Source organism: Stenotrophomonas sp. 2201_Sma, assembly GCF_056486685.1.
In genome coordinates, this window is the sequence record NZ_CM151329.1 from 1,117,382 (window position 1) to 1,175,052 (window position 57,671).

Sequence of the window (57,671 nt, forward strand, 5' to 3'; positions counted from 1 at the left end):
CACCGCTCACGCAGGGCGCAGCGGCACCCGGTAGCACCGGGCCACGCCCGGCGAGCGACGCGGCATCCGGTAGCGCCGGGCCATGCCCGGCGAGCGCAGTGGCACCCGGCAGCGCCGGGCCACGCCCGGCGAGCGACGCGGCACCCGGTAGCGCCGGGCCATGCCCGGCGAGCGAAGCGGCACCCGGTAGCACCGGGCCACGCCCGGCGAGCGAAGCGGCATCCGGTAGCGCCGGGCCATGCCCGGCGAGCGCGGTCAATGCGTGCGCTGCACCGCGTAGCGGGCCAGTCCACGCAGAGCGGCGACGGCATCATTGTCGCCCAGCCCGTCGAGCGCACGCTCGGCGCGCTCTGCGTATTCCTCGGCCCGGCGACGACTGTAGTCCAGGCCGCCGGTGGCGTGGATCGCGGCCAGCACTTCCGGCATTGCCGACGCATCGCCTTCCTGCACGATGGTGCGCAGGCGCTCGCGGGTGGCGTCGTCGGAGTGGGCCATGGCATGGATCAGCGGCAGCGTTGCCTTGCCTTCGGCGAGGTCGTCGCCCAGATTCTTGCCCAGCTCCTCGGCGTTGGCCGAGTAATCCAGCACGTCATCGGCGATCTGGAAGGCGTAGCCCAGATGCATGCCGTAGTCGTACAGCGCCTGCTGGGTGGCTTCGTCCACGCCGCTGGCCAGGGCGCCCAGGCGGGTGCCGGCAGCGAACAGCACGGCGGTCTTGCGCTCGATCACGCGCAGGTAGGCCGCTTCGTCGGTGTCCGGGTTATGCACGTGCAGCAGCTGCAGCACTTCGCCTTCGGCGATGCGATTGGTGGTGTCGGCCAGGATCTGCATCACCGGCATGCGGTCCAGCTCGACCATCAGCTGGAAACTGCGCGAGTACAGGAAGTCGCCAACCAGCACGCTCGGTGCGTTGCCCCACAGGGCATTGGCGGTGCTGCGGCCGCGCCGCAGGCTGGATTCGTCCACTACGTCATCGTGCAGCAGGGTTGAGGTGTGGATGAACTCGATGATCGCCGCCAGCTGGTGGTGCTCGGGGCCGGCATGGCCGACCGCATGACCGGCCAGCATCACCAGCATCGGCCGCAGGCGCTTGCCGCCGGCGGAAATGATGTGGTCCGCGATCTGGTTGATCAGCACGACGTCCGAGGACAGCCGGCGCCGGATCAGGGCGTCGACGGCGGCCATGTCGGCCGCAGCAAGCGACTGGATCTGGGGCAGGCCCAGGGCGGGGCGGGTGTCTTCGGTGATGGTCATGCGATCAGGCTTTCAGGCTCGTCGATGATTATAGGCGCTGCCCGTGAATTCGGGCGCAAACCGGCCTGCGGGCCTGATCGCCCCGGCCGTCCGTGACTGCCTGGCGTGAATACGTATGCAGGTGGCGCCATCCCCGCGGAGGCACCGCTAAGCTTGCGGGACTTGGTTTTCGGCCCGCTTCCGGCGGGTCCCGCATGCCCGGAGGGGGGCTGTCGATGTCGCACTATCCATGGTGGCGCGGAGCCGTCATCTACCAGATCTATCCGCGCAGTTTCCTCGACGCCAACGGCGACGGGGTCGGTGACCTGCCAGGGATCATCCAGCGCCTGGACCACATCGCCACGCTGGGTGTGGATGCCATCTGGATCTCGCCGTTCTTCAAGTCGCCGATGGCCGACTTCGGCTATGACATTGCCGATTACCGCGACGTCGACCCGCTGTTCGGCAGCCTGGAGGACTTCGACCGCCTGCTGGCCAAGGCCCACGGCCTGGGGCTGAAGGTGATGATCGACCAGGTCCTCAGCCATACCTCGATCGAGCACGCGTGGTTCCGCGAGAGCCGCCAGGATCGCAGCAATCCGAAGGCCGACTGGTACGTCTGGGCCGACCCGCGTGAGGACGGCACGCCGCCCAACAACTGGCTGTCGCTGTTCGGCGGCTGCGCCTGGCAGTGGGAACCGCGCCGCGAACAGTACTATCTGCACAATTTCCTGGTCGACCAGCCGGACCTGAACTTCCACAACCCGCAGGTGCAGCAGGCCACGCTGGACAACGTGCGATTCTGGCTGGACCGTGGCGTGGATGGCTTCCGCCTGGATGCGATCAACTTCTGCTTCCATGACGCGCAGCTGCGCGACAACCCGGCCAAGCCCGCTGACAAGCGCGTTGGCCGCGGCTTCAGCCCGGACAACCCGTACGCGTACCAGTACCACTACTTCAACAACACGCAGCCGGAGAACCTGCCGTTCCTGGAGCGGCTGCGCGCGCTGCTCGACCAGTACCCCGGTGCGGTCAGCCTGGGCGAGATCTCCTCGGAGGATTCGCTGGCCACCACCGCCGAGTACACCCGCGATGGCCGCCTGCACATGGGTTACAGCTTTGAACTGCTGGTGGACGACTACAGCGCGGCCTACATCCGCGAGACTGTCTCGCGCCTGGAAGCCGCGATGACTGAAGGCTGGCCGTGCTGGGCGGTGTCCAACCACGATGTGGAGCGCGCGGTCACCCGCTGGGGCGGCCATCCGGCCGATCCGCGCCTGGCGCGCATGCTGGTGGCGCTGCTGAGTTGCCTGCGCGGCTCGGTCTGCCTGTACCAGGGCGAGGAACTGGGCCTGGCCGAGGCCGAGGTGCCGTTCGAGGCGCTGCAGGATCCCTACGGCATCACCTTCTGGCCGAACTTCAAGGGCCGCGATGGCTGCCGCACTCCGATGCCGTGGACGGATGCGCCACTGGCCGGTTTCACTACCGGCCAGCCGTGGTTGCCGATTCCGGCCGGGCACCGGGCAGCGGCCGTCGCGGTGCAGGACGCTGACCCGCAGTCGGTGCTGGCGGCCTTCCGGGCATTCCTGGGCTGGCGTCGCCATCAGCCCGTCCTGCAGCATGGCAGCATCCGGTTCCTTGACAGCAGTGAGCCAGTGCTGCTGTTCGAGCGTATGCTTGCAGATGAAACCCTCCTGCTGGCCTTCAACCTGTCGGGCGAGGCGGTGACCCATCCGCTGCCGGCCGGCCGTTGGCAGCAGATGGATATGCCGGGCCCGGATGCGGGCACGGTGCAGGGTGGCGAACTCCAGCTGCCGCCGCGTGCGGTGTTCTGCGCACGACGCAGCTGATCGATTTCTCCGGTGGCGGTACTTGCGGGGACGGGGCCGAAGCGCCCCGTCCCTTTTTTATGGGCCGTGCCGTGGCTGGCGGACCCCGCCCAAAAGAAAACCCGCTGCAGATGCGCAGCGGGTTTCCGGTCATGCCTGCGGTCCTCGCCGCCGGGCATGGCCCGGCGCTACCGATGGGGTGATTGCCGGGCATGGCCCGGCGCTACCGATGGAGCGGTTGCCGACCCGGTGAGGGTCAGAACTTGTAGTTCACACCCAGCACGTAGGTGCGGCCCCACTCGATGTATTCCAGCGGGCGATCCTTGGTGCCGGCGTAGGTGCGGTACGGCTCGTTGGTCAGGTTGCTTCCCTGCAGCAGCAGGGTCAGCCCGCGCAGGGCGCTGCTGTCGCTGAAGGTGTAGCTGATCTGCGCATCGGTCACGTTCTCGCCCACCACATAACGCAGGGTGCGGTTGCCGTTGAAGTTGCCGATTTCACCGATGAAGTCCGAACGACGGCGCTGGCTCACGCGGGCCTCGAAACCATTGCGCTCGAAGTACGCGGTGAAGTTGTACACACGCTTGGACAGGCCCGGCAGGCTGATGGGATCGGTACCCACGCTGGAGGCGCTTTCCGGGTCGAGGATCTTGATGTCGCTGTCGTTGAAGGTGGCACTGGCCTGCACGCCGAAGCCGCGCAGGCTGTCGGTGAGCATCTCCAGCGGGAACGAACCGGTCAGCTCGAGGCCGCGCAGGGTACCGCCCTCACCGTTCACCGGCGTGGAGAAGGTGCCGTTCGGCAGCACGGGCACCACCATGCCCGGCGGCGGCACGTAGTTGCCGAGCAGCCCGCTGAAGTCGTAGTTGTCCACCGACTGCGTGTAGACGTAGCTCTTCAGGTCCTTGTAGAAGATCGCCGCAGCGACGTAGGCCTTCTCGCCGAAGTACTTCTCATAGGACAGATCCAGCGCGGTGGCGCGCCACGGGTCCAGCCGCGGATTGCCGCCGCTGCCGCCGGGGCGGCCGGTGGAGGTATCCACGCCGAACTCCAGGCCGGCGCGCATCTGGTCCACGCGTGGGCGCGCGACCTGCTTGGCTGCCGCGAAGCGCAGGGTCTGTTCGTGCGGGAACATGAAGGCCAGATTCAGGCTCGGCAGCCAGTCGTTGTACTTGCGGCCGTCGGAGTAGGGCTGCACGTTGCTGCCGGCGGGCTGCGACGCGTCCCAGTAGCGGGAGTCCGAACTCTGATCGGTGCGCTGCATCTGCACGCCGATGTTGCCGCGCACGCCGACCACGCCGATGTCGGTGTTGATGTTCAGGCGCGCCCAGGCGGTGGTGATCTTCTCCTGCACCGTCCACGACTTGGGAATCAGGTAGTCCAGGTTGTCGACCGGATCGAAGGTCATGTAGCGGGCGACCGCCGCCGGCACGTTCCAGGCCGGGATGGTACCGAGGCCGGCAAAGCCCAGGTTCACCGGGTCGTACTGCAGGTCCGCCGCGATGTTGGCATCGCCCTGGGCACCGAGCAGGATGTTGCCCTCGGACTGGGTCTTGACCTTGCGGCGATCGGCATAGTTCACGCCGATGTCCAGGTCCGGTGCCCACGACGCCATCGCTTCGGGCAGGGCGATGGTCGCCGCCAGCTTGCCGCCCTTCAGGCGATCTTCCACCTTCGGCACCTTGCCGTAGCCGGACCCATAGATGGTGTTGGTCAGGAACAGGGCATCGGGATTGGAGTAGTTCATCCCCGGGCTGATCTGCGAGAAGCCGTTCTGGCGGATCTGCACGCCGACCGTATCCAGCTGCGGCATGGGCGTGAGCTGCAGATTGTTCTCCAGGTTCAGCTCGTCACGCGTGGCCTTGGAGTAGTTCAGGTCGGCGACCAGCTTGACGCTGCCGAAGTTGAATTCGTTGTTCCAGCCGAACGCGTCGATCTTGTCCTTGCGCTTGTTGTACATGCCGCGCACCAGCGGGTACACGCCGCTGGCGGTACCGCCGGTGAAGGTGCCATCGGCGTTGATCTGCGGATTGCTGATCAGCAGGCCCGGCAGGTAATTGCCGTTGTAGTTGCTGAGGTTCAGTTCGAACTGGTTGGCGGTGTCGATCTGCTCGGCTTCGGTGTGGAACGCATCGAAGGTGCTGCTCCAGCTGTTGTTGGGCCGGAACTGGATCGTGGCCATCACGCCATCGCGCTTGTTGTTGCCGGTACGGCGCAGCGCCTTGATGCCGTCGGAGAAATAGGTGCCTGCAGCAACGCCGGGACGTTTTCCGTCCGTGGTGTACTGGGTGGTCCACGGCTCGTACAGGCCGACCTGGTTTTCCTGGATCGGGTTGTCGCTGTGCGCGTAACCGATGGCGATGCCCAGGGTCTTGTCGAAGAACTGGTCGATGTAGCTGGCGCTGAAGCGGTTGCCGAACTCATCGACGTTGGCCGCATCGCCGAGCGAGCTCTTCTGCAGGCGCCCGCTGACGGCGATCACCCGGTCGGGGAAGCTGAGCGGACGGGCGGTCTGCATGTCGATGGTGCCCGACAGGCCCTGGCCGACCAGTGCCGCATCGGGCGTCTTGTACACCGTCACGCCGTTGACCAGCTCGGATGGATACTGGTCGAACTCGACGCCACGGTTGTCGCCGGTGCTGACGACCTCACGGCCGTTGAGCAGGGTGGTGGCGAAGTCCGGGGACAGGCCGCGCACGCTGATCACCTGTGCACGCCCGGCGACGCGCTGCGCGGCCAGACCGGGCAGGCGCGAGATGGATTCGGCAATGCTGACGTCGGGCAGCTTGCCGATGTCCTCGGCGGAGATCGCTTCCACCACCGAGGTGGCGTCCTGCTTGATCGCGATCGCGTTCTCGATGCCGCGGCGGATACCGGTGACCTGCACCGTATCCAGGTTGGTGGCGGCGGTGCCGGCCGGCGTGGTGGTGCTCTGCGTGGTCTGTGCCGCCGCCAGTGACGGCGCCAGGACAACGGCCAGCGCGATGCTCAGCGCGCTGCGCTTGTGGTTCAACATTTTCCCCTCCCAGGCAATGTTGTTGTTCATTTCGAGGTCGTTCCGGCAACGCCGTGAACGTGCGACGCGGTGGCCGCTGTCGTCGCCGCTATGGTAGGCAGCGGGTTCTCCGCGGGAATCACCCTGCATACGTATTCAATGACGTTTGCAGGGTTGTAATCGCTTTCAGATCCCCGCCACGGTAGCGCCGGGCCATGCCCGGCGAACGTCACGCGGGGGCATTCATCACTCCAATGGCGTGAACCGAATGGCCTGCCCGCCGCCCGGCGCCAGCATCAGGTTCAGTGCATCGGCGCTGGTCACTTCACGCGTCTGCCGCGTGAACGCGAACGGATTGCTGCGGTAGTCCGCACCGTCGCCATCGCGATAGATTTCCGCGCGGTAGCGCACGCCCGGCTCCAGGAAGCCCAGCGACACCGGCAGCACGCGGCCATGCTCGTCGGTGATGCTGCCCAGGAACCAGTCACGGCTGTTGCGGTCGCGGCGCACGATCGTCACGTAGTCGCCCACTTCACCGTCGAGCACGCGGCTCTGCTCCCAGTCCACCGCCACGTCTTCGATGAAGCGGAACGCCTCCCGATGCTGCAGGTAGTGTTCGGGCAGATCGGCGGCCATCTGGATCGGGCTGTACAGCACCACGTACAGCGCCAGCTGACGGGCCAGGGTACTGGGGATGGCTTGGCCGTGGCGGCCCTTCAGGCTGAGGATGCCGGGGGTGTAATCCATCGGTCCGGCCAGCATCCGGGTGAACACCAGATTGACTTCGTGTTCGGGCGGGTTCGGCGGCTGGCCCCAGGCGTTGTACTCCATGCCGCGCGCGCCTTCGCGGGAGATCCAGTTGGGATAGGTGCGGCGCAGGCCGGTGTCCTTGATCGGCTCGTGCGGATTCACCGACAGGTGCCGGCGCGCGGCTTCCTGCACGACATGCAGGTGGTGGCGCGCCATGAACTGGCCGTCGTGCCACTCTCGCCACAGCGGGCCACCCGACGGGTTGCGACGGTCGACCTGGCCGTCGTCGCAGACGTAGCCGGTCTTGAACTGGTCCACGCCCAGCCGCGCATACAGGTCCAGCGCGGCGTCGAGCTGCGCCTCATAGTGTTCGATGGCACAGCCGGTTTCATGGTGGCCGATCAGGTGCACGCCCTTCTTCAGTCCATATGCCGAAAGCGCTTCAATGTCGAAATCGGGCGTGGCGCGAGTGAAGTCGAAGTCGTAGCCATTGCCCACCCACATGCCGTCCCAGCCGGGATTCCAGCCCTCCACCAGGACGCCACGGAAGCCGTGCGCGGCGGCGAAATCGATCACCCTCCTGGTCTTGGCGGTGGTCGCCGCATGCTTCGGTCCGGTCGCCCAGCTTTCGTTGTCCAGGTGCATCGACCACCACACGCCCAGGTACTTGGCCGGCTTCACCCAGCTCACATCGCCCAGTGCATTGGGCTCGTTGAGATTGAGGATCAGGTCGGACTCGACCAGGCCGCCGGCGCGGTCGGCGATCTGCAGCGTGCGCCAGGGCGTGACGAAGGGCAGGGCACGGCGCACCTTCCACCCTTCGGCCGAGGGCGAGAGCTGCGCGCGCAGGCGCTGGCCGTCGGTACGGCGCAGCCACATGCCGGCGTAGTCCACCAGCGCAGCCTCATGGATCGCAACGTGCAGGCCATCGCGGCTGCGCAGCGTCATCGGCGTGTGCACCAGCGGGATCTCGCGCAGCGGCGTGCGCTGGTAGAGATACTCGTAGTGGATCGGTTCGCCGGCGGGGATCCACCATGCTGTGGAGTCTGCCGCGATGGCGAATTCGGTCAGCTCGTCATCGATGATCGCTTCGCGCAGGTTCGGTTGCTCAGGGAACACATAGCGGAAGCCCAGGCCGTCGTCGTAGACGCGGAACACCACATCCAGCCGGCGCTTGCTGCCGGTGGTTTCGGCCAGCTGCACGGTCAGCTCGTTGAAGTGGTTGCGGGTGAGGCGGCGTTCCCCCCACGGCTGTTCCCACGTCTCATCGACGCTGCGTCGTTGCTGCCCGAGCAGGATGAAGTCCCGGTCCAGGCGGCCATCGCGCAGTTCGAAGCCAAGCCTGGAATCCTCCACCACGGCTTCACCGAAGCGCTCCACCCGGTAGCGGGCGGTGCCGCCGTCCAGCACCAGGCTGACCTTGAGCACGCCGCCGGGCGATTGGACGCTGGTGATCTGCGGGGCGGCCTGCGCCAGCGCGGCCAGGCCCAGCAGCGCAACGCCCATGATTCGCGCGAACACCGCACGTACAACACTGGATGACATCGGCATTTCCCCTCCCAAGGCGCCGTTGGCAGACCCGGACCATAAGCCAGCCCGGCGGGCGTACTGCCGCGTCGGTGCATGAATACGTATGCAGCTGGACGCAGGCGACAGCCCCGCGTCTACCATGGGCCCAAGGCACCTTGAGGGAGGCGCCGCGCCCGCGCGCCGGTCACGGCTGCGCGGACCTATAAACGGTGCAGAGAGGGAGGGAGGTCGACGGGCGCAAGCCGGTCTGCCGCTTCGATGCTGAAGATCATTTGCCTGACCGCTGCCCTGGGGGCAGCGCTGGGGACGACCGCGCATGCGGCCGACCTGGAATTCGACGGCCGCCATGCGCGTGCCGAAGCGGCTGCCAAGGGCAGCTTCGTGCTGCACACGCCGAACGGCGCTGTGCCGATTGCCGCCGCGCCGATGCGCAGCCAGACCGGAAGCGTGATGTTCGACGCGCTGTTCGCGCTGGCCCAGCAGGAGATGGCGCAGGACCGGGTCGATGCGATCCGCGACCCCGCCTTTGACGAAGGGCGGCCGGTGCCATGCGACTGCTTCCAGACCGGCGCCCGCTGGCCCTACGTGTGGACCCGCGATGTCAGCTTCGCCGCCGACCTGGCGTTGGCGCGGCTGGATCCGCAGCGCACCCGTCAGTCGCTGCAGTTCAAGTTGTCGGCTGCCCGCGATGGGCGCACGCCCGGCCTGTTCGTCGCGCAGGATACCGGCTCCGGCGGCAGCTGGCCGATCAGCAGCGACCGTGTGGTGTGGTTCCTGGCCGCACGCCACCTGCTGGATGATCCTGCTTTTGCCGAACAGGTCTGGCAGGCGCTGCAGGGCACGCTGGCGCAGGACCGGGCGATGGTGTTCGACCCACAGATGGGCCTCTATCGCGGCGAAACCTCGTTCCTCGACTGGCGTGAACAGACGTATCCGGACTGGACCCGGGAGAACGTGCGCTTCATCGGTGATTCCTACGCGCTGTCCACCAACGTCCTGCACTACCAGGCACTGCGGCTGGCAGAGCAGATGGCCGCGCAGCGGGGCGATGATCGCCGTGCGCAGTACAAGGCGTGGGCCGATGAACTGGCGGTACGGGTCGATGCGCGCTTCTGGCGCGACGACATGGGCCAGTACATGAGCTACATCGGTGAGGCGGCGCATCCGGTGCCCTACGCCAAGGTCGACCTGCTGGGCCTGTCGCTGGGCATCCTGGCCGACGTGCTGCCCGAGGCGCGGGCGCGCCGCGCGCTGGCGAACTACCCGATGGGGCCGGCCGGCAGCCCGGTGGTGTGGCCACAGGAAGCCCAGCAGCCGATCTACCACAACCGTGCGATCTGGCCGTTCGTCAGTGCGTATTCGCTGCGTGCTGCGCGACAGCTGGACGACGCGCCGCGCATCGCCGCCGAGATCCGCTCGCTGATGCAGGGGGCGGCACTGGCTGGTTCCAACATGGAAAACTACGAGCTGGTCAGCCAGGCCGTGCATGTGGACGAAGGCGCGCTGAGCGGGCCGGTGGTCAATTCAGAGCGCCAGCTGTGGTCGGTGGCCGGCTATCTGGCCATGGTCACCGAAGGCGTGTTCGGCGTGCAGGACGATGGCCGCGTGCAGCCCAAGCTGCCGGCCGCGCTGGTGCCGGAACTGTTCGGCACACATCCCCGTATCACGTTGGAAGCCAACGGCAAGCGCTATGTGCTGGAGCGCCCGCAGAACGTGGGCGATGGCCTGCTGGTGGCCGGCAGAACCACCACGCGTGGCAGCACCACGACGGTGCAGCTGGTCGCCGCCCCGGCAGCAACCGGTTTCGCTGCCACGACTGCGGATGCCAACATGCGTGCGCCGGCCACGCCGGTTACGCCGCAGGCCCTGCGCAAGGGCGCGGGCTGGAACGTTCCGGTGGCAGCCGATCAGGTGCTGTGGAAGGACGGCAAGGCGGTGACCGACAGCAAGGGCGTGGCGCGCATCAGCGACGATGGCCTACAGCATTGCCTCAGCCTGACCCGGCGCGAAGGCACGTTGGAATCGCTGCACAGCCCGATGCTCTGCGTCGGTCCGCAGCAGGTGCTGAAGGGCGAGCAACGCTGGCAGTTCACCTCGGCCAAGGCCGGGCAGGTGCGCCTGCGCCTGCAGTACCGCAACCCGAACGGGCCGATCAACACCGGCGTCACGGCTGCGGTCAAGCAACTGGTGCTGCAGTGCCCGGGCCAGCCATTGCAGCGGCATACGGTTGCGATGCCGCACAGCGTGGCCGTGCAGGACTCGACCTCGGCAACGTTCGCTGTGCCAAAGGGGCCGTGCACGGTCGCGCTTGAAGAAGGCTTCAACATGAGCGCGCTGCAGCATTTCGCGCACTACACCGGCGGAAAGGGCGGGCGCGAAGGCGTGCTCAACCAGGCGCAGGTGAAGGCGCTGACGCTGGCTCCGGTCGCCACGGCGGAGGACGCACGATGAACCGCCCTGCCAAACCGCAGCTGTCGTTCTGGCAGATCTGGAACATGTGTTTCGGCTTCCTCGGCATCCAGTTCGGTTTTGCCCTGCAGAACGCCAATGCCAGCCGCATCTTCGAGACGCTTGGCGCGGACATGGAGTCGGTGCCCGGGCTGTGGATCGCCGCACCGTTGACCGGCCTGCTGGTGCAACCGGTGATCGGTTATCTCTCCGACCGCACGTGGACGCGCTGGGGCCGGCGTCGCCCGTTCTTCATGATCGGTGCGGTGCTGACAACGCTGGCCCTGCTGGTGATGCCCAACTCACCTGCCTTGTGGATCGCGGCGGGCACGTTGTGGGTGCTGGATGCTTCGATCAACGTATCGATGGAACCGTTCCGGGCCTTCGTGGGCGACCAGCTGGCACCGCGCCAGCGACCGGCCGGTTACGCGATGCAGAGCTTCTTCATCGGTGTCGGTGCCATCGTCGCCAGCTTCCTGCCGTTCATCCTGGCCCACTTCGGCGTGGCCAACACCGCCGCTGCCGGCGAGGTGCCGGATACGGTGCGCTACGCGTTCTATTTCGGTGCGGCAGTGCTGCTGGCGGCGATCACCTGGACCGTGGTCAGTACCCGCGAGTACTCACCGGCAGAACTGGCGGCGTTCGATGACGCCGAGCCACCGGCGCACCATGCCGCCGCCGCTGTGAGCGGCCCCGCGCCGTGGGCGCAGGTTGCGCTGTGGCTGGGTGCGGGTGTGCTGCTGGCCGCTGTGATCGCCGCGCGCCAGGGCGACAGAATGCTCTACGTGCTGGCGGGTCTCTGCGCGGGCTATGGTGTGCTTCTTGCGCTGGCCCGTACGCTGCCGCAGGCACACATGCTGGCGGCGATCGTGGGTGATCTGCGGGCGATGCCGGTGACCATGCGGCGGTTGGCCTGGGTGCAGTTCTTCTCGTGGTTTGCGTTGTTCGCGATGTGGATCTACACCACCGCAGCGGTGGCCGGCACGCATTTCGGCTCCACCGACCCGCAGTCGGCGGCGTACAACGAGGGTGCCAACTGGGTCGGTGTGCTGTTCGGCGCGTACAACGGCTTCGCCGCACTGGCCGCCTTGCTGATCCCGCCAATGGTGCGCGCCATCGGCCTGCGCTGGAGCCACCTGGTGAACCTCTGGCTCGGCGGGCTGGGCCTGATCTCGCTGATGTTCATCAAGGATCCCACCTGGCTGCTGCTGTCCATGGTCGGCGTCGGCTTCGCCTGGGCCTCGATCCTGTCGCTGCCGTACGCCCTGCTGTCCGACAGCGTGCCGGCGGCGAAGATGGGCATCTACATGGGCCTGTTCAATTTCTTCATCGTCATTCCGCAACTGGTCGCCGCCAGCGCGCTGGGTTTCGCACTGCGCGAGTGGCTGGGCGGAAATCCCCTGCACGTGCTGGTGCTGGGTGGAGTGAGTCTGTTCATTGCCGGGCTGTGCGTGCTTCGCGTGCCGGCCCATCAGGAGAGTGCGTGATGCATGTGTATTCCAGAATGTCGCTGGGGCTGTCGCTGGCCCTGCTCGCCACGGCGGTACAGGCCGCATCGCGCCCGGACTACGTGGGCACGCTCGAACCGTTCGCCAGCGATGCCGTGTACTTCGTGGTGACCGATCGTTTCGTCAACGGTGATCCTTCCAACGATCATCGCGATCAGGGGGGCAGCCACCGCACGTTCGACATTCCAGTGCCCTGCCCGGACAAGGTGGACGGCAACATCGGCTACCTCGGCGGCGACTTCAGGGGCGTGCTCGACAACGCCGACTACATCCGTCAGCTCGGCTTCGGTGCGGTGTGGATCACGCCGATCGTCGACAATCCGGATGAGGCGTTCACCGGCAGCAAGCCGATCAGCTGCACCAGCACGCTGACCGACCGCGGCAAGACCGGCTACCACGGTTACTGGGGCATCAACTTCTACAAACTCGATGAGCACCTGCCCAGCAGGGACCTGGACTTTGCCGGACTGACCAAGGGCCTGCACGGTGCCGGCCTGAAGGTGGTGCTGGACATCGTCGGCAACCACGGTTCGCCGGCCTGGACCATGCCGACGCGGCAGCCGCAGTTCGGCCAGATCTTCGACAAGGAGGGAAAGCTGATCGCCGACCACCAGAACCTGCCCCCGCAGAAGCTGGATCCAAAGCACAACCCGCTGCACGCGTTCTACAACACCATCGGCCCGGTCGACAGCAAGGAAGGCTCGATCTTCGATGGCAACCTGGCCGAGCTGTCCGACTTCAACCAGAACAACCCGGCGGTGATGGACTACCTCGTCGGCGCGTACCTGCAGTGGACCGCGCAGGGCGTGGACGCACTGCGCATCGATACCATCGGCTGGCTGCCGCACCCGTGGTGGCACGAGTTCGTGAACCGCATCCGTGCCGAGCATCCGAACATGTTCATGTTCGGCGAGGCCTTCGATTACGACGCCAGCAGGATTGCCGAGCACACCTGGCCGGGCAACGCCAACGTGAGCGTGCTCGACTTCCCGCTGCGTGGCGCGCTGGAACAGACCTTCGGTACCGCCGGCAAGGGCTTCGAGACGCTGGCCGAGCCGCTGCACCTGACCGGCGGCCCCTATGCCAATCCGTACGAGCTGATGAGCTTCTACGACAACCACGACATGCCACGCCTGCAGGCCAGCGACAACGGTTTCATCGACGCACACAACTGGCTGTTCACCGCCCGTGGTATCCCGGTGGTCTACTACGGCTCGGAAACCGGCTTCATGCGGGGCCGTGCCGAGCATGCCGGCAACCGTGCCTACTTCGGCCAGGCGCGGGTGGATGCCGCACCGCAGAGCCCGATCTTCGCGCCCCTGCGGCGCATCGCCCAGCTGCGCCAGGCCACCCCGGCGCTGCAGCGCGGCCTGCAGGTGAACGAGCGCCTGCGTGGCAATGAGGCGGTGTTCTTCCGTGTGCTGCAGCAGGGGGATGTGGCACAGACCGCATTGGTGCTGTTGAACAAGGGCGACAAGGCCAGGAGCTTCACCGTGGCGCGTTACGTCCAGGCAGGCCGCTGGCGTGATGCGCTGGACGGCGGTTCGTTGCAGGTGGATGCCTCCCTGAAGGCCGAAGTGCCCGCGCATGGCGTGAAGGTGTACGTGCTGGATGCCTCCGTGCAGCAGCCAGCGCTGCAGGCCGAGCTGGACAAGGCGATGACCGACCAGAAGGCTCGGGACCAGCGTCTGGGACGGTGAGGGCGCCGCCGGGCATGGCCCGGCGCTACCGCTCTTGTGGGTGCCAACCTGGGTTGGCACTCCCGCTCTGGTAGGTGCCAACCTCGGTTGGCACGCTCTTCGAGCAGGCTCGACCCTACAATAGGCACCCCCCACGCCGCGCCGTACCGCCATGTCCGACCTCGCCCCGCAGACCCCGATCGAAACCCTGCTGAAGGCGGCGATGGACGGGGCGGTGCCGATCCGCGCCTTCATGGAGGCCTTCGTCGCCTCCGAGGTGCTGCTGCTGACCGGCAGCCTGGTCACCCCCGACGGCAGCGGCTTCGACCCACTGCTGTTCGACAAGCAGGGCACGCTGCACGTGGCCGTGTTCACCAACCCATCGCGGGTGGGCATCTACAGCCAGCAGGCCGAACACCAGATCCGCTGGCTGATGCTGGATGTGCTGCGCCGCGTGCCGGGTGGCTACGGCGTGGTGATCAACCCGGGTACCTCGCTGGGCTTCGAGATTTCGCCCAGCGGCGTCGGCGAGATCCTGAAGGATTTCGCCCAGGGCTGAGCCGACGCTGCGTAATTTGTAGAGTCGAGCCATGCTCGACTGCCGTCCGCACAATGCCAGATCAGTCGAGCATGGATCGACGATGCGGAAAGCTTCCCTTCGGGGCCAGGACGCGGCTTTTCGCTGGAACAGGAACGGCAGCAGCTGAACACGCCACAGGATGCCGAGGGTTTCCCGCACCTGATCGGAGCTTTCGATGGACACCCGTGGGTCGGTGCCGTGCAGCTCAAGCGCAGGGGGATGCAGGCGTTGCTGCACTGCTGGCATTGGCTGGGCGGCGTGTGATGGTGCGCAGGTTGGCCGAATGAGCGCATCCACACCGCGCCAATCCTGCCTGGCCCTGATCTTCCTGATCGCGGCGCTCGCTACCATCGCCACGGTCGTGGTCCATGTGCTGCTGCGTTGCTGGGGCCGAAAGCCTCGGTACGCTGAAGCTTCGCGGCCATCGTGGGCAGTGTGCCGAGCATGGCTCGGCACTACAGTAAGGCCGAGCCAGGAACGCACGCGTTGCGTGGAGCACCGGCACATCGGCCGGCGCCCCATTGCCTCACATCGTCACCTTGCGCCGGTTGTCGTCGCTCACCCGGTCGATCAGCTTGTTGTAGGGGTCGAAACCCGCCTCGTCCGGCGTTTCATCCACGGTCACCGTGATCCTCGGCTGCGCACTGGTGATGTGATGACGCTGCAGGTACAGCACCTTCTGGTCGCGTTCCTTGCCCGAGGGGCCGTTGGCGAACACGCCGATCTCGATCCAGTCGTCCATCGTGCCGTCGCTTTCCTGGCCCTTGCCGTCGGCATACTGCTTGGCCGCGTGCAGGTCCAGGGTCACGTCATAGCGGCCGTCATCGCGCTTGCGGGCGCTGGCGGCCATCACCCGGTTGTCGTAGAAGCTGATTTTCTCGAACAGCTCGGTGACCAGCTGCTGGCGGTCGGCCGGGGTCTCGGCCCGGATGTAGTCCAGCAGTTCGCGTGAGGTAGTGTACGGAGGCTGCTGGTACCCCTTGTCCTGCAGGAAGCGCTTCAACGCACGGTTCAGGGCCTGCTCGCCGATTTCCTCGCGCAGCCGGTAGAACACCAGCGAACCCTTCTCGTAGTGGATGTACTGCTGGTTCTCCACGCGTTCCAACGGTTGCTCCTCGATGGCCTCGCCACCGCGGCCGGACAGGTAGCCGTCCAGCTCGCGCTTGAGGAACTGGCGCATGTGCTGGCGGCCGTATTCCTGCTCCATCACCATCAGTGCCGAGTACTGCGACAGCGATTCGGACAGCACCGTTGCACCCTGCACGTTGGCGCCGATCACCTGGTGCGCCCACCACTGGTGTGCGATCTCGTGCGCGGTCACGTAGAACACGTAGTCCACCTTGTCCGGGTCACGCAGGTCGGCGATGAAACCGATGGCCTCGGAGTAGGGGATGGTGTTGGCGAACGACTGCGCGAAGCGTGCATAACCCGGAAACTCGATGATGCGCACTTGGCGATGCTGGTACGGGGTGAAGTTCGCCTCGTAGTAGGCCAGCGACTTCTGCACCGCTTCGATCATCCGGTCCACGTTGTAGCTGTGAGCGGGGTCGAAGTAGACCTCCACCGGGATGTTCTTGTACTTCGCCTTGCGCACCTCCCAGCGTGCCGACAGATAGGCGTAGAAGTTCAGCATCGGCCGGTCCATGGCATAGCTGAAGCAGCGCCGGCCGTTGACCGTGGTCTCATGCTGGAGGTAACCCGGGGCCAGCGCCACCTGGTCCGGTGCCGTGCAGACCGTGGTGCGGAAGTCGAGCCAGTCGGCATCGTTGGAGATGTAGGTGTTTGCGCGTGCGGCTTCGTCTTCCAGCTTGGGCATGCGCCGGGGCTCACCCAGGTCGCGCTTGCGGCGTTCGTTGCGGTCGCTGATCTCGGCGCCTTCGTTGTAGCCGAACGACGGCAGTACGCGGCTGTTGAAGAACGTGCCGTTGTCCACGATGTTGCTTGGGGCCTGGCCGGCGGTGATACCGTTGGGCTTCTGCACCACCCGGAAATGGATGCTGCGGGTTTCACCCGGTTGCAGCGGTTTCTGCAGGCGGTAGATGCGGTAGCCGAGATCGGCGTCGTGCATCGATAGCGTCTGTCCGCCCAGATCGACCGCAACCAGCTGCTTGTCATCACCCATCGAGACGTGCACGTCCTGGATCGGTGTGGCGTGGGTGTTGCGCACCGTCCAATTCGCATCGATCACCATCGACTGCGCTTCCGGGAACAGGTCCACGCGGTTGTCCACGGCGACAATGCGTGGTTGCGGCAGGTTGCGGTACTTCGACAGCTCGCGCTCGTAGCGGGCCTGCAGGTCCAGCTGCTCGTCGGGCGAGATGAACTCGTTGCGGATGTTGGTGCTCCAGTACAGCCAGCCGCCCAGGCCGACGAACGCCACTGCTGCCAGCGCCGCAAAGGCACCGGTCGGACCGCGCAGGCGGCGGCCGGCCAGGGCCAGGCGCTGGCGCAGGCCCTGGCTGACACCCCGTACCCAGAAGGCCGACGCCAGGCACATCAATGCCAGCAGGAACAGCGCCCAGTAGCCCTGGAATGCCAGTTGACCGGTCAGGAAGTGGCCGTAGCCGTTCATGTCCGAATAGGGTGCGTTGGGCCAGCTGCCGAAGTTGTACAGGTTCTGCGTGTAGTCGAGCATGCCCAGCACACCCTGACCGATCATCACCACGATCAGCAATGCGTAACCGACGAACTTGTTGTTGGTGAGCACCTGCAGCACCAGCGCTAGGCCCCCCATGAGGATGTAGACCACCGAATCCAGCGCCAGGCTGCGCAGGTACAGCAGCGGCTCCAGATGCGTGTAGCCCTTGGCCAGCTGCACGCCCATCGCCGCCACCGCGCCGGCGGCCTGGAAGCAGACGATCACGGCCAGCAGTGCGGTGAACTTGGCCAGCAGCGGCACCCAGTTCGGCACCGGCATGGCGTCGGTCACTTCATTGATGCGCGCGCTGCGTTCCTTCCAGACCAGCTCACCGGCGAAGAACAGCACGATGATCACCAGCAGCCAGCTGAAGGCGCCCTGCAGGCCCATGATCATCTGCGAGGTGACCGGCCAGATCGAGGTGCCGTACAGGGTCTGCCGGAACAGTGCACTGGGCAGGAAGTTGGCCAGCCCCAGCACCAGCAGCACGATGAACGGGACGCTCCGCAGCACGCCGCCGGTGTCGAAACGGACCTGGCGCAGGAACTGCTGCCACGCGGTGGTGGCAGTGAACGCCGGTACCACGCGCGCCAGCGTTGCGCGGCTGGGGCGGATGCCGGTGGCATCGGCAACCGGTTGCGCCTGCCTGCGGCCCCAGCGCCGACGGCCACTGCCGCTGCGTTCGGTGCGGAACAGCGCGAAGGTGGCGGCGAACAGTACGGCAGCCACACCCAACCACAGGGCGCGGTTGGCCAGCAGGTAGCCGGCCAGTTCGGGGATCCCGTTGTTGCGTTCGGCGGTGGACCAGTAGCGGATCGTGCGGCCCAGTGCGCGCATGCCCAGCGGTTCGCTCAGCACCGCGATCCACGTGTTGTCGATGTCGCGCAGCAGGGCCGCGCTGGCGCCATACAGCACCAGGTAGGCCACCAGGCCGATGTAGACCCACAGGATCGAGCGGGTCAGCGCCGCCAGCAGCGACAGCAGCGCGGTGGTGAACAACAGGTTGGGAATGACGATGACTGCGAACGTCCACGCATAGCCCTGCCAGCTGATCGGGCCCATGCGTTCGGGATCGACCCACGGCATGAACGGTGCCAGCCATAGGCCGAACGCGATCAGCACGTAGACCAGCAAGCCTGCCGCCAGGGCGGCGGCAATGCGCCCGGCCAGGTAGTCGCGGCGTTTCACCGGGCTGGCGAAGATCAGTTCGGCGGTGCCGAGTTCGAAGTCACGCAACAGCGCGTTGCTGACGAACAGCGCGGTGACCAGCATGCCGAGCAGGGTGAAGATGCCCAGCATCTGCGCGATCACCGTGGGCGCGTTGCTGTGCACGTTGCCAGTGCCGCCACCGATCTGCACGGCGTCGCTGGAGGCGGCGGCGAAGGCGAGCAGGGCGAACAGCCCGGCCAGCAGCCAAAGCAGTGGGGAACGCAGCTGCTCGCGCAGCTCGAAGCGGAAGAAGTTGAGGATCATGGCGTGCTCCGCTCAGGCTGCCGCGCGGGCACGGGCCTGCAGGCGCAGGCGCTGGAAGTACACGTCCTCGAGGTCGGGAGCTACGGCCGAGAAGCCGTCGCCGGGGTCGTTGGCGCTGTGCACGTGGATCACCGGGCGGCCCCCGACCAGGCGCGTGGACAGCACCACGTAGCGCGCCTCGTGATCGGGCAGTTCAGAAGGATCGACCTGCTTGCGCCAGACCTGCTGCTGCAACGCGTCGATGGCATCGGCCGGGCGCCCGGTCAGCAGCACCTGGCCTTTGTTCATGATCGCCATCGTCGGGCACAGGTCGGTCACGTCCTCGACGATGTGGGTGGACAGGATCACCGCCACGTTCTCGCCGATGGCCGCCAGCAGGTTGAGGAAGCGGTTGCGTTCTTCCGGGTCGAGGCCGGCGGTGGGCTCATCGACGATCACCAGCCGTGGGTCACCCAGCAACGCCTGGGCGATGCCGAAGCGCTGGCGCATGCCGCCGGAGTAGGTGCCCAGCTTGCGTTTGCGGGCGTCCCACAGGTTCACCTGCTGCAGCAGCCCATCGACCACCTCGCGTCGTTGCGCGCGCTGGGTCAGGCCCTTGAGCACCGCGAAATGCTCCAGCAGGTCCAGCGCGCTGACCTTGGGGTAGACGCCGAAATCCTGCGGCAGGTAGCCCAGCCGGCGGCGCACCGCATCCTTGTCGCGCAGCACGTCGATCGGCGCTTCGCCGGGGATGCTGAGGACGGCCGAGCCGCTGTCGGCCTCCTGCAGGGTGGACAGCGTGCGCATCAGCGACGACTTGCCGGCGCCGTTCGGGCCGAGCAGGCCGAACATGCCGCGCGGGATGTCCAGGTTGACGTTGTTGAGGGCATGCACGCCGTTGGCGTACGTCTTGGACAGCGAATCGATCTTCAGCATGCGACGTACACCTTTCCTTGGGCGATGTCTGCGCGTTATCCGCGCATCAGCGTCCGTGCGCATCCGCCGTTGGTCATGGGGGGGGAATCCTGCCGTTGTGCGTTGGGTGGGGCGGCGGCCGGGCCGCCGCCCCGATCGACGCCTCAGTCGGCAGCCACCTGCAGTCGCCAGAACAACAGTGCACCGTCCTCGGCGTCGATGCGCTGACCGATGACGGCAAAGCCATTGCGATGCAGCACCGCCTGCGAAGCGGCGTTGCCCACGGCCGTTTCAGCGGACAGGCAACGCACGCGTGCATCGTGGCGGGCCCAGGTCACCAGTTCGGCCAGTGCCCGGCCCGCCAGGCCACGCCCCTGATGCGCAGGGGCGATGCCATAGCCGATGTCCAGCACGCCCTGCTCCGGCGGGCGGGTCAATGAGAACAGGCCCACTGGCCGGCCGGCATCCACGACCTGCCAGGCAGCGGGTGTGAACAGCGGTTCGATACGCTCGGCCAGATCGGCCAGCATCGCCAGCACAGGCAGCGGTGCGATGGCATCTTCAGTGGAACAGGGGTGTGACAACAGTGCGCGCAGATCAAGCGCGGAAACAGGTGAAAGCACGGGAACCTCGACAGGTGGAAGTGCCCGAAGCGGGCATGACCGGTACGAGGGAGATGCGGGTGTCAGTCGTGACGCAGCCCGCCTTTCGCCGCCGTTACCGGTGCGGGAAGTGGATGCTGACGGAGGACAAAGGCCTTCTCCCGGGTGGTGCATGCGATGCCGGGGCGCGCCCGGCGGATGGGTGCAGCATAGCCGACGCTGCGGCCTCAGCGCAGCGACGACTCCCGCACTACCAGCTTCACCGGGATGCTCTGGCTCTCCACCGGCTGCCGGCTGATCGAGGCCAGCAGCCGTTCCACCAGCAGCTGCCCGGCCTGCTTGGTGTCCTGCTGCACGGTGGTCAATGCCGGCGATACAGATGCGGCCAGCGGGATGTCATCGAACCCGGTGACCGCCACGTCCTGCGGCACCCGCAGCCCGGCCTCGCGCAGTGCACGGATCGCACCGATGGCGATCAGGTCGCTGGCGGCGCAGATCGCATCGATCGGTTCGCCTCGCGCCAGCAGCGCCTGGCAGGCTTCCTGGCCGGACGCTTCGGTGGTGATGGCATCGTGCTGCAGGGCCGGTTCGGCATGCAGCCCGTGATCGCGAAGAGCTGCTACGTGACCGCGGTAGCGCTCCTCGAATTCCGGGTAATGGCTGGAGGCGTGGCCGAGGAAGGCAATGCGCCGACAGCCCTGCTGCAGAAGATGGGTGGTGATGTCGTGCCCGCCCTGGAAGTTGTCGCTGCCGATCGATACCCCGGGCTGGCCGGGCAGGGCCGCACCCCAGCGCACGAAGTGGGTGCCCTGTTCGACCAGCCGCTGCAGGCGGTCGCGCGATTCGTGGTAGTCGCCATAGCCCAGCAGGATGATGCCGTCGGCCTTGTTGCTGTCCTCGTAGTCGGCCTGCCAGTCGGTCGACAGCTGCTGGAACGACACCAGCAGATCCTGCCCGTGCAACGCGCAGGCGCGGGTGATCGAACCCAGCATCGAGTGGAAGAACGGGTTGATCAGCGAATCGTCGTTGGTCGGGTCCTCGAAGAACAGCAGGGCCAGCGTGCCGGCATTGCGCAGGCGTAGGCTGGAGGCGTTCTTGTCCACCTTGTAGTTCAGCTCGCGGGCGATGCGCAGGATGCGTTCGCGGGTCTCCGCATTGACCATCGGGCTGCCGCGCAGCGCCCGCGACACCGTCGGCTGGGAGACGCCGGCCAGATGGGCGATGTCCAGGGAGGTGGCTTTGCCTTTGATGGTCATGGGGGAAGCGCGCGAACGAATGAGTAGATGCCCCGGCATGATGCCATGGGGGCGCCATCGCAGCGCCGGCCGTCACTGCGGCCGGCCGCGCCGGGAGCTCCGGCCCGGATGGCTAAGTCATTGCCTTACAAGGATTTCAGTAGGATCTTTCGGTGTCTTTCGTCGCTTCTGGCCGGGCACGGAGCGGCGGCAGTGCTAAGATGCGGTGTTCTTGCATTCCCCCAAATTCATCGGGGGCGGCCCAGTGTCCTGCACCCCCGGCCGGGGCTGTGCTATCACTGGTCGACTGCCCCTGGACAACGGACGAAGGTACCTATGGCGCGCGGCATCAATAAAGTCATCCTGGTCGGCAATCTCGGCAACGACCCGGACGTGAAGTACACCCAGAGCGGCATGGCGATCACCCGCATCAGCCTGGCCACCACCAGCGTCCGCAAGGACAAGGATGGCAACCAGCAGGAACGCACCGAATGGCACCGCGTGGTGTTCTTCGGCAAGCTCGGTGAGATCGCCGGCGAGTACCTGCGCAAGGGCAGCTCGGTCTACGTCGAAGGCAGCCTGCGTTACGACAAGTACACCGGCCAGGACGGCGTGGAGAAGTACTCCACCGATATCGTCGCCGATGAGATGCAGATGCTGGGCGGCCGCGGTGAAGGCGGTGGCGGTGGTGGCGGCAACTACGGCGGTGATCGTCCGCAGCGCCAGCAGGCACCGCGCCAGGAGTACGGCGGTGGTGGCCAGCGTGGTGGACAGGGCGGTGGCTATGGCAACCAGGGCGGCAACCAGGGTGGCGGTTACGGCAACCAGGGCGGCAACCAGCGCCCGCAGCCGCAGCAGTCGGCGCCGCCGATGGACGATTTTGCTGACGACGACATTCCGTTCTAGAGGATACCTTTTAGTATCTGTTAACAAGGGCTCTTGGCGCATTTGCCAAGGGCCTTTTTTTGTTGTTAACGTTTTCCGGCGGCTGCCGATTTCCCGGCTTACCGACTACCTTTCGGAAACGTCAACATGGCCGCTGGCTACAGGGTGAAAACAGTTCGGTTCGAGTCTGGAGAGCGACTTCCGATGCTTCTCTGCAGGGAATCGGGATCCCCCCTCTGGCATCCAAACCTATTTCTGGTTACCGAGCTTCGGGCAGTTGGCTTGGCGACCAACACGCTCGAGCACGCGGCCAGGGCTGTGATGATTGGCCATCAAGTGTTTCGTCATCTCGGTATAGACATTCACGATCGAATCAATGACGGTCGGCTCTTTACCCTAGGAGAGGTGGAGTTGCTCACCAAGCTGGTTGGATTGCGGCAAGAGGAACTCGACGCTCTGAGCCAGATGGATGAGTCACCCCGAGCGGTGGTGTCTAGGGTCGTAACGCTGGAGCAGGCCCGAATGCGCCCCACGGTGAAAGCGCCGGCTCAGGTGGGTGCCGACACGAAGGCAACCCGTATGGCATACATTCGCGACTACATCTCCTGGCTAACAGCCGGTCGGCGCCTGAAGCTAGAGGTAGGACATCCTCACAATCACAGCTTGCTCGAGGCCACTCAAACTTTCGTCAGCCTTATCAATGCCAGAATGCCCAGCCGCCATTCCGCGCAGGCTAGCCGTCAGGGGGTAGACGCGGAGGTCCGTGCACGCATTCTCGAGGTCATTGATCCCGACAGTGCGGACAACCCCTGGAAGAACAGGCACGTCCGGGTTCGCAACCAACTTATCTTCCTCTGGCTACTCCTTCTGGGCGTTCGTAACGGCGAGCTGCTTGCTACCTACGCTAGTGACGTCAACATTCGGACCGGGGAGGTCACGATCGTTCGGCGGCCTGGCAACCCCGAAGAGCCGCGAAAAAGCGCGCCGCTTGTCAAAACGCGAGGTCGCCTACTTGCAATGAGTCCTGATCTGGCGAAGTTGATCCAGAGTTACATAATGGGGGAACGAGCAAAGATCAAAGGTGCGCGCCGCCATCCCTATCTCTTCGTGGCGACGGGAACAGGCCAGCCGCTGTCAAAGCCTGCGCTCAACAAGCTTTTCAGGGAGCTGCGTAGCAAGGTTCCCGGTCTTCCTGATGACCTCTCACCACATGTCTTGAGGCACACCTGGAACGACGACTTCTCTGATCTCATGGATAGCCAAGGGGTGTCTGCAGAAGACGAAGAAAGGATGCGGACCCAGACGATGGGCTGGTCACCTAGGTCGAAGATGGCTTCGCACTACACGAAAAGGCACGTGCAGCGAAAAAGCAATGATGCGTCGCTGGAGATGCAAGCCAAGTCCTTTAGCCGCCCAGTGAGGAAGAGCAGGTGACACATGACCCCTTGTATCAGCAAGAAGCTAGCGAGGCGCGTGCACTCACTGTATGGGTAGGCAGTCGCACTAAGTCGGGCATCGAGTTCGATCCAAGCGCCGATATCTGGGCATACCGCGATGGTGTCAATAACATTCATTTGGACTTCGATCAGCTGCCAAACGCTTCGCCAGCGCTGCGTAATGGTGCCAAGTCCGTACTGACGTGGTATGCAGAGAATCGTTCTCCCGACCATCTAAAGAATATGTTTCAAAGGCTGCAGCACTTCCTACGTGCTACGCCTATGCAGGTTTCCAGCATCACAGCCGTAGATTTGCTGAACTACCGTGCGGGCCTCCATCAGTCGAAGGAATGGTACTTGGGGTCCTTCGCGGGGTTCCTCCGCAAATGGGTCCAGCTGGGCTACCCAGGGGTCGGTGAAGACGTCGAGCTGCTTCTCAAACAATTGCGGCTCAAGGGCAATGACAAGGGTGTGTCAGTACTTACATGGGATCCACATGATGGTCCTTTCACCCATCTCGAAGAAGAAGCGCTGCAATCAGCGCTCAATCAAGCATATGCAAAAGGTGATGTGTCTACAGCGGATTTCACCTTGGCGTGGCTTTTTATCCTATTGGGTCAGCGCAGCAAGCAGTACGCGTCCTTAAAGGTCTGCGATGTTAGGGTGGAAACAGATGCTGATGGGATGCTGAAGTATTCCATCCAGATGCCAAGCGCTAAGAAGGGTGCCAATTTTTCGCGTGCTCAGTTCGTAGAGCGCCCGCTTGTCGAGCAGTTTGGTGAGCATGTCAGTTCGTACGCTGAGAGCGTTCGCGCACGCTTCTGTTCGATCCTAGACGATGCAGGGCAAGCCCCTCTCTTTCCCTCTGTGCGCTCGAAGGGGGGTGCCCAAGGATTTGAATTCCATCGGACTTCCGTCATGATTGGCCGGACGATTACGGCCGTTCTCGAAAGCCTGTCAGTCGTCTCCGAGCGCACGGGTAAGGCGATGAGCATAAGCGGTGTCCGATTCAGGAGAACGATCGGAACGCGAGCTGGAGAAGAGGGGTACAGTCCTTTGGTCATCGCCCGACTTCTCGATCACACAGACACCCAGAATGTTGGCGTTTACTCGGCCAGTTCGCCTGCAATCATCGAGCGCATTGATCGTGCCATTGCCATGGAGATGGCTCCCTTGGCCCAGGCGTTCGCGGGAACGCTTGTGGAGGGATTGGGCGAGAATACGTCGAAGCGCGTAATCGATCTGCGTATTGATCGAAGCGGTTCCCCTATGGGCGATTGTGGAGCACACGGATTCTGCGGATTCAATGCTCCGATCGCCTGTTACACCTGCACCAGCTTCGAGGCGTGGATGGATGGGCCACATGAGGCGGTACTACAGCACCTGCTTGACCAGCGTGAAAAGCAGCTCAGGCATTCTGATAAGCGCATCGCTTCCATCAATGACCGAACCATATTCGCAGTTGCGGCCGTGATAGAGGAATGCCGCCAGGCTAAGGTGCGTCGTTGCTCACTCGGTGGAGCTAAAGCCTGTGGCTAAAGTAGTTCTCTTCCAGCCGCGTAGTGAGCGAAATGCCGAGCAAAATGTCTCTGCGTTTATCGCTCTGTGCCGGAATGAGTTGACCATCTTTGGTGCCGAGCTTGCCTTCGATGAAATGGCGTGGGAGATCGCGGATTCTGTCAGAATCAAAGCTAAGCGAGGCGCGTTTCGCGCTATTTTTAGCTCATGGGAATCAGTTAACGAGCGCGTACCACGCCCGATGCCCGAGCCCTTCGGTTCGTTCGCCAAGTCCTACCTTCGATATCAGCATGGGATGCGGCCAACGAAGTGTATAGGGTTTCGGCTCGCCTCCCTGCGAGCATTGGCGGCTGTACTGGAAGATCAGGGGGCTTGTAACGTCGCATCTGTCACTGCGGCGACCTTTAATAGAGCGGCTCTACTCATCCGGGCCAAGTTCAGCCCATCTGCGGGCTATCGAGTCGGTTCACAATTGGAGATGCTTGCGTCGTTCATTGATGACAATCGCTTAGCGGCTGTCCCATTGCGGTGGTCCAATTCCATACCTCGCCCGACGGACGCGATCGGTAGGGTAGGAGAGGAGTTCGAGGCTGCACGACAGGCTAAGCTTCCCAGCCCCCGCTCGTTGGAATGCCTAGCGCTGGCCTTTCGCGCGGCGAGCGAACCTGCTGATCTGTTTGTAACGTCGGCGGCGGGGATCATGTGCTCGGCCCCGGATCGGGTGAATGAGGTTTTGCTGCTTAGGGCGGAGCCTGAGGTCACAACAGCTCGTCCCGATGCGTCGCCGGCATATGGGCTGCGGTTCTGGCCTTCCAAGGGTGCAGACCCCATGGTCAAGTGGGTTGTGCCATCTATGAGTTCGGTCGTGCGCGAGGCCGTGAGAAGACTCAATGAACTATCTGCAGAGGCGCGTCGCGTGGCGCGCTGGTACGAACGCAATCCCAAGTCGATGTTCCTCCCATCACATCTCGAGCATTTGCGCGGCGGTGACTTGTCAATTGCAGAGCTCGGCGAAGTCCTTTTTGCAGAATCGGCGTCGCCCGCGAGCACTAGGGCGTGGTGTTTGGGTAATGGCGTGCCTCTCGAGAAGCGTCGCGGCAGAACTGTGATCAAGTTCTCGGATGTTGAGGCTTCTGTCATCAGCTTCCTGCCCAGAGGATTCCCATGGTTGGATGTCGATTCTGATCTGCGGTACAGCGAAGCGCTTTGCGTGGTTCGGCGTAATGAGTTGCATCGGACCAGGCGTACGTTCCGTTGCGTCATCGAGGCGCCAGATCAGGACTTTATTTCTACTGGTCTTGGTGGTCGTACAGAGCACGGAGTCAAGTCCGTCTTCGATCATCTGGGCTACTTCGATTTGGACGGATCTCCAATCGTCATTCGTACTCACCAATTCAGACACTATCTGAATACCTTGGCTCAGGCCGGTGGCATGAGTGAACTCGACATCGCAAAGTGGTCGGGTCGGAATGATGTTCGTCAGAATGACTCATACAACCACGTCTCTGATCGCGATGTTCAGGCGCGGCTTGTGGGGCTGCGGCAGGAGAGGCAGCGCGAGTCGGTGACTGAACTGGCGGTCGAGCCGCTGCCGCAGGTCCGCGTTAGCCTAATTCCTCGAGAGAAGTTCGCGGAAATGGGCATCCAAGCCGCCCACACGACCGATTTCGGATTCTGCGTCCACGACTTCGTCATGTCTCCTTGTTCCTTGCATCGGGACTGTGCGAATTGCAACGAGCAAGTCTGCATTAAGGGGGATGAGGTGGGCGAAGCAAACGCGCGATCTAAGCTGGCTGAAACTGCAGCTCTTCTGGGTGAAGCGGAAGTCGCCGAGGCTGGTGGAACCTACGGCGCATCACGGTGGGTTGAACACCAGAGATTGACGCACTCCAGACTTCTAGAGCTGATCAAGATCTTGGACGATCCCGCGGTGGCACGCGGCGCGTTGATTCGATTGAATCATGTAAGGCCTGCATCACGGTTGCAGCAAGCGAAAGAGGCACGCCGGTCACTAACGCATCGAGACGAGGGCTCAGTGCTTATGGAGTGGAAGGTTGAAGTGGAGGGGTCTGCATCATGAGTAGAGCAAAGAACCTCAGTGATTCGGATGTTGCGAAGATTGTCGGGATCCTTGACGGCTGGTCTGGCCGTTTGACCTGGGAGGGACTGCTGGATGCCGTCGAAAAGCATCTCTACGCAAGGTATACGCGGCAAGCCTTGCATAAGCACACTCGAATTCAGGCTGCTTTTGAGCAGCGCAAGCTTGCACTAGCTAACGGTGATCGTCGCCAGCGATCCTTTGAGAACTTGCCAGAGATGCAGGTGGCGATGGATCGTATTGCCCGGTTGGAGGGCGAGCTCGCACGGCTCGAAGCGGAGAACGCTCGCTTACTTGAACAGTTTGTCAGATGGGCATACAACGCCAGTGTCCGCGGCCTAGATGACGTGTACCTTAATTCGCCGTTGCCAGTGGTCTAGCATGCGGGTGCGGGTGCGGGTGCGCGTGCGGGTGTCGTTAGCAAAGCAGAGCGCTCCGTCACTAAGAAGGGTTGATTTTCCCCATAGGTGAGCGGTGCGAATTTCTGGGGGGGCATGTCTTCCCTTTATGTGTGTAGAAGCAATGATTTTTTTTAGGTCTACGAGGTGCAAGTCGATTCGTGTTTCGGAAGTAAATTTGCACTTGCCCACAACCGATAGGATTTAGGTCATGAAGAGAGAATGGATCCTCCAGACCCGGGAGACGCGTCGGCGTTTCGACAACTCCACGTGGGTTCCCTTGCGCGCATTGGAGACGCTGGAGGACCGCGGAGCCGACCCGCAGACTGTTGGGTACGTCAGCGAGTTCTTTGGCTGCGGATCTGTCGCATTTCCTCCGGAGCACCGTGAGAGAGCAGAGCGCTTGAGTTGGGGGCAGATAGGGATATCGCACAGCGTTCGGCCGTATGCCTACGATGATGGGCACTATTCTCCTGTCGATGAGTTCGAGTACAACGACAGGGAGCCCCTCGGGGTTGAGCTTGTGTACGAACATGACCAGCCAGTGGTTGGCGGTAGGAAATGGATACTTAGCCCTGATCTGGTGATCGCACTTCGCCTAGTGAAGGATGGAAACAGCTGGGTTCGTCCTGAGGAAGACTTCGTTGAGGTGGTTCGTGAGAAGTTGGAGGAGGATGGAAGTCATACGTCCATCGAGATTAAGCGTGAGTTCCTGCTCGACTACTTGGCCGCGAGGGGCTTGGCGCTGCGGCTGTCGTACTACCGCAGGCGCATTGAGAACGTTCCATCGTTGATCGGGACCGAGTACGAAGAACTCGTAGATGTCGATGAGGAAAGGGACGGAGGGAGGTTCGAGCTCAGGCTTCGCGAGCTGGACCGCGTCTTTGGAGGGAGCTGGGCTTCATTTCGCGTCTGGAGGACGGATGTGGACCCAGAAGAAGATGCGCCTGTGATGGGGCCGGAGCGCGACGACAATACCGAGTCTGAGCAGAGGCAGGGGCAGAGAGGTGGATATGTGGGGGTCAGGGTCGAGGGAGAGTTCTGGCGAGACGAATGGATCGATCACAAGGGACTTAGCGTGCGTGTCAGAGGTGACGCTGACTCTGCGCTCCCGCACTTCGTGACGGAAACGGACGGTACTCGCGTAGCTTCCCAGGACCTGAAGGACGAGGATATCGGCCGATGGCTCTGGTTCCGTCCAGGTGTGGTAAATGAGCTACTAGCCCACAGAGGATTCTCCTTAAAGTGGTACACCCGGGAAACTGGGGCGATCATATCCACATCGGGGTATCAGACGCATTTTGGGATCAACTCAGCGGATTTGTTGACCATCTATGCGTACGACATTGCAAAATTGCCAACTTGGGAGCAGCACGTATGGGCGTCTAACAACGTTGCTCCGGAAGGGAAGGTATCTCCAGAGCTCTTGATGTCCCAGGTCGAGGCGCGTCCTGCCTCGACAGATGCATTCGAGGAGCTGCTGTTCCAGACTATGCGGCTGCTTGAGAGAAGCTTTAAGGAGCGCTATGGGATATCTCTTTTCACTCATGAAATAGATGATCAAGCCGCGATGCAGGTCGTGACGAGGTTTGTTAGCGCGGATAGGTCAACACTTCTTCGGCTTGCAAAAGAATTAGTGCGAGTTTTTTCCGACCGACTCAACGTGCGTGAGCTGCGTAAAATCGCTGCACGCTCAGACAAAGACAAGCTGGGATCCAACAAGCTGCTTGAAGATGTGCTTGCTCAGAAGGTCGGCGTTGACAAGGCACGAGGCGTGTTTAGCGTGGTAGCCGGGGTATACGATATGCGCCTAGCCGACGCGCACCCAGCCAGCGACAAGGTGGCCGATGCTCTGAAGCTAGCAGGGATTGATACAAGCCAGTCGTTCCTGAAACAAGGGGAGCAACTCATCTACAACTTTGGGAGCACGATCTACATGGTCGGCAAGCTGATCTTTGGGGAGGATGAACAATAGAGGCTCCGCAGAGCCCGATGCTCCAGCTGGGAGGCGAGGATCAGTCAAAGCGTTAACAACCATCCGCTAATTGGGTAGTCTGTTGACAGTATTTCGCCGCCTCGGGACGGAATGTTCATCTTCACAGGGTTTTTTGCTCTCGTTGTCAAAAAAAGGTAGCCACTTCCGTTCTGATCGGACGCGCGTCCGCAGGAAACAGAAAGCCCCGCCGATGCGGGGCTTTTCTTTTTTCCACGGCAGGCCGGCGTTGTGCCGCGCAGCATGGTTTTTCGTGCACCGCGTCTTGCAAAAAAAAGAATTCCTCCCTTATGGTGCAATCGATTGCATTGCTGTGAATCGTTGCGTTTGATACCGGTTGGGAGGCCGGCAGATGGATGTCCATCCATTCGATCGGACCGGCATCGAGGCTTACGCGGCGCGATGCGTTGCGCATGGCGTTCGCTGGCGGCCTTGGCCTGGCTGCGACAGCCGCGCTGCCCTCGTTCGCCGCCCAGGCCCCACTCAAGGGCAACCTGAAGCATTCCGTCGCCCGCTGGACGTTCCCGCAGCAGTCGGTCGCCCAGCTCTGCCAGACGGTGAAGGATATCGGCTTCGCCGCCATCGATCTGGTGGGACCGGCGGACTGGCCCACACTGAAGGCGCATGGCGTCTACAGCTCCATGTGCAACGGCGCCGAGATCAGCCTGACCAAAGGCTTTGCCGGCCGCCAGTATCACGATGCACTGGTGGAGCGCTACGCGCGGCACATCGATCTGGTGGCCGATGCCGGCTACCGCAACCTCATCTGCTTTTCCGGCAATCGTGACGGCATGGATCCGCGGGAAGGCCTGGAGAATGCGGAAGCCGGGCTGAAACGCATCCTCGGCCATGCCGAGAAGCGTGGTGTCGTGCTGGTGATGGAGCTGCTGAACTCCAGGGTCGATCATCCCGATTACCTGTGCGACCACTCCGCGTGGGGCGTCGAGCTGTGCCAGCGGCTCGGATCGGACAATTTCGGCCTGCTGTACGACATCTATCACATGCAGATCATGGAGGGCGACATCATCGCCACCATCGGCAGGCATCACCGCTTCTTCAAGCACTACCACACCGCGGGCGTGCCAGGCCGGCACGAGATCGGTGACCAGCAGGAACTGCATTATCCGGCCATCTGTCGCGCGATCCGCGACACCGGCTTCGAGGGGTATCTGGCGCAGGAGTTCATGCCTGCGGCACCCGATCCCGTCGGCTCGCTGCGCGAGGCGATCCGCCTCTGCGACGTCTGAAACGATATCCACCCAGGTGAAGTAGACCCATGGCAGACAATCATTACGACGCCATCGTTGTTGGCTCGGGAATCAGTGGCGGTTGGGCGGCGAAGGAACTGACCGAGAAAGGCCTGAAGGTCCTGATGCTGGAACGCGGGCGCAACATCGAGCACGTCAAGGACTACGTCAATGCGATGAAGGAGCCCTGGGATTTCCCGCATCGAAACCGGCCGACACAGGCGATGAAGGCCGCCTTTCCCGTATTGATGCGCGACTACGGCCTGGCCGAGAACCTGGAAGGGATGTGGGCCAATGAGCAGGAATCGCCGTACGTGGAGACCAAGCGCTTCGACTGGTTCCGTGGCTACCACGTAGGCGGCCGTTCGCTGATGTGGGGGCGGCAGAGCTACCGCTTCTCCGACCTGGATTTCGAAGCCAACCTCAAGGACGGCATCGCTACTGACTGGCCGATCCGCTACGCCGACATCGCACCCTGGTACGACCATGTGGAGAAGTTCGCCGGCATCGCCGGTACGCGCGAGGGACTGGACGTGCTGCCGGACGGCGAATTTCTGCCGCCGATCCCGCTGAACATCGTCGAGAAGGATGTGGCCGCGCGGATCAGGAAGGCGTTTGGCGGAACGCGGCACATGATCCACTCGCGTACCGCCAACATCACCCAGCCGATGCCCGAGCAGGGGCGCGTGAACTGCCAGTACCGCAACAAGTGCATCCTGGGCTGTCCCTTCGGTGCCTACTTCTCGACCCAGGCGGCGACGCTGCCGGCGGCGATGAAAACGGGCAATCTGACATTGCGGCCCTTCTCGATCGTCAAGGAAGTGCTGTACGACAAGGACCGCAAGCGCGCGCGCGGTGTGGAGGTCATCGATGCCGAGACCGGGCTGACCTATCAGTACACGGCCAAGGTCATTTTCCTCAACGCATCCTCCTTCAACTCGACCTGGATGCTGATGAACTCGGCCACCGATGTCTGGGAGGGCGGCCTGGGGTCGTCATCCGGCGAGCTGGGGCACAACGTGATGGACCATCATTTTGGTGCCGGTGCCTCCGGCCGGGTCGAGGGTTACGACGACAAGTACTACTTCGGTCGCCGCCCCTGCGGCTTCTACATTCCGCGCTTCCGCAACGTCGCTGCGGACAAGCGCAGCTACCTGCGCGGATTCGGCTACCAGGGCGGTGCCAGCCGCACCGGGTGGTCGCGCGAGATCGCCGAGCTGAACATCGGTGCCGACCTGAAGGAGGCCCTGACCCTGCCGGGCGACTGGCGCATCGGCATGACCGGATTCGGCGAGATGCTGCCGCACCACGACAACACGATCCGCCTGGATCCGCAGCGCAAGGACAAGTGGGGGCTGCCGGTGCTGGCGATGGACGTTTCGATGCGCTCGAACGAACTGGCGATGCGCAAGGACATGGCGGCCGACGCTGCCGAGATGCTGGAGGCAGCCGGCGTCAAGGACGTGGAGATGCACGACAACGACTACGCCCCGGGCAAGGGCATCCATGAAATGGGCACGGCCCGCATGGGCCGCGATCGCAGAAGCTCCGTGCTCAACCAGCACAATCAGGTCTGGGATGCGCCGAATGTCTATGTGACTGATGGCGCCTGCATGACCTCCAGCGCGTGCGTGAATCCATCGCTGACGTACATGGCGCTGACGGCACGGGCCGCCGACCATGCCGTACGCGAACTGAAAGCGGGGAACCTGTGATGGACCGTCGCGAACTGTTGAAGATGATCGTCGCCGCCACCGGCGCGGCCATGGTGGGCCTGCCCGCACTGGCCGCAGGGCAGAGCGCGACGACAGGATCGAAGGCCGCGTTCTCTGCCGCTGACATCAGCATGCTGGACGAGATCGCTGAAACCATCCTGCCGCGAACCACAACGCCGGGCGCGAAGGATGCCGGCGCGGGCCCGTTCATGGCGCTGTTCGTCACCGATTGCTACACCCCCCGGCAGCAGGCGATATTCCGCGCCGGCCTGGTCGATATCGACAAGCGTGCCGGTGGCCGCTTCGTGTCGCTCCCCTCGCAGGCCCGCAGCGAACTGTTGCGCACCCTGGATGCGGAAGCCCGGGCGCACGTCGTCGAGGTCACCGAGACCGGTGCCGCGGAAGAGGGGGAGGCTGCGCCGCACTACTTCACGATGATCAAGCAGCTGGTCATCTTCGGCTTCTTCACCTCGAAGGTCGGTGCGACCGAAGTGCTGAAGTACGTTGCGGTGCCGGGTCGCTATGACGGCGATCTTGCCTATACGCCCGGCACGCCGGCGTGGGGGACCAGCTGATGGACCTCCACGCCTCGACCCTCCACCTTGATCCGGAAGCACGATGAACCGACCTCTCCTGACAGTGGCCTGCCTGCTCGGCATCGCACCCGTGTTCGCGCAGGACGGCGGCGACCCTGCGCGCGATCCGGCGAAGACCGAGGTGTGGACGCCGGTTCCCGCGGTCGTGGCGACGCCACCGGGCCGCGCGCCCTCCGATGCGATCGTGCTGTTCGATGGCAAGGATCTGTCGCGCTGGGAGTCGGAGCAGGGCGGACCCGTGCCCTGGACCGTTGCCGATGGCGCGCTGACCGTGGTGCCCGGCAGCAAGGGCATCCGCACCAGGCAGCACTTCTGCGATGTCCAGCTGCATGTCGAGTGGCGCACGCCCACCGCGACCACCGGATTCGACGGCCAGCACCGCGGCAACAGTGGCATCTTCCTGCAGGAGGTGTACGAACTGCAGGTGCTCGACAGCTACAACAATCCCACCTATGCCAACGGCCAGGCCGGATCGATGTACAAGCAGGCCATTCCGTTGGTGAATGCCTCGCGTGCGCCCGGCGAGTGGCAGGCCTACGACATCATCTGGAAGGCCCCGCGCTTCTCGGCAGGCGGCGGGCTCACCTCGCCGGCCCGCATCACCGTGCTGCACAACGGTGTGCTGGTGCAGGACGACACGGTGCTGGCGGGCAAGACCGAGTACATCGGCGCGCCTTCCTACGCGCCACATGCCTGTGCGCCGCTGTACCTGCAGGAGCACGACGCCAGGGTGAGCTACCGCAACATCTGGGTGCGCGAGCTGTAGCGCACCCTCATGCCTACTTCGCCAGGTAGCTGGCGATGTTGTCGATCTCCTGCTGCGACAGCTGCGGGAAGGGGGGCATCAAGCCGCCGCCCTGCTTGATCTTGTCCTTGATCTGCGCGGGCTGAAGCCGTTTGCTGACGTCGGTGAGCGCAGGGAACGTCGGCGGCACGCCGGCGCGCTCCGCACCGTGGCAGGCCACGCAGTGCGTTGCGTAGAGCTGCGCTCCGGCGGCAGGGTCTTCCTTGCACCACGCCACGGCGGCCAGCAGGGTGCCGCACAGCGTGGCAGTCACTTTCAGAATCGTTTTCAAACAAGGCTCCTTCGCGGGCTAGCGCTGTGCACCGGCAGGCACGCGGGCAGTCAGGTGTTCACGCAGATAGTCCGCACCGGTGCGGATGACGGTGGCTGGATCGCGGGGTTGGTCATGCTCGAGGATGTACCACTGCGCGCCGGCCGTGGCGGCGGCGGGCAGGATCGCTTTCCAGTCCAGGACGCCCTGGCCCACGGCGGCGAAGCCGCCTTCATCCTCAGCCTGGCCCTTCGGGGCATTGTCCTTGGCGTGCACCGCGAACAGGCGGCCTTTGAATCTGCCCAGCATCACCACCGGGTCATGGCCGGCCCGTGCGACCCAGGCCAGGTCCAGCTCGGTCTGCAGATCGGGGCCGGCCGCGGCGAACAGCAGTTCCAGTCCGGTCGTGCCATCGAAGTCGACCAGCTCGAAGTCGTGGTTGTGATAGGCCAGGCGCATGCCCTTGGCACGGGCCTGCTTCGAGAGCTGGCCCAGTTCCTTGCCCAGCGCCGTCCAGCCGGCAGCGTCGGTGGGGCGGTCTTTCTCGGCCAGATAGGGCACTACCAGCGTGGTGTTGCCGATGGCCCGGTTGAAGGCGACCACGCCATCCAGGTCACTGCGCAGATCGGCCAGCTGCGTGTGCGAGGAAATCGCCTTGATCGAATACTTGTCGAGCAGCTGCTTGAGTTCGGCAGCGCTGACATTCTGCGTACCGACGGTTTCCACGGCGCGCACGCCGGCGTCGTGGACGATCTTCAGCTGCTGGTCGAGCGAGCCGGCATTGCGCAACGTGTACATCTGCACCGCGATGGGCGTGTGCAGGTCGCTGGCATCGCGCGCGAAGGCGGGCAGGGCAACGAGCAGCAGCAGTGCAAGGCTTGCGGTCCTGCGGATACGGATGTTCATCAGGCAGTCCTCCGGGAATTCAATCGATGGCCGTCCAGGCACGTGACCTGGCGGATGCGATGACACGTGTGACGATCCGCGCCGAGCGCAGGCCGTCATCGAAGGTGGGCAGGCCCTCCGGCTGCTCGCCTGCAATGGCACGGTAGGTGTCGGCGACAAACGCTTCGAAGCAGTTGCCATAGCCCTGCGCGTGTCCGGCCGGCAAGACCGACAATCTGCGTTGTTCGGCGCTGCCGGCACCGGGCCCGCGCACGAAGCTATCCTCGCGCTGGTCGGGCCGGCCGATCCACAGCCGCTCGGCATCTTCCTGGTTGAAGGCCACGCTGGCCCTGGCGCCGTCAATCTCGAACCACAGCCGGTTGTGGCGTCCGGCCGAAACCTGGCTGACCGTCAACGAGGCGAGCGTACCCGCACTCGTGCGCAACATCGCCGTGGCCACATCCTCGCTGGAAACAGCCTGCGTCGTGCCGCCGGCGGCCGGCGTGGTGAAGCTCTGCCCGGTGACCGCGCCGCGCTCGGCGATGACGGTGGCGAACGCGGCACTGACCTCGGCGAAGCGTTCGCCGCTGACCCATTCCACAAGGTCGCACCAGTGCGAGCCGATATCGGCGAACACGCGCGAGGTGCCGCCCAGCGAGGGGTCGACACGCCAGTTGTTGCTGGCCGGATCCAGCAGCCAGTCCTGCAGGTAGCTGCCGTGGATCAGGTGCAGTGGCCCCAGCTCGCCCTGCGCGATGCGTGCGCGTGCCTCGCGGACCACCGGGTGATAGCGGTAGACGAAGGGGACCGTAGCGACCAGACCGGTCCTGGCGGCCAACGCGGCCAATGCCTGGGCGTCGTCCAGGGTGGTGGCCAGTGGCTTCTCGCAGATCACGTGCTTGCCGGCTTCCAGCGCGGCCTGCGCCATGGCGCGGTGCAGATGGTTGGGCGTGCACACATGCACGACCTGCACCTGCGGATCGCTGACCACCTCCTCGATATCGCGGTAGGCATGCGCGACGTTCCACGCCTGCGCCACCTCCTGTGCGCGCTGCGGGGAAGAGGCCGCCACGCCGCGGACCTCGGCCCCGGCCAGCAGTGCCGCGCGGCGATGCACCGCACCGATCATGCCCGTGCCGACGATGGCGATTCCAAGCTTGGACATCCGATGGGATCCTCAGGGTGCGGTGGGAGCGGCCGCGACAGCGGGGCGGTCGCGGAACAGCAGCAGGAAGGCGATCAGCACCACCAGTGCGACGCCGGCCGGGAACAGCCAGATCTGCTGCCAGTCCGGACCCGCCGCCGTGGTGAAGTGCTCCACCACCGCACCGGACAGGAACGTGCCGATCAGCATGCCTACGCCGTACGTCGCCAGGGTGATGAAGCCCTGCGCGCTGCTGCGCGCGTCGGGGCCGGCGTGTGCGTCGGTATAGATCTGGCCGGTGACGAAGAAGAAGTCGTAGCAGATGCCGTGCAGCACGATGCCGATCACCAGCAGGGAGAACGCACCGCCCGCATCGCCGAAGGCGAACATGACATAGCGCACCACCCACGCGGCCATGCCCACCGCCAGCATCGTCTTGACCCCCAGGCGGAGGAACAGGAACGGCATGGCCAGCATCAGCAGCACTTCCGAGACCTGGCCCAGCGACTGCAGGCCGGCCGCGCCGCGCACGCCCAGGTCGTTGAGATACGGATTGGTGAAGTTGTAGTAGAACGCCAACGGAATGCAGATGGCGATGGAGGCGAGGAAGAACACCAGGTAGGAGCGCGACTTCAGCAGCCGCAGCGAGTCCAGGCCCAGGATCTGCCCCAGTCCCGCATCGCGCTGCCTGGCCAGCGGCGGTGTGTGCGGCAGGGTAAAGGCATACAGACCCAGGGCCAGCGACGCCATCGCCGCCATGCGGAAGGTCAGTTCGAGCCGATGCGCCTGCTCCCAGCCCAGCCAGCCGATCAGCACGCCGGCCACGATCCAGCCGACACTGCCGGCCACGCGCACCAGCGGGAACCGCTTCTCAGGCGACTGCATATGGCGCATCGCCACGCTGTTGGCCAGGGCCAGCGTCGGCATGAAAAGCAGCATGTAACCCATGACACAAGCGAAGAACGTGTTGAAGTCCGTCGCCGTGGATGCGAACCACATCAGCACCGCACCGGCCAGGTGCAGCACCCCGAGAATGCGCTGCGCCGCAAAGTAGCGATCGGCTATCAGGCCGACCAGGAACGGGGCGACGATGGCACCGATGGACTGGCTGAGGAAGGCGGTGGCCACCTGGCTGGCGCTGGCCTGCAGCGGGCCCTGCACCAGATACGTCCCCAGGGTCACGAACCACGCGCCCCAGATGAAGAACTGCAGGAACATCATCGCGCCCAAGCGCGACATGGCGTGCGTCATGGCTTGCCCTCCCGGGGCGGTAGTGGCTCAGAGTCCCAGCATGCGGCGCAGTGATTCCGGCGGCGTGCCGCTGCCGGCGAAGTCGTCGAAGGCATGTTCGGTCACGCGGACGATGTGGTCACGGACGAAGGCGGCTCCCTCGCGTGCGCCGTCCTCCGGGTGCTTCAGGCAGCACTCCCACTCCACGACCGCCCAGCCCGGGAAATCGTACTGCGCGAACCGGGAGAAGATCGCCTTGAAGTCGATCTGGCCGTCGCCGAGCGAGCGGAAGCGCCCCGGCCGGTCGATCCAGTCTTGGTAACCGCCATAGACGCCGCTGCGCGCGCTGGGCAGGAATTCGGCGTCCTTGACGTGGAAGATGCCGATGCGATCGTGATACCGGTCGATGAAGCCCAGGTAGTCGATCTGCTGCAGCAGCAGGTGGCTGGGGTCGTACAGCATCTTCGCGCGTGGGTGGTGGTCCACCACATCGAGGAAGCGCTCGAAGGTGGCACCGTCGTGCAGATCCTCACCCGGGTGGATCTCGAAGCACAGGTCCACGCCGCTGGCGTCGAACGCCTCCAGGATGGGGCGCCAGCGCCGGCCGAGTTCGGCGAAGGCTTCTTCCACCAGTCCCGGTGGGCGTTGCGGCCAGGGATAGAAGTAGGGCCAGGCCAGCGCGCCGGAGAACGTGGCATGCGCGGTCAATCCCAGGCGCTGGCTGGCGCGGGCAGCCAGCTTCAACTGTTCCACCGCCCAGGCTTGGCGCGCGGCGGGGTTGCCGCGCTTGTCCACCGGCGCGAAGCCGTCGAACAGGCTGTCGTAGGCGGGGTGGACGGCGACCAGCTGTCCCTGCAGATGGGTGGACAGCTCGGTGATCTGCAGGCCATGGTCGGCCAGCATGCCGCTGATGTCGTCGCAGTACGCCTGGCTGCGCGCGGCCTCGGCCAGATCGAACAGATGCGGCGCGTTCGTCGGCACTTGTACGCCACAATAGCCCAGGCCCGCAGCCCAGCCGGCCAGCGTGTCCAGCCGATCAAAAGGAGGTGTTTCGCTGATGAACTGCGCCAGGAACAGCGCCGGACCCTTGAGCGTCTTCAACGTGGTTCGCCCGCGATGCAATCGATTGCATTACCCTAGCAGGGTCTCCCGCAAACCCTGTTGTGCACTGCACAGCGGAAACAAGAACTGACGCCATGGCCACCATCTACGACATCGCCAAGCACGTCGGCGTCTCCGCCGGTACGGTGTCGCGGGCGCTGTCCCGGCCGGACAAAGTGCTGCCGGCGACGCGCACGCGCATCGAACAGGCCGCCGCCGCGCTGGGCTATGTGCCCAACACGGTCGCCCGCACGCTGAAGACGCAGCGCAGCGGCAAGATCCTGGTGACCGTGCCGGACATTGCCAACCCGTTCTTCGCACAGATCCTGCAGGGTGCCGAAGACGCGGCCCAGGCCGTCGGCTACGCGGTCCTGCTGGGTGACACCCAGCATCGACCCGACCGCGAGGAGCGCTATGCGCAGATGCTCCGTCGCAACGAGGCCGATGGCCTGATCGTGCTGGGCCATCGCCTGCCGCCTACCGCGCGCGCGATCGTCGAGCAGCAGGGCGCCGCCGCGCCGGTGGTCAACGGCTGTGAATTCGACCCCGCGCTGGGCCTCCCCAGTGTCCACATCGACAACGCTGCCGCCGCGCGTGCGGTGATGGAGCACCTGTACGGACTGGGACATGAGCGGATCGCCGTGGTGGGCGGGCCCCCCGACAACCCCCTGCACCAGCAGCGGCTGGAAGGGGCACGGGCGGCGGGCAGGGCGCGCGGCCGACTGCGCCAGTTGAGTGTCGTGCCGGGTGACTTCTCCGTCGAATCCGGCCATGCGGCGGCGACGGCACTGCTGGCCGCCGCATCGGCGCCGACCGCGATCTTCTGCTTCAGTGACCAGATGGCGCTGGGAACCCTGGCGGCCTGCCGGGAACTGGGCGTCCGCGTGCCCGAGGAGCTGTCCATCGTCGGTTTCGACGACCTGGCGTCGTCGCGTTACCTCACGCCGCCGCTGACGACCATCCGGCAGCCCATGCGGGAGATCGGCGACCGCGCAGTCAAGCTGCTGCTCGCCATCATCGAAGGTGTCGATGTCCCGCTTCAGCAGACGCTGGATTTCAGTCTGATGCTGCGTGGCTCGACAGCGCCGCCCGGGCACAGGTGAAGGCAGCAGGCAGGAACCCGGGCAGGCCTGAGCCTGGAATGTTTCGTTGCCTGTGATCGGAAGCACTGGCCCCAACTCCATTCATTTCGGTGTCCGGAGCGTTCCACTACCATGGGCCACCCCGCCCGGACTCATGCCATGCAAGACGCCCTCGTTGCCCAGCCCCGGCCCCCCGTTGCAAGGATCGCGGCCTGGTCATTGATGCTGCTGGGGATGTGGCTGGTACTGAAGCTGGGCCTGGTGGTGACGCTGCTGTCGGGCCTGCTGGTGTTCCAGTTGACCCACCTGCTGGCGTCGACAGTGGAGGGGCGCCTGCCGCCCGGGCGCGCGCGTGCGATCGCGGTGATCGTGCTTTCGGCCGTCATCATCGGCGTGCTCGTGCTGGCCGGCATCGGCGTGGCGTCCTTCTTCCGCACCGAAACCGGCGGGCCGGATGCGCTGCTGGCCCGCCTGATGGACATCCTCAACACCTCGCGCCACCAGGTGCCGGCACTGCTGCAGCCCTATATTCCCGAGGACATGCCGGCACTGCGTGCGGCATTGAACGAGTGGGCGGCAGAGCACCAGCGGCAGCTGGGCGTCGCCGGCACATCGGCGGTGCAGATCGGCGTGCGCGTGCTGATCGGCATGGTGCTCGGGGCGATGATCGCGCTGTACGACGAGCTTCCGTTGCCGACGATGGGGCCGCTGGCGCAGGAACTGATCGGCCGTACCGGCCGTCTGGCGACCGCATTCCGCCAGGTGGTGTTCGCGCAGGTGAAGATCTCCCTGCTCAATACCGTGTTCACCGCGATTTTCCTGCTGGGGGTGCTGCCGCTGTTCGGCGTGCACCTGCCGCTGTCGAAGACGCTGGTACTGATCACGTTCATCGCCGGCCTGCTGCCCGTGGTGGGCAACATCATCTCCAATACCGTCATCACCATCGTAGCCCTGTCGGTATCGTTCTACGTGGCGGTGGTGGCGCTGCTGTACCTAGTGGTGATCCACAAACTCGAGTACTTCCTCAATGCCCGCATCGTCGGTGGCGAGATCCAGGCCCGTGCGTGGGAACTGCTGCTGTCGATGCTGGTGATGGAAGCCGCCTTCGGCCTGCCTGGGCTGGTCGCTGCGCCGGTGTTCTATGCCTATGTGAAGCGGGAACTGGTGGACCAGCGCTGGATCTGATAGTTGCCGGTGCCAGCGGGGGCCCATGCAGCGCCACGGTGGACGCTTGTGGGTGCCGCCAGCCGGCAGCTACAGTGACCGGCACTTCAGGGGAATGGTGAATGGCCCGCAAGGTGTCGCCGATCGGGTTGCGGACCTGGGTCTGGATCCTGGCCGGGCTGTTCGTGGTCTGCACGCTGCCCTTGATGGCCATCGCCCTGGTCCAGGGCACGCTGCGCTACACCGCAGCGGAGGACAACCTCGTCAGCCTGCGCCGGTTGCGGCAGACATTTGATCTGGCCAATCTCGTGTCGGCCGAGCGCGGGCCTGCCAACAGCCTGCTCGGCAGCGATTGCGCCGATGCCGGCGAACGCGCGCGGCTCGCGGCGGGGCTGGCACAGGCGCGAAAGCGGGTCGATGTGGCGATGACGCAGATGGATGCCGTGATCCTGGCCGGGCCCTCCCTGCCTGACGAGCGCCGCACCCTGTTCGAGGCGCAGCATCAGCTCCAGCAGGCGCGCGGGGCAGTGAACCGGGTCGTGGCCAAGCCCGCAGCCGCGCGGACGGTCGACGAGGTGGAGCATGCGATCAACAGCATGTTCATGGTGACCGATCGCCTGCATCGCCTGGGTTCGGCGCAGATCAACGTGCTGGTGGCCACCGGCCGCGAAGCGGCGATTCCGGCGATCCAGGGCCAGATCCTGATGGACCTGCGCGAGCATGGCGGCCGACTGGCGTCGAATGTGATGGCACCGGTGGCCGTCCCCGGGGCCTGGCACGTCCGGCAGGTACGCGCGGCGCAGCAGACCGAGGGCCGCCTGCTCGAGCTGTGGCGGCTGGCAGGCGGCCACGAGTCGGTGTTCCGCAGTGATCCCGAGCTGTCCTGGCACTGGGACATGGCACGCCGGCAGTTCTTCGCCGAGTCGCTGCCGATGATCGAACAGTTGATCGAGGACGGTCGCCGTGGACGGCCTCCGCCGTGGAGCACCGCGGAATTCACGGCGCGCTACGTTCCGACGCTGCAGTCGCTGGAAGCACTGCGCGACGGCTACCTGAGCGTGTCCATCGAGCGCTTCGAACAGGCGCGGAATCGTGAGGCCACGCGGCTGGCCGTGTTGTGGGCCACCGCATTGGGCACGCTGGCGGTGCTGGGCGTGGCCCTGCGCATCGCCCACCGGCAGATCCTCCGGCCGCTGCTGCAGGCACAGGAACAGGTGGTGCAGATCGCGTCCGACGCGCCGGGCCCCGCGCAGCACGTCACTCATCCATTGGCAGAGATGCAGCGGCTGTTCGACGCGATTGAAGTGCTGCGCGAGACCTCACGTGAACGTTCCGCACTGACCAGCGAACTGCGCCAGCTGGCCGGCACCGATGCGCTGACCGGGTTGCTCAATCGGCGCGCGCTGGACGAACACGTGCAGCAGCGGCACGCCGCAGGCAACGGCATGGCGGTGGTGATCCTGCTCGACGTCGATCATTTCAAGGCGATCAACGACGGCCATGGCCACGTCGCAGGGGACGAGGTACTGGTGCAGGTTGCGCAGCTGCTGCGCAGGCACATGCGGCACACCGACAGCATCGCCCGCTACGGTGGCGAGGAGTTCCTTGTGCTGGTGGCGGATGGGGATCTCGGCGCGGGCGCCCGGTTGGCCGAATCGCTGCGCGTCGCACTGCAGCAGACGGATATCGTGCTGGGCAATGGCAACGTGCTGCGCGTCACTGCCAGTTTCGGCGTGGCCGAAGGCAGCACCGATGCACTGGGCTGGCGTTCCCTGCTGCGTGCTGCCGATGCCGCCATGTATCGGGCCAAGGCGCAGGGACGCGACCGGGTAGGGATTGCCGGAGCGCGCTGAGCGCCATGGCGCTGGCGATGCCGGCTATGGCGGTACACGAGGGGCAGCATGCCCCCTGGCGCCGCACTTCATCCGCATCGCACAGGGCGCGGCCTAGACTTGCAGTCTGACACTGCAGGAGCCCGCCATGTCCGTCGATCCCGCCTTGGCCAGCGCGCAGCCGGCGTCCGTGCTGGCGCGCACCGACGCCGATGCGCCACGCCCTCCGTCGCTGCGGCGCCGCGATGATGGTCGTGTGGCTGTGCAGTGAGATCGGCCGTGGCGATGCTGGAGATTCCCACGCTGCATACCGCACGGTTGCGCCTGCGCCCGCAGCGGCTGGATGATTTCAACACCTATGCGAGCTTTCTTGCATCGCCCCGTGCGCGCGGCATGGGCGGTCCATTTGGTGAGGTCGCGGCCTGGGGACAGTTCTGTCACGACCTGGCCAGCTGGCCCTTGTTCGGCCACGGCGCGCTGATGATCGAACGGAGCGACAGCGGCGCCTGCATTGGACAGGTCGGCATCAATCACGGCCCGTTGTTTCCGGAAAAGGAACTGGGCTGGCTGTTGTACGACGGCCAAGAAGGGCAGGGCTTCGCCAGCGAGGCCGCGGCCGCCCTGCGCGACTGGGCGTTCACATCGCTGCCGTTGCCGACGCTGGTGAGCTACATGGCGCCGGACAACCTCGCGTCGCAGGCCGTGGCCCGGCGGCTGGGCGGGGTGCTGGATGCGGACGCGGTGCGCGTCGATCCTGACGATCTGGTGTTCCGCTACGCGCGTTGAGGTGACTGCTGCGGGCCGGGAGCACGCTGTTCATCCACGGCGCGTGGTTGCTGTGGTATATCGTTTATCGATAAATCCACCCCGGGGCGGCAGGGCCACCCCAATACCGGAGGCCGCTTGACCGCTCGTGCCGCCCGCGCCAGACCCGCGCGAGGCTTGTTCACCCTGGCCCAGACCGCTGTGCAGGCCGTGCGGGCCATGTGCTGGCTGGGCATCCTGGCCGCACTGCTGGCCGTGCCGCTGGTCGCCTACGACCGCCGCTGGCTGCTGGATGCCGTGCATGATGCACGCACTGCCGCCGCCCACGGAGGCGATCTGTTCCTGCACTTCTGCATCGGCCTGGGCACCATCGTTGCCCTGCTGGTGCTGTGCCTGGTGTTCCTCCGGCACCTCGCGCGGATGCTGAGGTCCGCTGCCCGCGAACGCCCCTTCACCCATGCCAATGCCCGGCGTCTGCAGCGCATGGCCTGGTTGATGCTGGCGATGGAACTGCTGTCGATCGTGATCGGCCTCTACGCTGCCTGGATGGGGCCTGATTTCGCCTGGATGGAGGTGGGCGGAGGCATGTCCATCACCGGTCTGGTCGCGGTACTGATGCTGTTCGTGCTGGCGCGCGTGTTCGCGGTCGGCGCGGCGATGCGCGACGACCTGGATGGCCTGATCTGATGGACCTGACCTGATGGCCGTCGTGATCACGTTGGACCGCATGCTGCAGGCGCGTGGCATGACCCTGTCCGAGCTGGCGGGGCGCATCGACATCACGCTGGCCAATCTTTCCATCCTGAAAACCGGCAAGGCCCGCGCCATCCGCTTTTCCACGCTGGATGCCATCTGCCGGGAGTTGCAATGCACACCCGGCGACCTGCTCGGCTACGACCCGACGCAGGCGCACGATGGCGGCTGAAGCTTTTGTTTTTCCCCCTGACCTACTGACGAAACGGACCCGAAATGGAATGGTTGGCTGACCCCTCGATATGGATGGGACTTGCAACCCTGGTGGTGCTGGAGATCGTGCTCGGCATCGACAACCTGGTGTTCATCGCGATCCTTGCCGACAAACTGCCGCCGCACCAGCGCGACCGTGCGCGGGTGATCGGCCTGACCCTGGCGCTGCTGATGCGGCTGGTGCTGCTGGCCGCGCTGGCGTGGATCATGAAGCTGACCGAGCCGCTGGTCACGCTGTTCGGTCACAGCTTCTCCGGACGCGACCTGATCCTGCTGGGCGGTGGCCTGTTCCTGCTGTTCAAGGGCACCATGGAGCTGCATGAGCGGCTGGAGGGCCGCAGTCACCAGGAAGACGGCAAGAAGGTCTACGCCAGCTTTGCCATGGTGGTGGCACAGATCGTAGTGCTGGACGCCGTGTTCTCGCTGGACTCGGTGATCACTGCCGTGGGCATGGTCGACAACCTGGGCGTGATGTATGCCGCGGTGACCATCGCGATGGCACTGATGCTGGTGGCCAGCAAGCCGCTGACCCGCTTCGTCAACAAGCATCCCACGGTGGTGGTGCTGTGCCTGGGCTTCCTGTTGATGATCGGCTTCAGCCTGGTCGCCGAGGGGCTGGGTTACAAGATTCCAAAGGGCTACCTGTACGCGGCGATCGCGTTCTCGATCCTGGTGGAAGCCTTCAACCAGTGGGTGCGCTTCAACCGCGAGCGCAACGAGCGTCGCCAGCCGTTCCGTCAGCGCACTGCCGATGCCGTGCTGCGCCTGCTGGGCGCCCGTCCGGCCAATGGCCACGACGATGCCAGCGAAGAAGACCACGGTGATCCGGAGGAACGCCTGCAGCCGGCCGAGCACGAGATGATCCGCAGCGTGCTGGGCCTGGCTGACCGGCCTGTGTCCAGTGTGATGACCGTGCGCACCGACGTGCAGTGGATCGATCTGGCGCGCGGCCAGGACGACGTGGTGGCGCGCCTGGTGGCGTCGCCGCACACGCGCCTGCTCGTGGGCGAGGGTGATCTGGACAGCCTGCGTGGTGTGGTGCAGAGCCGCGACCTGCTGGCCGACCTGCTGCAGGGCAGGCCGCTGCAGCTGGAAGCCAACCTGCGCCAGCCGCAGTACGTGCTGTCCAGCGCCAGCGCGTTGCAGGCGCTTGAACTGATCCGCCTGCACCCGGTACCGCTGGCGGTAGCGGTGGACGAGTACGGCAGTGTGGAAGGCCTGGTGACCGCCAATGACCTGCTGGCGGCGATCGCGGGCGATCTGGTCGATACCCAGGACGAGCGTTACGGCGTAGTGGCGCTGGACGAGGGCCAATGGGAGGCCGACGGTGCGTTGACGCTGGATGACCTGCAACGGCTGGCCGGCGTGTCGCTGCCCCGCAGTGCCGACTATATGACCATCTCCGGCCTGGTGCTGGACCAGCTTGGCCGCCTGCCGGATGTGGGCGATGCGGTCGAAGTAGCGGATGCCCGCATCACCGTACTGGCCATGGAGAAGCGGCGCATTGTCCGCCTGCGGGTGGAGCGCCTCGGGCTTCCGTAGCGTCCAGCGTGCTCGACTGCGAACTGAGCAGCCGGGCATGGCCCGGCTCTACACAACGCTGTCCGCAGCCGTCACCATGGCGGGCTCTTGTCTTCGTCCAGGAACGTCGCAGTGCTGAGTACGATTGGTTTGCTGATGGGCGTGTATGTGGCCCTTCGCCTGTTCTGGCCGCTGCGCCTGCCCGTGTGGTTGAAAGTACTGCTGTCCCTGCTGCTGGTAGCCATCGCCGTCCAGCTGCGGATCGTGGCCACGTTCTGGGGCACGATGGCCTCGCCGGAAATCCCCAAGCTGGCCATCGCCGTGCTCGCCACCGGCTCCACTGCGGTACTGCTGCTGGCACTGGTGATGCTGGTAATGGACGTGGGCCTGCTTGGCGCGTGGGTTCTGCGCAGGCCCCGTGTGACCGCAGCGCTGCGCGCGCCGTGGCTGCGCCCGGGCGCAGGCCTGCTGGCTCTGCTGGTCAGTGCCTGGGGCGTGAGCCAGGGCATGGCGGTGCCCAAGACCCGACAGATCGAGGTGGCCATTGCCGGCCTGCCTGCCGCGTTCGAGGGTTACCGCGTACTGCAGCTTACCGACATCCACGCCAGCCGCCTGCTGACCGGCGACTGGGTGCGTCAGGTCGTGGCCGAAAGCAATGCCCTGGCGCCCGACCTGGTCGTCATCACCGGCGACCTGATCGATGGCACCGTGCAGGCACGGCGCAATGACTTCCGGCCCCTGGGTGAACTGAGGGCGCCGGACGGGGTGATCGCCATCACCGGCAATCACGAGTACTACGCCCAGTACAGCGAATGGATGCAGGCGTTCCGTGCGCTGCACATGCAGGTGCTGGAGAACAGCCACGTGCAGGTGCGGCGTAGGGATGCAGCGATGACGATCGCCGGTGTCACCGATCCGGTGGCCGCGCGCTATGGCCTGCCGCTGCCCGATCTGGAGGCGGCGCTGGCGGGTGCGGATCCGGCCGCCCCGGTGATTCTGCTCGACCACCGACCACGCAATGCGAAGGACGCGGCCGCACGCGGGGTCAAGCTGCAGCTGTCCGGCCATACCCATGGCGGCCAGATCCTCGGCATGGACCAGCTGGTGAAGCGTGCCAACGGCGGGTTCGTCTCCGGACGGTACCGCGTCGATGGCATGACACTGTATGTGAGCAACGGTGCGGGACTGTGGGCCGGCTTCCCGGCACGCATCGGCGTGCCCTCGGAGATCACCCTGATCACCCTGCGCCGCGCACCCTGAGCCGTCTGCGGTCCGCGCCCGTCGTGCAGCGGGTCCACTGTGCCGTCACCCGCGTGGTGGCACCCTGCGCACGGACAGCAGACAGGGAAACGATGGTGGCGAAGGCGAACAGGCGATGAGTGCGACACAGCAGCGCTCGATGTGGGTCGCCGGCCTGTCCACCGTGGTGGAGTGGTACGACTTTACCCTGTACCTCTATTTCGCCACGGTGCTGTCGCGGGTGTTTTTCGGCGGCGGCGAACAGGCGATGCTGGTCACCCTTGCGGGATTTGCCGTGTCCTACCTGATGCGCCCACTCGGCGCGCTGTGCTTCGGTCACCTCGGCGACCGCTTGGGGCGGCGCTGGATGCTGCTGGCCTCGATGGCGCTGATGGCTGCAGCCATGCTGGCCACCGCGCTGCTGCCTACCGCCGCGACGGCGGGCACGACGGCGGGTGTGCTGCTGCTGGTGCTGCGGTGCGTGATGGCATTCTCGGTGGGCGGTGAATACACGGGCGTAGTCGCCTATCTGCTGGAAAGCGCTCCGGCACGCCGGCGTGGACTGGTGACCTCGTTGGCCTCGGCGGCCAGCGAAGTGGGCGCGCTGCTGGCGGTGGCGATCTCCGCACTGACGGTCGCGCTGCTGCCGCAGGTACAACTGGACAGCTGGGGATGGCGCATTCCGTTCTTCGTCGGTGCTGCACTGGCGCTGGTCATCCTGATCGCGCGTTCGGGCATGCATGAATCGCCGGAGTTCGAGCGGCAGCGTCGCGAGGGCAGCATTCCTGCCACGCCGCTGCGCCACGTGCTGCGCCACCATCCGCAGGCGGTAGCGCGCACCTTCGCCATTTCCGCGCTGGGCTCGATCACCTACTACGTCGGCATCACCTATGTGCCCGCGTTCCTGCACGCACAGGGGCACGACGAGGGCGATGCCCTGTGGCTGTCGACGATCGCGGCGGTGGCCGTGATCGCCATCACTCCCTTGTGCGGTGCGTTGTCCGATCGCTTCGGCCGGCGCCCGCTGCTGTTGGGCCTGACGGTGCTGGCGGCGTTGCTGCCGCTGTCGTTGTTCGGCTGGATGGCGCATACCACGCCGTCGGGTATCGCCGTGGCGGCGGTGCTGCTGGCCTGCGTGGCCGGTGGCGTGAGCGCGGTCGCGGCACCGGCCACGGCCGAGCAGTTTCCGGGCGAGGGCCGGATAAGCGGGCTGGCACTGGGCGTGACCATGGCCACGGCCGTCTTCGGCGGTGCGACACCGTGGCTGGCGCAGTGGTGGGTGGAGCGCAGCGGCTGGGCGGCGGCACCGGGCGCGATGATCGCGCTGGTCGCATTGCTGGTGTTGCCGGTGCTGTGGACGCTGCCGGAAACGGCATCGACGCGGAAGACCCGCCCTGGCAAGCAGGGCGGATCCTAGCCGGTCACACCTTCAGCGTCTGCTCGATGTCGGCCAGCACGGCGGCGGCATCCACGCCAATGGCAATCGACTGCACCACGTGGCCGTCCCATACGCTGGGGCCGAATGCCAGGCCTTCAGGCTTGGGAATGGTCATGCCACGGGCGACGCCGTCGGTGGCCACGCGCACGCTTGCGCGCTCGAAGCGGAACAGCTCCGGGCGGGTGAGCGCGATGCAGGCGCAGCAATCGTGCACGACCATGCCCTTGTGGCCGGCCTGCAGGTAGAAGTCCACGTAATCCTGCGACAGCGCACGCACCAGTTCAGCATCGGCACCCCCGACCGCAGCCAGTTTGTCCAGGCCGTCACGGTCCATCTCGACGCGGGTGGTGACATCCAGGCCGATCGCGGTGACCGGCCACTGTGCGGTGAACACCACGTCGGCGGCTTCCGCATCGCCCCAGATATTGGCCTCGGCGGCCGGGGTGATGTTGCCGTTGACGTGGAAGGCCCCCCCCATGATGACCACGCCACGCACCAGGCCGGCGATCTCCGGTGCCTGCTGCAGGGCCAGGGCCAGGTTGGTCATGCGGCCGACCGCGACCAGCGTGACCTCGCCTGGATGGGCCCGCACCAGATCGATGATCAGCTGGTGCGCAGGACGGGCGTCGGCGGTCACGTCCAGCTGGGCAGGCACCGGGTGATTGCCCAGGCCATTGTGGCCGTGGATGTGCACCGGCCAGGCTTCCGGCGTGGCATCGGGCTGCAGGGGGCCCGCGGCGCCACGCGCGACCGGCGCAGTCAGCGCCCAGGCCTGCTTCAGGTACAGCGCGTTGTGGGTGGTGGACTCCACCGAGGCGTTGCCGAAGGTGGTGGTAACGCCGATCAGGTCGATCTGCGGATGCTTGTGCAGGTACAGCAGGGCCAGGGCGTCGTCGACGCCCGGGTCGGTATCGAAAATGACTTTCAGCATGTTGTTGTTCTTCTTCTTCCGTGTGGTGCGGGGGGCCCCGGCGGCCAGGAGGCAGGCCGGCGCGCGCTACATTGTCCCATCTTCATGACAGGCAGGGCCATTGGCGGGGCGGCGAGCCATAATGGCGCCGATATCCATGCCGGGAGACGCCTGGTGCTGATCGTGACCCTTCTGGCGGTCCTGCTGGTGCTGGGCCTGAATCTGCTGGCGAGCTGGGTCATTCTGCGTCGGCAGGAATTGTCGTCGGGCAACCGGGCCGCGCAGGTGCTGGTGATCTGGCTGCTGCCGCTGATCGGCGCCGTCGTCTGCCTGCTGGTGGCAGCCGCCGAGGGCCCGCTCGGACTGCAGGCACGCAGCCAGGACGGCGCGATCTGGGCCAGCGATGGCGCCCACGAGGGCAATGCCCCCTCTGCGGACTGTGGCAGCGACGGCGGCAGCTGCGGCGATTGACGCCACAGGAAGAGGGTCAGCCACCGCCCGCAATGCGGGCCACGCCCGGCGGGGCGACAGCTCGCTCAGGCACCGCCTTCGGTCGGCAGCGGCGCCGGTACGTTCAGCAGGCCCCCGGCCGCCACGTAGGCGGCCAGTGCCTGGCCCTGGCTGAGCAGGTGCCGTTCCATCGTGCGCTCTGCCGCGTCGGCATCACGGCGACGGAAGCACTCCATCAGCTCGCGGTGCTCGGCCAGCGACTGCGCAGTGCGTCCGGGCGTCAGCAGCTGCCGGCCGCGATGCATCTTCAGGATGCGGTGCAGGTCGTGGGTGATGCGGATCAGCCACGGATTGCCGGCATAGTGCTGCACGGTTTCGTGGATGAGATAGTTGTTGCGGTAATACTCGGCGATGTTGCCGTCAGCCGCCGCCGCTTCCATCGCGGCATGCAGGGATTCCAGCTGGGCCACGCCCGCATCATCGATATGCCTGACCGCCTCATGCGCGCAGCGGCCCTCCAGCATGGCCATCACCGGGAACAGCTGGTTGAGGTCCTCCAGCGTCAGCCGGGTTACCCGGCTGCCGCGCCCGGCGTCGATCTGCACCAGGCCTTCGGCTGCCAGCAGCTTCAACGCCTCGCGCAGCGGGGTGCGGCTGATGCCCAGTTCACTGCACAGCGCAGGCTCGTCGATCCATTCGCCGGGGGGCAGGCGATAGTCATAGATGCGCTCACGCACATGTTCGGCGACCTCCTCGTACAGAGGGGCGCGCTTCTTCGGGGACCGTGGAGCAGGGGCGATGGCCATTGGCAGAGTGTACCCGCTGGCGGTAGTGCCGGCCGTCAGCCGGCACGACCGGTCATCGCCTACATCCAGCCCGGCACCACGAACACCAGCCAGGCCAGCAGCGGCCCCAATGCCACCACGAGGCCGCTGTAGACCAGGAAGCGGCGGAACAGCGTCTCGCGTTCTTCCTTCGCCGCCGATGCCACGACCAGTGCACCGTTGGTGGAGAAGGGGCTGACATCGACGATGGTGGACGACACTGCCAGTGCGCAGATCACGCCGGCTGCACCCAGGTGCCCCTGCATCAGGAACGGCACCGCCAGTGGAATCGTTGCGCCGAGCACCGCCGCGGACGATGCGAATGCGGAGACGATACCGCCGACGTAGCACACCAGCAGAGCGCCCAGCAGCGGAATGCCGATGTTGGAGACCCCGTTGCCGATGAAGTCGACCGCGCCCGCATGCTCCAGCACGCCGATATAGGTCACCACGCCACAGATCAACAGCACGGTCGACCAGCTGATGCCATCCACCGCACCCTTCTGGCTCTGCGGCGAGAGCAGTGCCAGCGCCACTGCGACGGTGATCGACACCAGGCCGACGTTGAGGTTGTAGATCAGTGCCGCCACGCCCAGGCCGAGCAGGCCGACCAGGGTGAACAACCGCTCCCGGGTCAGACCCACTGCATCCAGCGCCGCCGGATCGTTGCTCAGGGTGCCGCCGCCGGCCGCCACCAGCGCGCCATGGCCTTCGATGGCGAACTGCCGCGACGACGCCTGCGGACCACCGGCCATTGCCAGTTCCGCACCGCCCGCGGTGATCGAGCCACGTCGCATCAGCGCGATGCCGCCGAAGGCGAGGAAGCAGATGATCGCCATCATGAAGTTGAAGCCGAGGCTGGTCAGGAAGACCGCCATCTCGGTGACCTCCAGCCCGGCCTTCTGCACCACGCCATTGGTGATGCTGCCGTACACGCTGATCGGCGAGAAGCCGCCGGCCTGCGCACCATGGATGACCAGCAGGCCCATCATCAGCGGGTTGATGTTGTACTGCTTGGCGAAGCGCAGCGCGACCGGACCGATGATCGCCACCGCTGCCGGGCCGAGGGCGCCGAAGGCGGTCAGCACCGCGGTGACCACGAACATCACCCACGGAATGGCCACGATGTGGCCGCGCACCGCGCGTACCGCCCAGTGCACCAGCAGGTCGATGGTGCCGTTCTTCTGCGCGATGGCGAACAGGTAGGTGATGCCGACCAGGGTCAGGAACAGATCGCCGGGAAAGCCGGCGAGGACTTCCTTGCCACCCATGCCGACCCAGACACCACCGATGATGAAGGCCAGTGCGAAGGCCACTGCGCCCATGTTGATCGGCAGTGCGGTGGCGACGATGAACATGATCACCAGACCGATGATCGTTGCGATTTGTGGACTCATGCGCCCTCCCAGACACGTGGCTCACGTACAGCGCGGATGGAGACCCGCCATCCCCGGGGTAAGGCGACGTACTGCAGTGTTGCGTGATACGTACTGCTCGAACCCGTTACTGCAGGCGCTGCAGCGCACTGCGGACCCATGCCGCAGCGCCATGCAGGCTCTGGAACTCTTCCACCGCGCGGAACTCGCAGCAGGGATAGGACGGCGCGACCATGCGTGCGAGCGCATTGCCCGGGCCCAGCTGCAGGAACACCCGCGCGCCGCGCTCGAAGGCCTGCCGCATCACCTGTGCCCACTCGATGGTCTGTGCCAGCTGTGCCGACAGGCTGTGCACCGCCGTTGCGGCATCGCGCACGGGCCGTGCATCGACGCCCGCCAGCAGCGGCAGGCGGGGTGCCCGCATGCCCGAGCGCTCCAGCGCGGCGGCGAAGGGCGCCACCGCAGCCGCCAGCAGGGGCGTGTGGGCAGCGACGTGGACAGGCAACGGACGCACCTGCGCACCGAGCGCGTGCGCCGCATCGGCCAGCGGCTGCAGGGTGTGCCGGATGCCTCCCACAACGAAGTGATCCTCGCCGTTGACGATGGCGATGTGGGTACCCTGCGCATCGCACAGCGCTTGCAACGCCGTACGATCCAGGCCCAGCACCGCCAGCATGCCGGCGCCTGCCGCGCTGGCACCGTCCATCAGATGCGCGCGCTGTGCCGACAGGGCCAGGCAGCTGCCAGCGTCGAAGGTGCCGGCAATGGCATGCGCCGCCAGCTCGCCGATGCTGTAGCCGGCCACCACGGTCGGCACCGGCAATGCATCGCGCAGGGCGTGCCACTGCGCCAGACTGGCCGCGCACAGCAGTGGTTGTGCCTGCGCATTGTCGAACCGGTCCTCGGCCGCGGCGGCGGTGAACACATCGCGCTGCAGCACCTCGCTGGCGGCGAGCAGCACGCCATGCGCGGCGTTGTTGCCGCGCACGTGATCGAACATCGCAGCATGCTGGGCACCTTGTCCCGGACAGAGCAGGGCCAGCATCACGCCTGCTCCTGCAACAGCAGGAAGACGCTGCAGGCCAGCAGATCGGCGCTGCCACCCGGGCTGAGCCGGCGTGCGACGAAGGCATCGCCGATGTCCTGCAGGCGGGGTTGCCAGCCGGCGGCAAAGGCACCGCCGGCGTCGAGGAATCCGCGTGCCTGCTGCTGGGCCCAGCGCAATCCGGCAACACCGCCCCGATGCAGCAGGTTCAGATCCTCGACCTCTGCGACCAGATGCATCAGGGTATGGGCCAGTGCAGCTTCGCGTGGCAGCCCTGCGCCCAGCGCATGGCGCAGTGCCGGCAGGGCCAGCCCACGCAGCAGGGGATATCCAGCGGCCGCCTGCTCGCGTACGCCGGGCACGCCGTGACGGGCGCGCGCGCGCTGCCCCGGACTGTTCACATCCAGGGGCGAGGTGGCGAAGGCGTCCGCCCATTGGCAGACCGCCTGGCATACCTGTTCACCTGTCGCGGCTCGGCCCAGACGCGTGCGGCACGAGGCTGACGCTGCCACCAGCAAGCCCAGGCTGAAGATCGCGCCGCGGTGGGTGTTGACGCCGCCGGTGGCGCGCAGCATCGCCGCTTCGGCGGCCAGGCCGTGGTCGCGCAGCCGATGGAACGGCGCTTCGGCGGCGCCATCGCGGGCAACCGCAGTGAAATAGTGGCGCAGGGCAAACAGGCTGCGCAGGAACGTACCGGCATCCATGTCGTCATGGCTGCCGCTGTCGAACGGCGTGACCAGGCCGGGCTTGGGCGCACAGGCCAGCTCGGCATGCAGCGCGGCGATCGCCATGCGGCCTAGGCGTGCACTGTCGGGCGCGGTGCTGCGGCCGGCAAGGCGCGGCGCGACGGCGTTCATGCGGCCACCCCGCTGCCCTCGAATAGACGGTGGCGTGCTTCCAGGGCTGCGCCGTCAAGGCGTTTGACCAGCAGTTGACGGCTGCTGCCGGCGTACTCGCGCCAGTTCACCGCAGCACCGCGGGCCAGGCACAGCTCGCCGTCGACCCGCTGCGGATGCTGCGCTTCCCACGCCCGCAGCCGAGTCACCAGCGCATCGGCCCGCGCCGCATCCGGGACCTCCCAGAGCAGGTCGATATCGGAACGGTCATGCACATAGGGCAGGCCAGTAACGTGCTGCCAGGCGAATGCGCCGAACACACGGGCCGGCGCGAGCGTGGCGAGAGCGTGCAACGGTGCCTGCCAGGCGGGGCATACGCCTGCCGCCAGGATGTCGCTCAGTGCCGGCGGCGCCTGCCGACGCTGTACATCCTGCAGCGGCACCCGCAGTGCAAGCCGCTGTTTGCCTTCGCACGGTGGCAACGGCACACCCAGCCGCAGGCGGGAATCGGGGTCGTCTGCCGCGCGTCGCGCGACCATTGCCGGCAATCCCTGCGCGAACCATGCGGCGAGCCGCGGTTCCTGCGCAGCCACATCGGCCCGCCAGTCGGCGTGGGCCGACAACCAGACCAGCGTGTGGCGGGCCAGACGCTCAGGCATCGCCGTTGGCCACCGCGCCCGCGACGGCAGCCGCCTGCAGGCGGCCCCCCCGTTCGGCACCCAGTGCGGCACGGTGGTCGCCGTCGGCCGGCGCGCGCAGGGCATCCAGCAAGGCCTGCGCCAGCTCGCCCGACCACAGGGACCGTACCGCACCCATCGCCACGTAGTTTTCCACCCCGGGTGCGAACACCGGCGAGGTCAGGCTCAGCGCCTGCAGCTTTTCCAGCGGTTGCTTGGTCACGCGAGCCATCGCCCGCAGATCCATCACCCGAACCTGGGCATCCGGCAGCGCATGAATGGTGTCCGCCATCAGGCCGAACGAGAGGAAGCCACCGCTGACCGACTCGCCATGGACCAGGGTCACCAGCCGTGCGCCGCGTCGCCGCGCGACGTCCAGGCATTGCGCGAGGTGGGCGAAGTAACCGTTGATGCCGAGCAGTTCGTCGCGGCGCGACAGGCGTTGGCCTGCGGTATCCACCAGCATCACGATCGGTCGCTGCGGATGTGCGGCGGTGCTGGCGAGTACTGTTGCCGCCAGTGCCAGCGCATGATCGACACCGACTTCCAGCTTGTCAGTGGTGCCGATGACCGTGACCTCGCCATCTTCGGTACTGGCGCTTCCCGTCAGCACGGAATCGTGCACGGTTACGTCGTGGCCGCGCGGGAACAGCGCGTCAAGCAGGGGCTGCAGCGGCGCGGTCATGGCAGTTTCCTGTGGGCGGTGGCGGCGAGGAACGCGTCGGTGTCCAGCAGCGGCAGGCGCTCGGGATCATCGATTCCCTGGCGTGCCCAGATCTCCAGACCATCGTGGCAGTCCCCCCAGGCCTCTGCCCGGGCCTGCAGGGCGGCATGTCGCTGCTGCAGCGCGGCCAGCGCGGCATCGGCGTCTGCGCTGGCGGCGTCTGGCTGCAGCGCCTCGAATGCGGCCTGGGCGAATGCATCGATGGCATCGGGAACCAGAACCTGCGCCTGGTCGATGAGGTAGCGGTGCTTGCCGCCCGTCACCCGCCATACGAGGGCACGGTCACGCGAGTCGAACTCCTCTACGCCGCGCACGGTCTCGATCACTTCCGGCCCGGACAGCGACAGTCGCCCTTCCTCGGACATGATCACCGTGGTGCAGCAGCGGGCGACGATGCCCATGCCGCCGAAGGCGCCGTTGCCGCTGCCGATGAGGGCCACCACCGGCACGCCGGTGGCGCGCGCGTCCAGGGTCGCGCGCATGATCTCGGAGATGGCGATCAGGCCCGCATTGGCTTCATGCAGGCGCACGCCGCCGGTGTCGAGCAGCAGCAGCACACCGTCGGGCCTGTGTTGCGCGGCCCGGCGCAGCAGGCCGGTCAGCTTGGCGCCATGCACTTCGCCGACACCGCCCCCCATGAATTCGCCCTGCTGTGCAGCAATCAGCACACGCCTGCCACGCAGCGAGGCTGCACCGACCACGATGCCATCGTCGAACGCGGCGGGTTGGTCCAGCTGTGCCAGGTGCGGGCTCATGGCGCGCCGGGCCGGCCCGAGATACTCGGTGAACGATCCGGCATCGACCAGCCCGGCGATACGGGCACGGGCATCGGCCTCGTGGTAGCTGCGTCGTTGCATCGGATTCATCGCGGGTCTCCGGCGAGCAGTGTCTCCACCGCCTGGTCCAGGCGCAGGCTGACCACCGCCGGGGTGGCACCGGCATCGTTGATCGATACGCGCACGTCGCGCAGCGGATGCCGCCGGGCGAAATCACCGATGACCGCCTGCCAGATGGTGCCGAAGCCCTGCGCGGCGGTGACGACATGCACGGTCATTGCGCCGTCCTGCGCGGCAGGTTCCAGCAGGACTTCCAGATTGCCGGACGCCAGCACGCCCACCAGCACCGCGTCGTGCGGGAACCGCACCGGGGTTCTTCCGTCGAATCGATAGTCGAGGGTTTCCATCGCGTACCCCTTACCAGTTGCGGAAGCGCTTGGGCGGGTCGTAGAGACCGCCTGACCAGCGCACCAGGTCTTTCACCGAGCGCGCGGCCAGCAGGTCACGACTGGCGTCGCGCACCGAAATGCCGAGATCTTCCGGTCGCCGGATCACGCCCCGGTCGCGCAGGTTCTCCACCATCGCGCGATCGCGGCCCAGACCGACCGTGGTGTAACCGGCCACGCCGCGGATCGCCTGTTCGCGCTCCTCCGCGGTGCGGCACAGCAGCAGGTTGGCGATGCCTTCCTCGGTCAGCACATGGCTCACGTCATCGCCGTAGATCATCACCGGTGGCAGTGGCATGCCAGCGCGTTCGGCCAGCGCCCACGCATCGAGGCGGTCAACGAATGCGGGTGCCATGTGTTCGCGGAAGGTCTCCACCATCTGTACCACCAGCTTGCGCCCGCGTGGCATCTCGCCCGGGCGTGCGGCCTGCTGGCCGGCCTTGATCCAGGCGTCGCTGGCATGACGGCGGCCGCGCGCATCCGAGCCCATGTTCGGCGCGCCACCGAAGCCGGCGATGCGGTCGCGGGTGGCGGTGGAGCTGTTGCCCTGCAGGTCGACCTGCAGCGTCGAGCCGATGAACATGTCGCACGCATACAGGCCGGCGGTCTGCGAGAACGCGCGGTTGGAGCGCATCGAGCCATCGGCGCCGGTGAAGAACACATCACCGCGCGCGGCGATGTACTTCTCCATGCCCAGTTCCGAACCGAACGAGTGCACGGACTTCACGAAACCCGACTCGATCGCGGGAATCAGCGCCGGATGCGGATTGAGCGCCCAGTGCTGGCAGATCTTGCCCTTCAGGCCCAGCGATTCGGCATAGGTCGGCAGCAGCAGTTCGATCGCGGCCGTGTCGAAGCCGATGCCGTGATTGAGCCGGTTCACACCGTATTCGGCGTAGATGCCCTTG

The 57,671-nt window shown here is 65.6% G+C and carries 50 protein-coding genes (1 of these 50 cut by a window edge); 26 read left to right on the forward strand and 24 right to left on the reverse strand.

Going from position 1 to position 57,671, the window contains the following annotated elements; translation table 11 throughout:
- Window positions 1–6: 6 nt before the first annotated feature.
- Together ACZLIF_RS05325 and ACZLIF_RS05330 are read right to left on the reverse strand one after the other, a co-directional pair.
- Window positions 7–222 (reverse strand): hypothetical protein, encoded by a 216-nt coding sequence (locus ACZLIF_RS05325; RefSeq protein ID WP_478462392.1) that lies wholly within the window; start codon window positions 220–222, stop codon window positions 7–9.
- A gap of 33 nt (window positions 223–255) precedes the next feature.
- Entirely contained in the window at window positions 256–1,254 is a 999-nt protein-coding gene (locus ACZLIF_RS05330) for a polyprenyl synthetase family protein (RefSeq protein ID WP_128989400.1), read from the reverse strand.
- Window positions 1,255–1,469: 215 nt separating this feature from the next.
- Between ACZLIF_RS05330 and ACZLIF_RS05335 the strand changes: the two genes are divergently transcribed.
- The gene (locus ACZLIF_RS05335; protein ID WP_128989398.1) at window positions 1,470–3,083 is read left to right on the forward strand and encodes an alpha-glucosidase family protein; all 1,614 of its coding nucleotides are present in this window, start codon (window positions 1,470–1,472) and stop codon (window positions 3,081–3,083) included.
- Between the two features lie 235 nt (window positions 3,084–3,318).
- Here ACZLIF_RS05335 and ACZLIF_RS05340 read toward each other — a convergent pair whose 3' ends face one another.
- Together ACZLIF_RS05340 and ACZLIF_RS05345 are read right to left on the reverse strand one after the other, a co-directional pair.
- Entirely contained in the window at window positions 3,319–6,075 is a 2,757-nt protein-coding gene (locus ACZLIF_RS05340; RefSeq protein ID WP_128989408.1) for a TonB-dependent receptor, read from the reverse strand.
- 225 nt (window positions 6,076–6,300) lie between these two features.
- The gene (locus ACZLIF_RS05345; RefSeq protein ID WP_128989396.1) at window positions 6,301–8,355 is read right to left on the reverse strand and encodes a glycoside hydrolase family 97 protein; all 2,055 of its coding nucleotides are present in this window, start codon (window positions 8,353–8,355) and stop codon (window positions 6,301–6,303) included.
- Window positions 8,356–8,592: 237 nt separating this feature from the next.
- Between ACZLIF_RS05345 and ACZLIF_RS05350 the strand changes: the two genes are divergently transcribed.
- The 4 genes from ACZLIF_RS05350 (at window position 8,593) to ACZLIF_RS05365 (ending at window position 14,528) form a co-directional block, all read left to right on the forward strand.
- Window positions 8,593–10,785, forward strand: a complete 2,193-nt coding sequence (locus ACZLIF_RS05350) for a glucosidase family protein (RefSeq protein WP_128989394.1) — start codon at window positions 8,593–8,595, stop codon at window positions 10,783–10,785.
- Complete coding sequence (locus ACZLIF_RS05355; protein ID WP_128989392.1) at window positions 10,782–12,269, forward strand: MFS transporter; 1,488 nt, start codon at window positions 10,782–10,784, stop codon at window positions 12,267–12,269. The genes ACZLIF_RS05350 and ACZLIF_RS05355 overlap by 4 nt, the downstream gene beginning before the upstream one ends.
- Entirely contained in the window at window positions 12,269–13,990 is a 1,722-nt protein-coding gene (locus ACZLIF_RS05360; protein ID WP_478462394.1) for an alpha-amylase family glycosyl hydrolase, read from the forward strand. Before ACZLIF_RS05355 ends, ACZLIF_RS05360 begins: the two co-directional genes overlap by 1 nt.
- Window positions 13,991–14,141: 151 nt before the next feature.
- Entirely contained in the window at window positions 14,142–14,528 is a 387-nt protein-coding gene (locus tag ACZLIF_RS05365) for an SseB family protein (protein WP_128989390.1), read from the forward strand.
- Window positions 14,529–15,075: 547 nt separating this feature from the next.
- On the opposite strand, the gene ACZLIF_RS05370 is transcribed toward ACZLIF_RS05365, so the two are convergent.
- The 4 genes from ACZLIF_RS05370 to ACZLIF_RS05385 form a co-directional block, all read right to left on the reverse strand.
- Window positions 15,076–18,660: an ABC transporter permease/M1 family aminopeptidase gene (locus tag ACZLIF_RS05370; protein ID WP_128989388.1), complete on the reverse strand. Its 3,585-nt coding sequence runs from the start codon at window positions 18,658–18,660 to the stop codon at window positions 15,076–15,078.
- Between the two features lie 12 nt (window positions 18,661–18,672).
- Window positions 18,673–19,575, reverse strand: a complete 903-nt coding sequence (locus tag ACZLIF_RS05375; RefSeq protein WP_128989386.1) for an ABC transporter ATP-binding protein — start codon at window positions 19,573–19,575, stop codon at window positions 18,673–18,675.
- Window positions 19,576–19,718: 143 nt separating this feature from the next.
- Complete coding sequence (locus tag ACZLIF_RS05380) at window positions 19,719–20,177, reverse strand: GNAT family N-acetyltransferase (protein ID WP_206733983.1); 459 nt, start codon at window positions 20,175–20,177, stop codon at window positions 19,719–19,721.
- Between the two features lie 206 nt (window positions 20,178–20,383).
- Entirely contained in the window at window positions 20,384–21,412 is a 1,029-nt protein-coding gene (locus ACZLIF_RS05385) for a LacI family DNA-binding transcriptional regulator (protein WP_128989382.1), read from the reverse strand.
- A gap of 315 nt (window positions 21,413–21,727) precedes the next feature.
- On the opposite strand from ACZLIF_RS05385, the gene ACZLIF_RS05390 reads away from it, so the two are divergent.
- The 6 genes from ACZLIF_RS05390 (at window position 21,728) to ACZLIF_RS05415 (ending at window position 29,701) form a co-directional block, all read left to right on the forward strand.
- On the forward strand, window positions 21,728–22,297 hold the full coding sequence (locus ACZLIF_RS05390) for a single-stranded DNA-binding protein (RefSeq protein ID WP_053516685.1): 570 nt from the start codon (window positions 21,728–21,730) through the stop codon (window positions 22,295–22,297).
- 126 nt (window positions 22,298–22,423) lie between these two features.
- A complete protein-coding gene (locus ACZLIF_RS05395) occupies window positions 22,424–23,710 on the forward strand; it encodes a tyrosine-type recombinase/integrase (RefSeq protein ID WP_128989376.1) in 1,287 nt (428 codons plus the stop codon).
- Window positions 23,707–25,251: a site-specific integrase gene (locus tag ACZLIF_RS05400; RefSeq protein WP_128989374.1), complete on the forward strand. Its 1,545-nt coding sequence runs from the start codon at window positions 23,707–23,709 to the stop codon at window positions 25,249–25,251. Before ACZLIF_RS05395 ends, ACZLIF_RS05400 begins: the two co-directional genes overlap by 4 nt.
- A complete protein-coding gene (locus ACZLIF_RS05405; RefSeq protein WP_128989372.1) occupies window positions 25,244–27,310 on the forward strand; it encodes an integrase in 2,067 nt (688 codons plus the stop codon). The genes ACZLIF_RS05400 and ACZLIF_RS05405 overlap by 8 nt, the downstream gene beginning before the upstream one ends.
- Complete coding sequence (locus ACZLIF_RS05410) at window positions 27,307–27,708, forward strand: hypothetical protein (RefSeq protein ID WP_049418571.1); 402 nt, start codon at window positions 27,307–27,309, stop codon at window positions 27,706–27,708. Before ACZLIF_RS05405 ends, ACZLIF_RS05410 begins: the two co-directional genes overlap by 4 nt.
- 229 nt (window positions 27,709–27,937) lie before the next feature.
- Window positions 27,938–29,701: a hypothetical protein gene (locus tag ACZLIF_RS05415; RefSeq protein ID WP_111205837.1), complete on the forward strand. Its 1,764-nt coding sequence runs from the start codon at window positions 27,938–27,940 to the stop codon at window positions 29,699–29,701.
- A 145-nt stretch (window positions 29,702–29,846) separates the two neighbouring features.
- On the opposite strand, the gene ACZLIF_RS05420 is transcribed toward ACZLIF_RS05415, so the two are convergent.
- Entirely contained in the window at window positions 29,847–30,134 is a 288-nt protein-coding gene (locus ACZLIF_RS05420; protein WP_128989370.1) for a hypothetical protein, read from the reverse strand.
- On the opposite strand from ACZLIF_RS05420, the gene ACZLIF_RS05425 reads away from it, so the two are divergent.
- From ACZLIF_RS05425 to ACZLIF_RS05440, 4 genes are read left to right on the forward strand one after another with little or no spacing between them, the layout of a single operon-like run.
- Window positions 30,076–30,966: a hydroxypyruvate isomerase family protein gene (locus ACZLIF_RS05425; RefSeq protein WP_195840302.1), complete on the forward strand. Its 891-nt coding sequence runs from the start codon at window positions 30,076–30,078 to the stop codon at window positions 30,964–30,966. The genes ACZLIF_RS05420 and ACZLIF_RS05425 overlap by 59 nt on opposite strands.
- Window positions 30,967–30,995: 29 nt before the next feature.
- Window positions 30,996–32,681: a GMC oxidoreductase gene (locus tag ACZLIF_RS05430; RefSeq protein ID WP_128989368.1), complete on the forward strand. Its 1,686-nt coding sequence runs from the start codon at window positions 30,996–30,998 to the stop codon at window positions 32,679–32,681.
- Entirely contained in the window at window positions 32,681–33,256 is a 576-nt protein-coding gene (locus tag ACZLIF_RS05435) for a gluconate 2-dehydrogenase subunit 3 family protein (RefSeq protein ID WP_053516689.1), read from the forward strand. The genes ACZLIF_RS05430 and ACZLIF_RS05435 overlap by 1 nt, the downstream gene beginning before the upstream one ends.
- A 43-nt stretch (window positions 33,257–33,299) precedes the next feature.
- Window positions 33,300–34,043 carry a 3-keto-disaccharide hydrolase gene (locus tag ACZLIF_RS05440; RefSeq protein ID WP_128989366.1) on the forward strand — a complete coding sequence of 248 codons (744 nt, stop codon included), beginning with the start codon at window positions 33,300–33,302 and terminating at the stop codon, window positions 34,041–34,043.
- 13 nt (window positions 34,044–34,056) lie between these two features.
- Here ACZLIF_RS05440 and ACZLIF_RS05445 read toward each other — a convergent pair whose 3' ends face one another.
- From ACZLIF_RS05445 to ACZLIF_RS05465, 5 genes are read right to left on the reverse strand one after another with little or no spacing between them, the layout of a single operon-like run.
- Window positions 34,057–34,344, reverse strand: a complete 288-nt coding sequence (locus tag ACZLIF_RS05445) for a c-type cytochrome (protein ID WP_241685978.1) — start codon at window positions 34,342–34,344, stop codon at window positions 34,057–34,059.
- Between the two features lie 27 nt (window positions 34,345–34,371).
- Window positions 34,372–35,238, reverse strand: a complete 867-nt coding sequence (locus tag ACZLIF_RS05450) for a sugar phosphate isomerase/epimerase family protein (RefSeq protein WP_128989364.1) — start codon at window positions 35,236–35,238, stop codon at window positions 34,372–34,374.
- A gap of 19 nt (window positions 35,239–35,257) precedes the next feature.
- Window positions 35,258–36,382, reverse strand: a complete 1,125-nt coding sequence (locus ACZLIF_RS05455; protein ID WP_111186024.1) for a Gfo/Idh/MocA family protein — start codon at window positions 36,380–36,382, stop codon at window positions 35,258–35,260.
- A gap of 12 nt (window positions 36,383–36,394) precedes the next feature.
- Window positions 36,395–37,612, reverse strand: coding sequence for a nucleoside permease (locus ACZLIF_RS05460; RefSeq protein ID WP_128989362.1), 1,218 nt, complete (start codon window positions 37,610–37,612; stop codon window positions 36,395–36,397).
- 27 nt (window positions 37,613–37,639) lie between these two features.
- A complete protein-coding gene (locus ACZLIF_RS05465; protein WP_478462398.1) occupies window positions 37,640–38,692 on the reverse strand; it encodes a sugar phosphate isomerase/epimerase family protein in 1,053 nt (350 codons plus the stop codon).
- Between the two features lie 95 nt (window positions 38,693–38,787).
- Here ACZLIF_RS05465 and ACZLIF_RS05470 point away from each other — a divergent pair, with 95 nt between their 5' ends.
- The 10 genes from ACZLIF_RS05470 to ACZLIF_RS05515 all read left to right on the forward strand — a co-directional run bounded on the left by ACZLIF_RS05470 (window position 38,788) and on the right by ACZLIF_RS05515 (window position 48,678).
- The gene (locus tag ACZLIF_RS05470; RefSeq protein ID WP_128989358.1) at window positions 38,788–39,795 is read left to right on the forward strand and encodes a LacI family DNA-binding transcriptional regulator; all 1,008 of its coding nucleotides are present in this window, start codon (window positions 38,788–38,790) and stop codon (window positions 39,793–39,795) included.
- 138 nt (window positions 39,796–39,933) lie between these two features.
- Window positions 39,934–40,959 (forward strand): AI-2E family transporter, encoded by a 1,026-nt coding sequence (locus ACZLIF_RS05475; protein WP_053516238.1) that lies wholly within the window; start codon window positions 39,934–39,936, stop codon window positions 40,957–40,959.
- Between the two features lie 101 nt (window positions 40,960–41,060).
- Window positions 41,061–42,791, forward strand: a complete 1,731-nt coding sequence (locus ACZLIF_RS05480; protein ID WP_128989356.1) for a GGDEF domain-containing protein — start codon at window positions 41,061–41,063, stop codon at window positions 42,789–42,791.
- A gap of 127 nt (window positions 42,792–42,918) precedes the next feature.
- Complete coding sequence (locus tag ACZLIF_RS05485) at window positions 42,919–43,041, forward strand: hypothetical protein (protein ID WP_277750623.1); 123 nt, start codon at window positions 42,919–42,921, stop codon at window positions 43,039–43,041.
- 14 nt (window positions 43,042–43,055) lie between these two features.
- Window positions 43,056–43,556 carry a GNAT family N-acetyltransferase gene (locus tag ACZLIF_RS05490; RefSeq protein ID WP_128989354.1) on the forward strand — a complete coding sequence of 167 codons (501 nt, stop codon included), beginning with the start codon at window positions 43,056–43,058 and terminating at the stop codon, window positions 43,554–43,556.
- Window positions 43,557–43,754: 198 nt separating this feature from the next.
- Window positions 43,755–44,222, forward strand: coding sequence for a DUF2975 domain-containing protein (locus ACZLIF_RS05495; protein ID WP_065174736.1), 468 nt, complete (start codon window positions 43,755–43,757; stop codon window positions 44,220–44,222).
- A gap of 13 nt (window positions 44,223–44,235) precedes the next feature.
- The gene (locus ACZLIF_RS05500) at window positions 44,236–44,460 is read left to right on the forward strand and encodes a helix-turn-helix domain-containing protein (protein ID WP_065174577.1); all 225 of its coding nucleotides are present in this window, start codon (window positions 44,236–44,238) and stop codon (window positions 44,458–44,460) included.
- Window positions 44,461–44,504: 44 nt separating this feature from the next.
- Complete coding sequence (locus ACZLIF_RS05505) at window positions 44,505–46,043, forward strand: TerC family protein (protein WP_128989352.1); 1,539 nt, start codon at window positions 44,505–44,507, stop codon at window positions 46,041–46,043.
- 111 nt (window positions 46,044–46,154) lie between these two features.
- Complete coding sequence (locus ACZLIF_RS05510) at window positions 46,155–47,282, forward strand: metallophosphoesterase (protein WP_241685977.1); 1,128 nt, start codon at window positions 46,155–46,157, stop codon at window positions 47,280–47,282.
- A 115-nt stretch (window positions 47,283–47,397) separates the two neighbouring features.
- Window positions 47,398–48,678: an MFS transporter gene (locus ACZLIF_RS05515; RefSeq protein ID WP_128989350.1), complete on the forward strand. Its 1,281-nt coding sequence runs from the start codon at window positions 47,398–47,400 to the stop codon at window positions 48,676–48,678.
- A 4-nt stretch (window positions 48,679–48,682) separates the two neighbouring features.
- Here the strand turns inward: ACZLIF_RS05515 and ACZLIF_RS05520 are convergent, their stop codons facing one another.
- A complete protein-coding gene (locus ACZLIF_RS05520) occupies window positions 48,683–49,630 on the reverse strand; it encodes a nucleoside hydrolase (RefSeq protein WP_065174581.1) in 948 nt (315 codons plus the stop codon).
- 153 nt (window positions 49,631–49,783) lie between these two features.
- Between ACZLIF_RS05520 and ACZLIF_RS05525 the strand changes: the two genes are divergently transcribed.
- Window positions 49,784–50,080, forward strand: coding sequence for a hypothetical protein (locus ACZLIF_RS05525; protein ID WP_128989348.1), 297 nt, complete (start codon window positions 49,784–49,786; stop codon window positions 50,078–50,080).
- 65 nt (window positions 50,081–50,145) lie between these two features.
- Here the strand turns inward: ACZLIF_RS05525 and ACZLIF_RS05530 are convergent, their stop codons facing one another.
- The 9 genes from ACZLIF_RS05530 to mdcA form a co-directional block, all read right to left on the reverse strand.
- Window positions 50,146–50,865 (reverse strand): GntR family transcriptional regulator, encoded by a 720-nt coding sequence (locus ACZLIF_RS05530; RefSeq protein ID WP_065174583.1) that lies wholly within the window; start codon window positions 50,863–50,865, stop codon window positions 50,146–50,148.
- A gap of 59 nt (window positions 50,866–50,924) precedes the next feature.
- Window positions 50,925–52,280: an SLC13 family permease gene (locus ACZLIF_RS05535; RefSeq protein ID WP_053516216.1), complete on the reverse strand. Its 1,356-nt coding sequence runs from the start codon at window positions 52,278–52,280 to the stop codon at window positions 50,925–50,927.
- Window positions 52,281–52,386: 106 nt separating this feature from the next.
- Entirely contained in the window at window positions 52,387–53,307 is a 921-nt protein-coding gene (mdcH, locus tag ACZLIF_RS05540; RefSeq protein WP_128989347.1) for a malonate decarboxylase subunit epsilon, read from the reverse strand.
- Window positions 53,304–54,161 (reverse strand): triphosphoribosyl-dephospho-CoA synthase MdcB, encoded by an 858-nt coding sequence (mdcB, locus tag ACZLIF_RS05545; protein WP_128989346.1) that lies wholly within the window; start codon window positions 54,159–54,161, stop codon window positions 53,304–53,306. Before mdcB ends, mdcH begins: the two co-directional genes overlap by 4 nt.
- Entirely contained in the window at window positions 54,158–54,799 is a 642-nt protein-coding gene (mdcG, locus tag ACZLIF_RS05550; protein ID WP_128989345.1) for a malonate decarboxylase holo-[acyl-carrier-protein] synthase, read from the reverse strand. Before mdcG ends, mdcB begins: the two co-directional genes overlap by 4 nt.
- Window positions 54,792–55,502 (reverse strand): biotin-independent malonate decarboxylase subunit gamma, encoded by a 711-nt coding sequence (gene mdcE, locus ACZLIF_RS05555; protein WP_053516205.1) that lies wholly within the window; start codon window positions 55,500–55,502, stop codon window positions 54,792–54,794. The genes mdcG and mdcE overlap by 8 nt, the downstream gene beginning before the upstream one ends.
- Window positions 55,499–56,407 (reverse strand): biotin-independent malonate decarboxylase subunit beta, encoded by a 909-nt coding sequence (locus tag ACZLIF_RS05560; protein WP_128989344.1) that lies wholly within the window; start codon window positions 56,405–56,407, stop codon window positions 55,499–55,501. The genes mdcE and ACZLIF_RS05560 overlap by 4 nt, the downstream gene beginning before the upstream one ends.
- Window positions 56,404–56,724: a malonate decarboxylase acyl carrier protein gene (mdcC, locus tag ACZLIF_RS05565; protein WP_128989343.1), complete on the reverse strand. Its 321-nt coding sequence runs from the start codon at window positions 56,722–56,724 to the stop codon at window positions 56,404–56,406. Before mdcC ends, ACZLIF_RS05560 begins: the two co-directional genes overlap by 4 nt.
- 10 nt (window positions 56,725–56,734) lie before the next feature.
- Window positions 56,735–57,671: the 3' portion of a malonate decarboxylase subunit alpha gene (gene mdcA, locus ACZLIF_RS05570; protein ID WP_128989342.1), read on the reverse strand. The gene runs 707 nt beyond the window's last position; 937 of the gene's 1,644 nt are visible here — the last part of the coding sequence; the start codon falls outside the window, past its right edge — the gene reads right to left on this strand; it ends in the stop codon at window positions 56,735–56,737.

Coding starts and splice junctions, on each gene's coding strand:
- ACZLIF_RS05560 (WP_128989344.1), bottom strand. CDS start 56,407: ATGAATCCGATGCAACGACGCAGCTACCACGAGGCCGATGCCCGTGCC.
- ACZLIF_RS05350 (WP_128989394.1), top strand. CDS start 8,593: ATGCTGAAGATCATTTGCCTGACCGCTGCCCTGGGGGCAGCGCTGGGG.
- ACZLIF_RS05460 (WP_128989362.1), bottom strand. CDS start 37,612: ATGACGCACGCCATGTCGCGCTTGGGCGCGATGATGTTCCTGCAGTTC.
- ACZLIF_RS05420 (WP_128989370.1), bottom strand. CDS start 30,134: ATGCGCAACGCATCGCGCCGCGTAAGCCTCGATGCCGGTCCGATCGAA.
- ACZLIF_RS05495 (WP_065174736.1), top strand. CDS start 43,755: ATGTGCTGGCTGGGCATCCTGGCCGCACTGCTGGCCGTGCCGCTGGTC.
- ACZLIF_RS05395 (WP_128989376.1), top strand. CDS start 22,424: ATGGCCGCTGGCTACAGGGTGAAAACAGTTCGGTTCGAGTCTGGAGAG.
- ACZLIF_RS05325 (WP_478462392.1), bottom strand. CDS start 222: ATGCCGCTTCGCTCGCCGGGCGTGGCCCGGTGCTACCGGGTGCCGCTT.
- ACZLIF_RS05515 (WP_128989350.1), top strand. CDS start 47,398: ATGAGTGCGACACAGCAGCGCTCGATGTGGGTCGCCGGCCTGTCCACC.
- ACZLIF_RS05385 (WP_128989382.1), bottom strand. CDS start 21,412: ATGACCATCAAAGGCAAAGCCACCTCCCTGGACATCGCCCATCTGGCC.
- ACZLIF_RS05415 (WP_111205837.1), top strand. CDS start 27,938: ATGAAGAGAGAATGGATCCTCCAGACCCGGGAGACGCGTCGGCGTTTC.
- ACZLIF_RS05430 (WP_128989368.1), top strand. CDS start 30,996: ATGGCAGACAATCATTACGACGCCATCGTTGTTGGCTCGGGAATCAGT.
- ACZLIF_RS05345 (WP_128989396.1), bottom strand. CDS start 8,355: ATGCCGATGTCATCCAGTGTTGTACGTGCGGTGTTCGCGCGAATCATG.
- ACZLIF_RS05365 (WP_128989390.1), top strand. CDS start 14,142: ATGTCCGACCTCGCCCCGCAGACCCCGATCGAAACCCTGCTGAAGGCG.
- mdcB (WP_128989346.1), bottom strand. CDS start 54,161: ATGAACGCCGTCGCGCCGCGCCTTGCCGGCCGCAGCACCGCGCCCGAC.
- ACZLIF_RS05520 (WP_065174581.1), bottom strand. CDS start 49,630: ATGCTGAAAGTCATTTTCGATACCGACCCGGGCGTCGACGACGCCCTG.
- ACZLIF_RS05500 (WP_065174577.1), top strand. CDS start 44,236: ATGGCCGTCGTGATCACGTTGGACCGCATGCTGCAGGCGCGTGGCATG.
- ACZLIF_RS05505 (WP_128989352.1), top strand. CDS start 44,505: ATGGAATGGTTGGCTGACCCCTCGATATGGATGGGACTTGCAACCCTG.
- ACZLIF_RS05450 (WP_128989364.1), bottom strand. CDS start 35,238: ATGAACATCCGTATCCGCAGGACCGCAAGCCTTGCACTGCTGCTGCTC.
- ACZLIF_RS05335 (WP_128989398.1), top strand. CDS start 1,470: ATGTCGCACTATCCATGGTGGCGCGGAGCCGTCATCTACCAGATCTAT.
- ACZLIF_RS05435 (WP_053516689.1), top strand. CDS start 32,681: ATGGACCGTCGCGAACTGTTGAAGATGATCGTCGCCGCCACCGGCGCG.
- ACZLIF_RS05535 (WP_053516216.1), bottom strand. CDS start 52,280: ATGAGTCCACAAATCGCAACGATCATCGGTCTGGTGATCATGTTCATC.
- ACZLIF_RS05425 (WP_195840302.1), top strand. CDS start 30,076: ATGTCCATCCATTCGATCGGACCGGCATCGAGGCTTACGCGGCGCGAT.
- ACZLIF_RS05390 (WP_053516685.1), top strand. CDS start 21,728: ATGGCGCGCGGCATCAATAAAGTCATCCTGGTCGGCAATCTCGGCAAC.
- ACZLIF_RS05530 (WP_065174583.1), bottom strand. CDS start 50,865: ATGGCCATCGCCCCTGCTCCACGGTCCCCGAAGAAGCGCGCCCCTCTG.
- ACZLIF_RS05455 (WP_111186024.1), bottom strand. CDS start 36,382: ATGTCCAAGCTTGGAATCGCCATCGTCGGCACGGGCATGATCGGTGCG.
- ACZLIF_RS05410 (WP_049418571.1), top strand. CDS start 27,307: ATGAGTAGAGCAAAGAACCTCAGTGATTCGGATGTTGCGAAGATTGTC.
- mdcC (WP_128989343.1), bottom strand. CDS start 56,724: ATGGAAACCCTCGACTATCGATTCGACGGAAGAACCCCGGTGCGGTTC.
- ACZLIF_RS05330 (WP_128989400.1), bottom strand. CDS start 1,254: ATGACCATCACCGAAGACACCCGCCCCGCCCTGGGCCTGCCCCAGATC.
- mdcE (WP_053516205.1), bottom strand. CDS start 55,502: ATGACCGCGCCGCTGCAGCCCCTGCTTGACGCGCTGTTCCCGCGCGGC.
- mdcG (WP_128989345.1), bottom strand. CDS start 54,799: ATGCCTGAGCGTCTGGCCCGCCACACGCTGGTCTGGTTGTCGGCCCAC.
- ACZLIF_RS05375 (WP_128989386.1), bottom strand. CDS start 19,575: ATGCTGAAGATCGATTCGCTGTCCAAGACGTACGCCAACGGCGTGCAT.
- ACZLIF_RS05340 (WP_128989408.1), bottom strand. CDS start 6,075: ATGTTGAACCACAAGCGCAGCGCGCTGAGCATCGCGCTGGCCGTTGTC.
- ACZLIF_RS05355 (WP_128989392.1), top strand. CDS start 10,782: ATGAACCGCCCTGCCAAACCGCAGCTGTCGTTCTGGCAGATCTGGAAC.
- ACZLIF_RS05490 (WP_128989354.1), top strand. CDS start 43,056: ATGCTGGAGATTCCCACGCTGCATACCGCACGGTTGCGCCTGCGCCCG.
- ACZLIF_RS05360 (WP_478462394.1), top strand. CDS start 12,269: ATGCATGTGTATTCCAGAATGTCGCTGGGGCTGTCGCTGGCCCTGCTC.
- ACZLIF_RS05475 (WP_053516238.1), top strand. CDS start 39,934: ATGCAAGACGCCCTCGTTGCCCAGCCCCGGCCCCCCGTTGCAAGGATC.
- ACZLIF_RS05470 (WP_128989358.1), top strand. CDS start 38,788: ATGGCCACCATCTACGACATCGCCAAGCACGTCGGCGTCTCCGCCGGT.
- ACZLIF_RS05440 (WP_128989366.1), top strand. CDS start 33,300: ATGAACCGACCTCTCCTGACAGTGGCCTGCCTGCTCGGCATCGCACCC.
- ACZLIF_RS05370 (WP_128989388.1), bottom strand. CDS start 18,660: ATGATCCTCAACTTCTTCCGCTTCGAGCTGCGCGAGCAGCTGCGTTCC.
- ACZLIF_RS05480 (WP_128989356.1), top strand. CDS start 41,061: ATGGCCCGCAAGGTGTCGCCGATCGGGTTGCGGACCTGGGTCTGGATC.
- ACZLIF_RS05485 (WP_277750623.1), top strand. CDS start 42,919: ATGTCCGTCGATCCCGCCTTGGCCAGCGCGCAGCCGGCGTCCGTGCTG.